50 protein-coding genes, 1 riboswitch and 1 other annotated feature (1 of these 52 running past the window's edge) are annotated in these 44,805 nt (G+C 37.2%); of the genes, 16 read left to right on the forward strand and 34 right to left on the reverse strand.

Translation table 11 applies throughout. From position 1 onward, the window contains the following. Nucleotides 1-576, reverse strand: partial view of a M48 family metallopeptidase gene (locus KHA94_RS15980; RefSeq protein ID WP_213103111.1) — the start only. 699 nt of this gene lie to the left of the window's left edge; 576 of the gene's 1,275 nt are visible here — the first part of the coding sequence; the start codon lies at nt 574-576; the stop codon falls past the left edge of the window. A 382-nt stretch (nt 577-958) separates the two neighbouring features. Between KHA94_RS15980 and KHA94_RS15985 the strand changes: the two genes are divergently transcribed. Next, nucleotides 959-1,180 (forward strand): DeoR family transcriptional regulator, encoded by a 222-nt coding sequence (locus tag KHA94_RS15985; RefSeq protein ID WP_057772355.1) that lies wholly within the window; start codon nt 959-961, stop codon nt 1,178-1,180. A gap of 38 nt (nt 1,181-1,218) precedes the next feature. Here the strand turns inward: KHA94_RS15985 and KHA94_RS15990 are convergent, their stop codons facing one another. Together KHA94_RS15990 and KHA94_RS15995 are read right to left on the reverse strand one after the other, a co-directional pair. Next, entirely contained in the window at nt 1,219-1,938 is a 720-nt protein-coding gene (locus tag KHA94_RS15990) for a pseudouridine synthase (protein ID WP_213103112.1), read from the reverse strand. 52 nt (nt 1,939-1,990) lie between these two features. Beyond that, a complete protein-coding gene (locus tag KHA94_RS15995; RefSeq protein ID WP_213103113.1) occupies nt 1,991-3,607 on the reverse strand; it encodes a putative polysaccharide biosynthesis protein in 1,617 nt (538 codons plus the stop codon). A 466-nt stretch (nt 3,608-4,073) separates the two neighbouring features. On the opposite strand from KHA94_RS15995, the gene KHA94_RS16000 reads away from it, so the two are divergent. After that, nucleotides 4,074-5,345, forward strand: a complete 1,272-nt coding sequence (locus KHA94_RS16000; RefSeq protein WP_213103114.1) for a BaiN/RdsA family NAD(P)/FAD-dependent oxidoreductase — start codon at nt 4,074-4,076, stop codon at nt 5,343-5,345. 21 nt (nt 5,346-5,366) lie between these two features. Here the strand turns inward: KHA94_RS16000 and KHA94_RS16005 are convergent, their stop codons facing one another. Beyond that, on the reverse strand, nt 5,367-5,549 hold the full coding sequence (locus KHA94_RS16005; RefSeq protein WP_213103115.1) for a sporulation protein Cse60: 183 nt from the start codon (nt 5,547-5,549) through the stop codon (nt 5,367-5,369). Between the two features lie 178 nt (nt 5,550-5,727). Here KHA94_RS16005 and yedE point away from each other — a divergent pair, with 178 nt between their 5' ends. After that, the gene (yedE, locus tag KHA94_RS16010) at nt 5,728-6,939 is read left to right on the forward strand and encodes a selenium metabolism membrane protein YedE/FdhT (RefSeq protein ID WP_213103116.1); all 1,212 of its coding nucleotides are present in this window, start codon (nt 5,728-5,730) and stop codon (nt 6,937-6,939) included. Continuing rightward, entirely contained in the window at nt 6,929-7,156 is a 228-nt protein-coding gene (gene yedF, locus KHA94_RS16015) for a sulfurtransferase-like selenium metabolism protein YedF (protein ID WP_213103117.1), read from the forward strand. Before yedE ends, yedF begins: the two co-directional genes overlap by 11 nt. Nucleotides 7,157-7,220: 64 nt before the next feature. On the opposite strand, the gene KHA94_RS16020 is transcribed toward yedF, so the two are convergent. The 5 genes from KHA94_RS16020 to KHA94_RS16040 form a co-directional block, all read right to left on the reverse strand. After that, nucleotides 7,221-7,523 carry a rhodanese-like domain-containing protein gene (locus KHA94_RS16020; protein ID WP_420828164.1) on the reverse strand — a complete coding sequence of 101 codons (303 nt, stop codon included), beginning with the start codon at nt 7,521-7,523 and terminating at the stop codon, nt 7,221-7,223. Between the two features lie 554 nt (nt 7,524-8,077). Beyond that, entirely contained in the window at nt 8,078-10,495 is a 2,418-nt protein-coding gene (gene leuS, locus KHA94_RS16025; protein ID WP_213103119.1) for a leucine--tRNA ligase, read from the reverse strand. A 51-nt stretch (nt 10,496-10,546) separates the two neighbouring features. Beyond that, nucleotides 10,547-10,768 (reverse strand) — a binding site (T-box leader). Nucleotides 10,769-11,269: 501 nt separating this feature from the next. After that, entirely contained in the window at nt 11,270-12,046 is a 777-nt protein-coding gene (locus KHA94_RS16030) for a 3-hydroxybutyrate dehydrogenase (protein ID WP_213103120.1), read from the reverse strand. Between the two features lie 48 nt (nt 12,047-12,094). Beyond that, nucleotides 12,095-13,414 carry a GntP family permease gene (locus KHA94_RS16035; protein WP_213103121.1) on the reverse strand — a complete coding sequence of 440 codons (1,320 nt, stop codon included), beginning with the start codon at nt 13,412-13,414 and terminating at the stop codon, nt 12,095-12,097. Between the two features lie 366 nt (nt 13,415-13,780). After that, nucleotides 13,781-15,148 (reverse strand): sigma-54 interaction domain-containing protein, encoded by a 1,368-nt coding sequence (locus KHA94_RS16040; protein WP_213103122.1) that lies wholly within the window; start codon nt 15,146-15,148, stop codon nt 13,781-13,783. 134 nt (nt 15,149-15,282) lie between these two features. Here KHA94_RS16040 and KHA94_RS16045 point away from each other — a divergent pair, with 134 nt between their 5' ends. Beyond that, nucleotides 15,283-15,636: a hypothetical protein gene (locus tag KHA94_RS16045; RefSeq protein ID WP_213103123.1), complete on the forward strand. Its 354-nt coding sequence runs from the start codon at nt 15,283-15,285 to the stop codon at nt 15,634-15,636. Nucleotides 15,637-15,959: 323 nt separating this feature from the next. Here the strand turns inward: KHA94_RS16045 and KHA94_RS16050 are convergent, their stop codons facing one another. The 5 genes from KHA94_RS16050 to KHA94_RS16070 all read right to left on the reverse strand — a co-directional run bounded on the left by KHA94_RS16050 (nt 15,960) and on the right by KHA94_RS16070 (nt 18,911). Beyond that, entirely contained in the window at nt 15,960-17,141 is a 1,182-nt protein-coding gene (locus tag KHA94_RS16050) for an MDR family MFS transporter (protein ID WP_213103124.1), read from the reverse strand. 269 nt (nt 17,142-17,410) lie between these two features. Then, nucleotides 17,411-17,650, reverse strand: a complete 240-nt coding sequence (locus KHA94_RS16055) for a hypothetical protein (protein ID WP_213103125.1) — start codon at nt 17,648-17,650, stop codon at nt 17,411-17,413. Nucleotides 17,651-17,670: 20 nt separating this feature from the next. Next, nucleotides 17,671-18,045, reverse strand: a complete 375-nt coding sequence (locus tag KHA94_RS16060) for a cytochrome c maturation protein CcmE (protein WP_249365514.1) — start codon at nt 18,043-18,045, stop codon at nt 17,671-17,673. Between the two features lie 425 nt (nt 18,046-18,470). Continuing rightward, the gene (locus tag KHA94_RS16065; RefSeq protein WP_213103126.1) at nt 18,471-18,635 is read right to left on the reverse strand and encodes a glycogen biosynthesis protein GlgD; all 165 of its coding nucleotides are present in this window, start codon (nt 18,633-18,635) and stop codon (nt 18,471-18,473) included. A gap of 12 nt (nt 18,636-18,647) precedes the next feature. Next, on the reverse strand, nt 18,648-18,911 hold the full coding sequence (locus KHA94_RS16070; RefSeq protein ID WP_213103127.1) for a YtzC family protein: 264 nt from the start codon (nt 18,909-18,911) through the stop codon (nt 18,648-18,650). Between the two features lie 731 nt (nt 18,912-19,642). Here KHA94_RS16070 and mnmL point away from each other — a divergent pair. Together mnmL and mnmM are read left to right on the forward strand one after the other, a co-directional pair. After that, nucleotides 19,643-20,611: a tRNA modification radical SAM protein MnmL/YtqA gene (gene mnmL, locus KHA94_RS16075; protein ID WP_213103128.1), complete on the forward strand. Its 969-nt coding sequence runs from the start codon at nt 19,643-19,645 to the stop codon at nt 20,609-20,611. After that, complete coding sequence (gene mnmM, locus KHA94_RS16080) at nt 20,608-21,180, forward strand: tRNA 5-(aminomethyl)-2-thiouridylate-methyltransferase MnmM (protein WP_213103129.1); 573 nt, start codon at nt 20,608-20,610, stop codon at nt 21,178-21,180. The genes mnmL and mnmM overlap by 4 nt, the downstream gene beginning before the upstream one ends. A 195-nt stretch (nt 21,181-21,375) precedes the next feature. On the opposite strand, the gene KHA94_RS16085 is transcribed toward mnmM, so the two are convergent. Next, entirely contained in the window at nt 21,376-22,479 is a 1,104-nt protein-coding gene (locus KHA94_RS16085; protein WP_213103130.1) for a tetraprenyl-beta-curcumene synthase family protein, read from the reverse strand. A 14-nt stretch (nt 22,480-22,493) separates the two neighbouring features. Next, a complete protein-coding gene (locus KHA94_RS16090) occupies nt 22,494-23,297 on the reverse strand; it encodes an alpha/beta hydrolase (RefSeq protein ID WP_213103274.1) in 804 nt (267 codons plus the stop codon). A gap of 219 nt (nt 23,298-23,516) precedes the next feature. Here KHA94_RS16090 and KHA94_RS16095 point away from each other — a divergent pair, with 219 nt between their 5' ends. Further along, the gene (locus tag KHA94_RS16095) at nt 23,517-24,035 is read left to right on the forward strand and encodes a gamma carbonic anhydrase (RefSeq protein ID WP_213103131.1); all 519 of its coding nucleotides are present in this window, start codon (nt 23,517-23,519) and stop codon (nt 24,033-24,035) included. Between the two features lie 176 nt (nt 24,036-24,211). Here KHA94_RS16095 and asnB read toward each other — a convergent pair whose 3' ends face one another. From asnB to KHA94_RS16110, 3 genes are all read right to left on the reverse strand, one after another. Beyond that, the gene (gene asnB / locus KHA94_RS16100) at nt 24,212-26,101 is read right to left on the reverse strand and encodes an asparagine synthase (glutamine-hydrolyzing) (protein WP_213103132.1); all 1,890 of its coding nucleotides are present in this window, start codon (nt 26,099-26,101) and stop codon (nt 24,212-24,214) included. 240 nt (nt 26,102-26,341) lie between these two features. Next, complete coding sequence (gene metK, locus KHA94_RS16105; RefSeq protein ID WP_213103133.1) at nt 26,342-27,541, reverse strand: methionine adenosyltransferase; 1,200 nt, start codon at nt 27,539-27,541, stop codon at nt 26,342-26,344. A gap of 220 nt (nt 27,542-27,761) precedes the next feature. Continuing rightward, nucleotides 27,762-27,876, reverse strand: a riboswitch (SAM riboswitch). A gap of 92 nt (nt 27,877-27,968) precedes the next feature. After that, on the reverse strand, nt 27,969-28,343 hold the full coding sequence (locus KHA94_RS16110; protein WP_213103134.1) for a thiol-disulfide oxidoreductase DCC family protein: 375 nt from the start codon (nt 28,341-28,343) through the stop codon (nt 27,969-27,971). A 200-nt stretch (nt 28,344-28,543) separates the two neighbouring features. Here KHA94_RS16110 and pckA point away from each other — a divergent pair, with 200 nt between their 5' ends. Next, nucleotides 28,544-30,130 (forward strand): phosphoenolpyruvate carboxykinase (ATP), encoded by a 1,587-nt coding sequence (gene pckA, locus KHA94_RS16115; RefSeq protein ID WP_213103135.1) that lies wholly within the window; start codon nt 28,544-28,546, stop codon nt 30,128-30,130. A gap of 56 nt (nt 30,131-30,186) precedes the next feature. On the opposite strand, the gene KHA94_RS16120 is transcribed toward pckA, so the two are convergent. The 3 genes from KHA94_RS16120 to KHA94_RS16130 form a co-directional block, all read right to left on the reverse strand. Beyond that, nucleotides 30,187-31,140, reverse strand: coding sequence for a hypothetical protein (locus KHA94_RS16120; protein WP_213103136.1), 954 nt, complete (start codon nt 31,138-31,140; stop codon nt 30,187-30,189). Continuing rightward, on the reverse strand, nt 31,121-31,642 hold the full coding sequence (locus KHA94_RS16125; RefSeq protein ID WP_213103137.1) for an RNA polymerase sigma factor: 522 nt from the start codon (nt 31,640-31,642) through the stop codon (nt 31,121-31,123). The genes KHA94_RS16120 and KHA94_RS16125 overlap by 20 nt, the downstream gene beginning before the upstream one ends. Before the next feature lie 225 nt (nt 31,643-31,867). Then, on the reverse strand, nt 31,868-32,635 hold the full coding sequence (locus KHA94_RS16130) for an alpha/beta hydrolase family protein (protein ID WP_213103138.1): 768 nt from the start codon (nt 32,633-32,635) through the stop codon (nt 31,868-31,870). Nucleotides 32,636-32,956: 321 nt separating this feature from the next. Here KHA94_RS16130 and KHA94_RS16135 point away from each other — a divergent pair, with 321 nt between their 5' ends. Then, a complete protein-coding gene (locus tag KHA94_RS16135) occupies nt 32,957-33,322 on the forward strand; it encodes an ABC transporter substrate-binding protein (protein WP_338030788.1) in 366 nt (121 codons plus the stop codon). Here KHA94_RS16135 and KHA94_RS16140 read toward each other — a convergent pair. The 3 genes from KHA94_RS16140 to KHA94_RS16150 are packed head-to-tail and all read right to left on the reverse strand — an operon-like array spanning nt 33,319 to nt 35,282. After that, nucleotides 33,319-33,960, reverse strand: a complete 642-nt coding sequence (locus tag KHA94_RS16140; RefSeq protein WP_213103139.1) for a replication-relaxation family protein — start codon at nt 33,958-33,960, stop codon at nt 33,319-33,321. The genes KHA94_RS16135 and KHA94_RS16140 overlap by 4 nt on opposite strands. Beyond that, nucleotides 33,947-35,095, reverse strand: coding sequence for an FtsK/SpoIIIE domain-containing protein (locus KHA94_RS16145; RefSeq protein WP_213103140.1), 1,149 nt, complete (start codon nt 35,093-35,095; stop codon nt 33,947-33,949). The genes KHA94_RS16140 and KHA94_RS16145 overlap by 14 nt, the downstream gene beginning before the upstream one ends. Nucleotide 35,096: 1 nt before the next feature. After that, nucleotides 35,097-35,282, reverse strand: a complete 186-nt coding sequence (locus KHA94_RS16150) for a hypothetical protein (RefSeq protein WP_213103141.1) — start codon at nt 35,280-35,282, stop codon at nt 35,097-35,099. A gap of 365 nt (nt 35,283-35,647) precedes the next feature. On the opposite strand from KHA94_RS16150, the gene KHA94_RS16155 reads away from it, so the two are divergent. Together KHA94_RS16155 and KHA94_RS16160 are read left to right on the forward strand one after the other, a co-directional pair. Then, the gene (locus tag KHA94_RS16155) at nt 35,648-35,857 is read left to right on the forward strand and encodes a helix-turn-helix transcriptional regulator (RefSeq protein WP_213103142.1); all 210 of its coding nucleotides are present in this window, start codon (nt 35,648-35,650) and stop codon (nt 35,855-35,857) included. Continuing rightward, a complete protein-coding gene (locus KHA94_RS16160; RefSeq protein ID WP_213103143.1) occupies nt 35,854-36,384 on the forward strand; it encodes a hypothetical protein in 531 nt (176 codons plus the stop codon). The genes KHA94_RS16155 and KHA94_RS16160 overlap by 4 nt, the downstream gene beginning before the upstream one ends. A 25-nt stretch (nt 36,385-36,409) precedes the next feature. On the opposite strand, the gene KHA94_RS16165 is transcribed toward KHA94_RS16160, so the two are convergent. Next, nucleotides 36,410-36,622 (reverse strand): WYL domain-containing protein, encoded by a 213-nt coding sequence (locus KHA94_RS16165; protein ID WP_213103144.1) that lies wholly within the window; start codon nt 36,620-36,622, stop codon nt 36,410-36,412. Between the two features lie 108 nt (nt 36,623-36,730). Between KHA94_RS16165 and KHA94_RS16170 the strand changes: the two genes are divergently transcribed. The 4 genes from KHA94_RS16170 to KHA94_RS16185 all read left to right on the forward strand — a co-directional run bounded on the left by KHA94_RS16170 (nt 36,731) and on the right by KHA94_RS16185 (nt 38,512). Beyond that, nucleotides 36,731-37,060 carry a YolD-like family protein gene (locus tag KHA94_RS16170; RefSeq protein ID WP_213103145.1) on the forward strand — a complete coding sequence of 110 codons (330 nt, stop codon included), beginning with the start codon at nt 36,731-36,733 and terminating at the stop codon, nt 37,058-37,060. A gap of 1 nt (nt 37,061) precedes the next feature. Then, nucleotides 37,062-37,424 (forward strand): YhjD family protein, encoded by a 363-nt coding sequence (locus tag KHA94_RS16175; protein ID WP_213103146.1) that lies wholly within the window; start codon nt 37,062-37,064, stop codon nt 37,422-37,424. Nucleotides 37,425-37,482: 58 nt separating this feature from the next. Continuing rightward, nucleotides 37,483-37,698: a hypothetical protein gene (locus tag KHA94_RS16180; protein ID WP_213103147.1), complete on the forward strand. Its 216-nt coding sequence runs from the start codon at nt 37,483-37,485 to the stop codon at nt 37,696-37,698. Between the two features lie 100 nt (nt 37,699-37,798). After that, nucleotides 37,799-38,512 carry a hypothetical protein gene (locus KHA94_RS16185; RefSeq protein WP_213103148.1) on the forward strand — a complete coding sequence of 238 codons (714 nt, stop codon included), beginning with the start codon at nt 37,799-37,801 and terminating at the stop codon, nt 38,510-38,512. Between the two features lie 37 nt (nt 38,513-38,549). On the opposite strand, the gene KHA94_RS16190 is transcribed toward KHA94_RS16185, so the two are convergent. The 8 genes from KHA94_RS16190 to KHA94_RS16225 form a co-directional block, all read right to left on the reverse strand. Continuing rightward, on the reverse strand, nt 38,550-39,266 hold the full coding sequence (locus tag KHA94_RS16190; RefSeq protein WP_213103149.1) for an N-acetylmuramoyl-L-alanine amidase: 717 nt from the start codon (nt 39,264-39,266) through the stop codon (nt 38,550-38,552). Then, nucleotides 39,263-39,508: a hypothetical protein gene (locus tag KHA94_RS16195; RefSeq protein WP_213103150.1), complete on the reverse strand. Its 246-nt coding sequence runs from the start codon at nt 39,506-39,508 to the stop codon at nt 39,263-39,265. Before KHA94_RS16195 ends, KHA94_RS16190 begins: the two co-directional genes overlap by 4 nt. Next, nucleotides 39,508-39,792, reverse strand: coding sequence for a hypothetical protein (locus KHA94_RS16200; RefSeq protein ID WP_213103275.1), 285 nt, complete (start codon nt 39,790-39,792; stop codon nt 39,508-39,510). The genes KHA94_RS16195 and KHA94_RS16200 overlap by 1 nt, the downstream gene beginning before the upstream one ends. A 46-nt stretch (nt 39,793-39,838) precedes the next feature. Then, a complete protein-coding gene (locus KHA94_RS25970) occupies nt 39,839-43,006 on the reverse strand; it encodes a siphovirus ReqiPepy6 Gp37-like family protein (RefSeq protein ID WP_249365515.1) in 3,168 nt (1,055 codons plus the stop codon). A 1-nt stretch (nt 43,007) separates the two neighbouring features. Continuing rightward, the gene (locus tag KHA94_RS16210) at nt 43,008-43,358 is read right to left on the reverse strand and encodes a hypothetical protein (protein WP_213100185.1); all 351 of its coding nucleotides are present in this window, start codon (nt 43,356-43,358) and stop codon (nt 43,008-43,010) included. 3 nt (nt 43,359-43,361) lie between these two features. Next, nucleotides 43,362-43,526: an XkdX family protein gene (locus KHA94_RS16215; protein ID WP_213100184.1), complete on the reverse strand. Its 165-nt coding sequence runs from the start codon at nt 43,524-43,526 to the stop codon at nt 43,362-43,364. Nucleotides 43,527-43,528: 2 nt separating this feature from the next. Continuing rightward, nucleotides 43,529-43,975, reverse strand: a complete 447-nt coding sequence (locus tag KHA94_RS16220; RefSeq protein ID WP_213100183.1) for a hypothetical protein — start codon at nt 43,973-43,975, stop codon at nt 43,529-43,531. A 16-nt stretch (nt 43,976-43,991) separates the two neighbouring features. Next, nucleotides 43,992-44,805, reverse strand: an 814-nt coding sequence (locus KHA94_RS16225) for a hypothetical protein (protein WP_213103151.1), incomplete at its 5' end; no start/stop codon positions are given.

The following is a 44,805-nucleotide window of genomic DNA, read 5'->3' on the forward strand; positions in this document are numbered from 1 at the left end:
TGCAGCATCTATTGATTGAATATAATAAGCAGCATATCGATCACAAGTATATTCACATGCTCTTAAATAGGCACTTCCTAGAAAAGGGATCCACATAGCTGGTAATAGCAATATACTAATAATAACGTGCTTTCTTTTTAAATGGGCAAATTCATGAGCTAGGACGAACAATACTTCTTTTTCTGCTTCCCTCTCGATTAACTCAACAATACCCGAATACAAAACAACCATATTATTTCGAAAAAATCTTGTGGCAAATGCGTTTAACATGCCTTCTGATTCAATAACATAAATATCTGGCATAACTGTTAGACCCATATCCTTTGCAGTCAAAACAGCCTTTTCATATAGATCCGGAAACTGATTTTCACTTACCCTTACTCCATTTCGTCTTATGCCGCCCACCATTATTCCATGAAGCGTAACAGAAAGAAATATTATTGCTAAAATAATGATGATACCTACTATCGAAATGGCTAAATAAATGTAGGTTAAAATACTTAATAAAACAACAAATGCAAAGTATATATTTTCTTTCGGAAATACTAATTGATCTCTTAATGATTCCTCCCGCATAAACCCCTGTCCCTCTCTATGTATAATAAATCCTCCATTGATTATAAAAGAGAAGGTAAACAATGAATACAGGTAATTTCATCCTTATATTTCGAATATTCAAGCATAATATAAACATCGGTTACCATAGTATTTAGAAAGTAGGTAAGGAAGGCTGGAAACTTATAAAGATTTTGTAAATTTCCCAATAAAGTAGAAATTATCAAATAATAAGGGTACAATGTAGGTATAGGATGATATTTGGAAATAATCACCTTAAGTTTGAAAAGGAGATGGCTGCGGAAAAGAAAACCTACATGTCTTTGAAGAACTTGTTTCTTCAACGAAGCTGTCAGTTGCAGGAAATTGCCATTGGTTTGAAAAAAGGATAGGGAGTGGTTCTTTGAAACATTCAACTAACCGGATGTTAAACCGTATCAAATCCGTCTACATGTTTATAAATAAGCGCGGAACTGTAACAACTGGTGAACTTGTAGAGGAATTTGGTATTACTCCTCGCACCATTCAACGAGATTTAAATGTTCTTGTTTATAACGACCTAGTGAAAAGCCCTAGTCGAGGAAGATGGACAACAACCAAAAAGAAAGTGAAAATGTCATCCTAATGAATATATATATAAAAAATCGCCTTTATAGGCGATTTTTACTTTGCTTCATATTCAATTAATTTATTTATTTCCTCATCCGTTAATTCTCTATATTCTCCAAGTTCCAAAGATTCGTCAAGCTGAAGAGCCCCCATAGAAATCCTTTGCAGATAAATAACTCTCTTCCCAACTGCTTCAAACATTCTTTTAACTTGATGAAATTTTCCTTCCGTAATCGTCAGCTCAATATCTGATGTCAAATCTGATTTAATAATCTTTAATTCGCCAGGCTTCGTTAAATAGCCATCATCCAATATAACACCCTTTTTAAAAGCTTCGACATCTTCTTTTGTGACTTCACTGTTAATGACAGCAAAATACGTCTTTGGCACATGCTTTTTAGGAGAAAGGAGACGATGAGCAAGCTGACCATCATTCGTTAACAGGAGCAGTCCTTCCGTATCCTTATCAAGACGCCCTACTGGAAATGGAGAGAATACAAGGTCTCCCGCTTCCAATAAATCCAGAACAGTTTCATGCTCGATATCTTCTGTAGCGGAAATAACCCCCTGTGGTTTATTCATCATTAAATAAATAAATTCCTTGTATTCTACTTTTTCACCATGAATCGTAACCAAATCTTTTTCTGGATTCACATGGTGTTTAGCGTCCTTCACTTTTTGCTCATTAACCTGAACGACTCCATCCTTTAAAAGCTTCTTAACATCCTTCCTGCTTCCATATCCTAAATTGGCAAGCATTTTATCAATCCGCATACATTTGTTACCTCCCTTATAGAAAGCACGATTCCCTCAAACTAAATAATGATTAGGATCTCAATTTCATCTTTTTCAATACGCGGTCAACTTTTTCCCCAAATAAGAAATAAATAAGTCTCGTTTTGAAACTGAAATAGAAATAGATTCCAGCACCGACTCCTGCACAAATAATCACAATGAGTAATGCTTGGAAATCAGATGCAGGTGATAAGAACAGCGTAAGAATTTTGTAAGTAGCACCTGTTCCGATAAACATCAGCAGTGTAATTAAGACAATCAACAACCCTCTTCTGAGTACAAGCCTGAATGGATATTTAGCAAAGGTTTTAATAACAAATAAATTAATTAAGATTGCAGCAGTATACCCAACAGCCGTTGCTATAATTGAACCCTCTGTTTCCATGAGCTTAATTAGTGGGATATTTAGACTTAGCTTTAACAATAAACCAACAAGTAAGCTCAATACGGTAAAACGCTGTTCATTAATCCCTTGTAAAATCGCAGCTGTTACTAAGAAAAAGGCAAATAATATAGCAACAGGCGCATACGTTCTTAATACTTCTGTCCCCAATTCGCTATGGTCATAAAACAAAGTGAATATCGGCTCTGCCAGCATCGAAAGCCCTACTACAGCTGGAAGAGTCAGAAATAATACTACTTGGATAGTCTGATTTAATTGACGATTCAAGCTGGAACGGTCTTGATCAACAAATGCTTTTGTAATTGAAGGAACTAATGTTAATGAAAATGCAGTTGCCAAGGAAACTGGGATAATAACAAGCTTATGCGTTTGCATCGTTATCACAGCATAGGCAGATTCGGCTACATCATAATCAATACCAATGGACCGCATCGCTCGAATAAAGGTAAATTGATCGACTAATTGAAAAAGCGGATTCGCAATCCCTACAAACACAAAAGGTGCAGCATAGATGATAATCTCTTTGTACATATCCTTAAGAGAGATATCCATTGTTCCTTTATCATATAAGAGCAAATCGTCCAAATAGGACTTACGCTTATACCAATACCATAATAAACTTGCTAAACCACCAAGAGCACCAATAAACGCTGCAAATGTAGCTACACTTACTGCTTGTGTAATCGTTCCGTTCATAAAATTCAAAACAACAAATGCACCAGCTAACACGAACGTAATTCGAACAATCTGTTCAATAACTTGAGAAACAGCTGACGGCCCCATTGACTGATGCCCTTGGAAAAACCCTCTAATTAGGCTCATGAAAGGGACAACAATAAGGGCGAAGCTGACGGCCCTTATGACAGTAGTTACATCTTTAACGTTAGTGCCCGCTTCAGATGAAGTACTCATTGCAGCTATAACCGGAGCAAAAAAATACAGCGCAAGAAATGACAGGACTCCAGTACACATCATAATAATCAGTCCTGATTTAAAAAGCTTTCTCCCGACTGCATACTCCTCTAAAGCATTATATTTTGATATAAACTTAGAAACCGCCAACGGAATTCCTGCGGTTGCAATACTAATAAAAATCGTATATGGAACATAGGCGAAAGAATAAAGAGCATTCCCTTTATCTCCGACAATATGGTAAAAAGGAATGACATAGAGCAATCCTAGTATTTTTGAAATAATCGTGCCTAAAGTTAATATAAATGTTCCCCTTAAAAGCTTAGATGACATAGAATCCCTTCCTTTTTAGAAAAGCGCAACGTGCGTATTAAACCACCACAAATTTTCTAGTAAAAATATATATTAAACTTCTTTTGAAATATTAATCCACTTTTTAAAATACCTCAACTATTTTAGCACACTATTTGTAGTTTACTCTTCTTCTAATGTGATTGCCAACAAGTTATTATGTGAAGTTATGATTCTAATTCCAAATCGTTTATAATTCATAAAGTGAAACTTCCATCAGTGGGGGTTTTTCGACGCACAGGACGTGCTAGTGCCGACGTTGCCACAGGACGTGGCGTTCTTAGTCGGCTTTCATGCCCCACTGATGGTTAGTTGAACCAATCGGGCCTTTACGGGCAGTTGATCCCCCACTTAGGTTTCTTTGATTCTCTCGCAACCTTGTTAGCAGGGGGTCTTACTGCCCGTTAATCTGCGATAATTAGACTAGACTAAATAAGTTGGTGAATAAATGAAATACGATGTAATTGTTATTGGCGGCGGTCCCTCTGGTTTGATGGCTGCTATTGGTGCGGCTGAACAGAAAGCTAAAGTGCTGCTTATTGATAAAGGGGACAAGCTTGGAAGAAAGCTTGCCATTTCAGGGGGCGGCAGATGCAATGTCACGAACAGGCTGCCGATTGATGAAATAATCAAGCATATACCTGGAAATGGCCGCTTTCTATACAGTGCTTTTTCTCTTTTTAGCAATGAGGATATTATTAAGTTTTTTGAAAATCTAGGAATTGAGCTTAAGGAAGAAGATCACGGACGCATGTTTCCTGTTACAGACAAAGCACAATCCGTTGTTGATGCTTTACTTTCTAGATTAAGGGATTTGAAGGTAGATGTAAAAATAAACAGCCCTATTCAAGATGTTCATTATTCAAATGAAAGCATTCAGTCTGTTGAACTGAGAAGCGGAGAAATTTATGAAACGAGCTCAGTAGTTATTGCCGTTGGCGGAAAATCTGTTCCCCATACGGGTTCTACTGGAGATGGATATGCTTGGGCGAAAAAAGCTGGGCATACCATAACAGAATTATTCCCTACTGAGGTTCCCATCACATCAGCAGAGCCTTTTATTAAAGAAAAATCATTGCAAGGATTGTCACTTCGCAGTATTGCATTGAGTGTGTTAAATCCAAAAGGGAAAGCCTTGATCACTCACAAAATGGATATGATTTTCACTCATTTTGGCATTAGCGGACCCGCTGTATTAAGATGCAGCCAATTTGTTGTGAAGGCAATGAAAAAATGGGATATAAAAGAAGTCATGATGAGTATTGACGCACTCCCAGAAAAAAAAGAAGAGCCCCTTTATCAAGAAATTTTAAATGAAATCAAGAATGAACCTAAAAAAAGCATAAAAAATTTATTAAAAGGATTTTTACCAGAAAGGTATCTCCTATTCTTGCTTGAACAAAGCGGCATCGATCCTTTATCTCCAGGAGCCAATATTTCAAATGAAAAAATCAGAGCCTTTGTAAAGAACTGTAAAGGATTTCAATTTACAGTAAATGGTACTCTGCCTTTAGAAAAGGCCTTCGTAACGGGTGGAGGAGTCTCTGTAAAAGAAATCGATCCAAAGACAATGGCATCAAAGCTAATGGAGGGATTATTCTTTTGTGGAGAAATTCTTGACATTCATGGCTATACAGGTGGATATAATATTACTTCCGCACTCGTAACTGGAAGAATTGCCGGCATGAATGCGGCACTAACTGCAAAAAGTCAGAACTAATATTTAGAGCCTGATATTGTATCAGGCTCTATAAATGATCATGGCTGAAAAGCAATAAATCTGCTCATCTTCATCTTCTTGAACTGCAGCTACATTGTATTTAATATCCAGAAGCTTTTTTTCCTCAATCCTTTCAAGAAAGCGGTTCATTTCAAGCTCAAGATCCTTCTCATGCTCTTGGTCAAATAATTTAACCTTAATCAAGAAGCTCCTTCCTTTCTGACACTGTTTTTAGCATTATTGACAGAATACTCTATTTTTATAATTTTCATTTACATATTTACCATATTCGGTAAAAGGTTGTTGATATTTTTTATTGCCATAGTTTTTATAATCATATAGACTTCTAATGTTATAGATTTAGGAAAAAGGGGTCTTTATATTGAATCGTATTACTTCAAAAATATTCGGCCAATATTGGAATCCATATTGGGCCATAGGGATTGCAGGTGTATTAAGTGCCCTCTACTTTGGGCTAACGAATACTGTATGGGCTGTTACAGATAAATTTACTCGATTAGGAGGGCAGATCCTTATGCTCTTCGGTATTGATATTTCAGATTGGGAGTATTTCAAACTTATAACAATAAAGGGATCTACCTTCGAAAGAACGGATGGATGGATTGTTTGGGGGATGTTTATCGGGGCATTCATTACGATTCTTCTAAGTAATAATTTTAAAATAAGAATCCCTAAGCAAAAGCGCAGATTAGTACAAGGATTAATTGGCGGGATAATCGCTGGATTTGGAGCACGATTAGCATTAGGCTGTAACTTGGCTGCCTTTTTTACTGGTGTGCCGCAATTTTCTTTCCATTCTTGGATCTTTATGGTTGCCACTGCAATCGGCACTTATATAGGGTTTAAGATCGTCAGCACGAAATGGTGGAAGGGCAAACCAGTTCTCAAAAAAGGGAATACTGCAACCAAGGTTGAAAATAAGAAAATCATTCAGCCTTATATCGGAATCCTCGTTGCGATTTTGTATGCGCTACTCGTTATTTATTTTTTTGTTACTGGTAAACCTTATCTCGGGATTGCCGCTATTTTCGGAGCAGCATTTGGTATATTAATAGAAAGAGGACAGATCTGCTTCACTTCTGCTTTTAGAGATCTATGGGTAAGCGGACGAGCAACTATGACAAAAGCAATCGCCGTTGGTATCGCCATCAGCACATTATTTACTTTCGTCGTCATTGTTGTTTACGGATTAGAGCCGATTACGAAAATTGCTGCCCCAAGCACATTTATCGGTGGAGTCCTATTTGGTCTTGGAATTGTACTAGCTGGCGGCTGTGAAACAGGTATGATGTACCGAGTAATGGAAGGTCAGGTTTTATATTTATTTGTTTTTGCAGGAAATATTATTGGTGCCACCTTCCTAGCATACGGCTGGGATCATGTAGGTATTTTTAACACACTTGTTAAAAGTGGTTCTAAAATTAATTTAATTACAGAATTAGGACCAATAACAGCCCTGCTTCTAACACTCGTTATGCTAGCTGTATGGTTTGCTGTTGCTGTATTTTGGGAGAAAAACTATCGATTCGGAACTGGATTTAAAAAAGGAGGAATGAGACAGCATGGTAATTGATTTTACATTAGATTTAAGAGGAGAGCCTTGTCCTTTCCCTGTTATTTATTCATTAGAAACCTTAAAAGATATGAAAAAAGGTGAGGTATTGCAAGTTATTGCAGACTGTCCAGCATCTTTCAAAAACGTCCCTGAAGAAGTCGTTAAGCATGGCTATACTTTAGCAAAAGAACCATATAAAGATGGGCAAGACTTATACTTTTTTATTCAAGTGTAATAAAGATTAGCAAAAAGACCGAATCCCTCCTACTTGATCGATTCGGTCTTTTTCTTTAATAAAATTATATTGTTTCGCCTTTCCATTGCATCATGCCGCCTGCCAAATTGCGAACCTTATATCCTTGATCCTGCATATAGTAGCAAACATTTTCACTGCGGGCACCTGAACGGCAAATAAAAATATATTCTTTATCTTTATCAAAGTAATCCAAGTTTTCAGGAATTGTCATCATGCGGATATGCTTTGCTCCTGGAATCATGCCATATGCAACTTCTTCATCTTCCCTCACATCGACAAGCTCTAATTTTTCACCAGCAGCTAACTTTTTTTCTAAATCATCAGTCGTCATAATTTCTATATCCATCAAATACTTCCTTTCCAAACCAAATATTAGTTTTCCCTATACCCATATTAAAAAACATCCTCCGAAAACGCAATCGGAGGATGTTATTAGTTAATTGTCTAGATATAGTGACTAGAGGCGATTTGACATTCTCTTTTCATATATCTGCACACTTGGCGATATATCCGCTACTTTGGATGTATATCCTCCACTTCGACTGTATATCAGCCACTTCGACTGTATATCAGCCACTTCGACTGTATATCCGCCACTTCGGCTGTATATCCGCCACTTCGGCTGTATATCCGCCACTTTGGATGTATATCCGCCACTTCGACTGTATATCCGTCACTTTGACTGTATATCCGTCACTTTGACTGTATATCCGCCACTTCGACTGTATATCCGCCACTTCGACTGTATATCCGCCACTTCGACTGTATATCCGCCACTTCGGCTGTATATCCGCCACTTCGACTGTATATCCGCCACTTCGACTGTATATCCGCCACTTCGACTGTATATCCGCCACTTCGACTGTATATCCGCCACTTTGACTGTATATCCGTCACTTATCAGTTCGCTACAATATTGACAAGCTTTCCTGGGACAGCGATGACTTTGCGAATTGTTTTTCCATCAATTTGCTCTTTAACTTTTTCATCTTCAATTGCAATTTTTTCGAGAGCATCCTTTTGAGCATCTGCTGGAACAAGCAGCTTCGTTTTTACTTTACCATTTACTTGAATAACAATTTCAACCTCATCATCTACAAGCTTTGCCTCATCAAATGCCGGCCATGCTTCATAGGCAATGGTTTCGCTATGGCCAAGCTTTTCCCAAAGTTCTTCCGCAACGTGAGGTGTAATGGGTGAAAGCAATTTAACGAAGCCTTCCATAAAGTGCTTAGGAAGAACAGTCGATTTATATGCTTCATTAATAAAGACCATCATTTGTGAGATAGCTGTATTGTAGCGTAATCCCTCATTATCCTCTGTTACTTTTTTCACTGTTTGATGGTAAACCTTCTCGAGATTGCTCGCTTCTTCTGACTCTTGGATTTTTGGATTTAGTTCTCCGTTTTCCTCGATGAATAAGCGCCATACACGGTCAAGGTATCTTCTTGAGCCATCTAAACCATTAGTGGACCATGCAATGGATGCATCTAGCGGCCCCATGAACATTTCATATAAGCGAAGAGTATCTGCGCCATGGCTCGCAATAATATCATCAGGATTTACGACATTCCCTTTTGATTTACTCATCTTTTCATTGCCTTCACCAAGAATCATTCCTTGGTTAAATAGCTTTTGGAAAGGTTCCTTCGTATGAACAACCCCAATATCATAAAGGACCTTGTGCCAGAAGCGTGCATATAGAAGGTGAAGAACGGCATGCTCTGCTCCTCCGATATAAATATCAACAGGAAGCCATTCTTTTAGCTTTTCTGGATCTGCAAGTGCTTCATTATTGTGTGGATCAATATAACGCAAATAATACCAGCAGCTTCCCGCCCATTGAGGCATTGTGTTCGTTTCTCTGCGCCCTTTTTTCCCTGTTTCAGGGTCTACAACATTAATCCAATCCTCAATATTAGCAAGCGGAGATTCCCCTGTACCAGAGGGTTTAATTTCTGTTGTCTGCGGAAGAATTAATGGCAGTTGTTCCTCAGGAACAGCTGACATCGTGCCGTCCTCCCAATGGATGATTGGAATTGGTTCACCCCAATAGCGCTGGCGGCTGAATAGCCAGTCACGTAGACGGTAAGTCACTTTTTTCGTTCCAAGACCTTTTTCCTCAAGCCACGAAATCATTTCTGTGATAGCCTCGTCTTTATCTTTTCCATTCAAGAAACCTGAGTTCACATGCTCTCCGTCGCCTGTGTATGCGTCCTTTTCTACATCACCACCAGCAACAACTTCGATGATCGTAAGTCCGAATTGTTTTGCGAATTCATGGTCGCGCTCGTCGTGAGCAGGTACCGCCATAATTGCACCAGTCCCGTAGCTAGCCAAAACATAGTCCGCTATCCAGATTGGCATTTTTTCACCATTAGCTGGGTTAATAGCAAAGGCACCTGTAAATACACCTGTTTTTTCTTTTGCTAAATCTGTTCTTTCAAGGTCAGTCTTGCTTTTAACTTTTTCAAGATAGGCATTGACAGCACTTTTTTGCTCTGCCGTTGTAATTTTATCTACTAAAGCATGCTCAGGAGCTAGGACTGCATAAGTAGCCCCAAATAGAGTATCAGGACGGGTTGTAAATACTTTAAATGTTCCTTCATGTCCTTCAATTTGGAAGGTAACCTCTGCACCTTCTGAACGCCCAATCCAATTGCGCTGCATTTCTTTAAGACTATCTGGCCAATCTAATAGATCTAGATCTTCAAGTAAACGATCGGCATATTCAGTTATTTTTAATACCCATTGTTTCATCGGTCTTCTTTCAACTGGGTGACCACCGCGCTCACTCTTCCCATCGATGACTTCCTCGTTAGCAAGAACTGTTCCTAAAGCTGGACACCAGTTAACAGCTACTTCATCGATATAAGCAAGGCCTTTTTCATAAAGCTTAGTGAAAATCCATTGAGTCCATTTGTAATAATTAGGATCTGTCGTATTCACTTCACGATCCCAGTCATATGAAAAGCCGAGTTCTTTAATTTGCCGGCGGAATGTATTGATATTCTGCTCAGTAAATTCAGCAGGATCATTCCCTGTATCTAAAGCGTATTGCTCAGCTGGTAAACCGAATGCATCCCATCCCATTGGATGAAGTACATTATACCCTTGCATCCGCTTCATTCGTGAAAGGATATCTGTTGCCGTATAGCCCTCAGGATGGCCTACATGAAGCCCTGCACCAGATGGATAGGGAAACATATCAAGCGCATAAAATTTACGTTTTCCTTTATCTTCACTCGTTTTAAATGTTTTATTTCCTTCCCAAAATGATTGCCACTTCTTTTCAATCTCTTGATGATCGAAACTCATCTCAATTTCCTCCTAAAGTAAAAAATAAAATAAAAAAACCCCTCATCCCATAATAGGGACGAGAGGATTATGTATATCTCCCGCGGTACCACCCACATTAGTGACTAAGTCACTCGCTTCATTCAACCTTAACGCGGTATACGGCAAGCATTACTGTTCATTCACACTTGCTGCTCAAAGGCGAGTTCATGGGATACCTGACTGACTTGCACCACCCGTCAGCTCTCTAAATCAGAATAAAACACCATTACTGCTCCTTATCTTAGCAGATAACTATTTAATTAAATGTAATTGTATATAATTTCCCGCCAAGATGCAAGAGGGCTCATCCTGACGAGAAATTTAATACTTAGCATATGATATAAATGTTCATGTGTGAAAGCATTTACTATATTTCCCCAATAAATTAAGGGACAGTCTATACTGACACTGCCCCTCAAAATGTTTTATCCCGAATTAACGGGCAGTAAGACCCCCAATTCAAAACTTTTAGGGAACTAAAAAAGGATAAGTGGGGGTTCAACTGCCCGTAAAAGCCCGACGACGGACAGGATGTCCTAGTCAGGCGAAAGCCACAGGACAAGGAGTACTTCATCCGCATTTCATCGCACGACCGAAAGCAGAGCTTTTGGGAGGACGTGGCGCTTTGAGCGTGATTAGTTTAACTAACAATCAGTGGGGGATGAAAGCCGACTAAGAACGCCACGTCCTGTGGCAACGTCGGCACTAGCACGTCCTGTGCGTCGAAAAACCCCCACTGATTGAAGTTTCACTTTATTGAACCGTATATCCGCCATCTATAACAATTGCCTGCCCAGTCATTCCCATTGCTGAATCACTAGCTAAGAAAATAGCACATTCAGCTATCTCATCAACAGTTAATAACCTTTTTTGAGGAACTAATGGAAAAATTACCTCATTTAATACATCTTTAAGTGGAACATTTCTCGTTTTGGCTAGATCATTGAGCTGATTACGAACTAATGCTGTATCCACATAGCCAGGACAGATGGCATTAACGGTAATTCCATGTATGGCTGTTTCTAATGCCGCTACTTTCGTTAATCCAATTACCCCATGCTTCGCACTATTGTAAGCTGCCTTTCCCGCAAAGCCAACTAAGCCATTGATGGAAGCCATATTAATGATTCTGCCAAATTGCTGTTTTTTCATAATAGGCAAAACATGCTTAATGGCAATAAATGGGGCCGTCAACATGACTTTTATTAGAAATTCAAACTTTTCGGTTGGGAAGTCTTCGATATATGAAACATGCTGCAAGCCTGCATTATTTATAAGTACATCTAAACTTCCATAATGGCTTACTGCTTCTTGCAAACAGGATTGAATATCAATTTCTGATGTCACATTACATTTTAATCCAATTGCGTCATAGCCTTCATCCTGCAAATTTTTTGCAGCCCTTTTGACTGCATCTTCTTGAATATCAGTTAAAACAATTTTTGCTCCAGCTGCTGCAAATTTTTTTCCTATTTCATAGCCAATTCCCCCAGCAGCTCCTGTAATAAAAATAACTTTTTCCTGAACCATGTTGTGACTCCTTTCAAATGCCAAACATACCAAGATCTCTTATGAAATCTAAATCCCTAATCCTAATGAGAATAAAATGATCGCAATTGCAACACCTATGACAGGAACAATAACCGTTAGTGCGCCAACTGCACCATACGCATCCTGATGAGCCTCTCCGCAAATAGATCGCACTGTTGTCACAACATAACCATTATGAGGCAGTGAATCCAAAGCACCCGATGATATGGCAACAACTCTATGCAATGCTTCAGGATTTACTCCCATATCCATATAATGTGGTGCAATTAAAGGCAAGGCTATCGCCTGTCCTCCAGATGCAGAGCCCGTCATTCCAGCTATTACACTTACAGCAATAGCCCCTCCAATAAGCGGACTACCAGGAATACTAGTCATAAATTCAACAGCAGTCGTAAAAGCCGGAACAGCTTTTGCCACTCCTCCAAATCCGACAACTGCCGCTGTATTACCGATCGCAATCAATGCCCCTAGAGTTCCCTCTGAAACGGCATTCCAGAAATTTTTGAAGTATTTTCTATTCAATAAATAAGTAGCGATAACCCCGCCTAATAATGCAATAATAAGTGCAGATTGCTTAAGAGAATCGTGAAAAACAAAAGAAATTAATAATACGACAACTAAAGGAAGAATTCCCATAAATGGGTTTGGTAAAGCTTTGTTTTCTGTTACTGGATCACTGTCCCTTGAGACAAATGTTTCTCCTTTTTTAACAGCTTTTGTTATCATCCTTTTCAGCCACCAGTAACCAAAGATCATCATAAATACGGCTACAATCAAACTAACCTCCCAGCCTGCATACGGAGTTGTGTTTAAAAATTCAATTGGAATCCAGTTTTGAATCTCTGGTGAACCTGCAGAAGTCATGGTAAATGTTACGGACCCGAATGCAAGTGCAGCTGGGATAAATCTCCTCGGCAGATTTGCCTGTTTGAACAAGCTTAAAGCCATAGGATAAACAGAGAATGCAACGACAAATAAGCTTACACCACCATAGGTTAAAATCGCACAAGATGCTACGATCGCTAAAACGGCATATTTCATTCCTAGCTTATCCACAACCATTTTCGAAACACTATCTGCAGCCCCACTATCCTCCATGACCTTTCCAAAAATAGCTCCTAATAGGAACATTAAATACCACGACGTCACGAAGCCTGAGAATCCGGACATATAATTACCAACTAAATTTGCTTCGCCTTCCCCAACGAGCTGTGGAAATAGCGGCATACCACTAAAAACGGCAACAAATATCGCTGATAATGGTCCAACGACAAGCAGATTCATCCCTCGCATCGTTAAATAAATTAATAATGCAAGACCACCAATTAATCCAATCATGCTTAGCAATTCCATTTCCCCCTTTTTTGTTTTTTTACAATTTTTCACTTGGCTCTTTGCCTCTTTTTACATCCCTCCCACTCTTGTTAACGCTTTCAAAGCACTTTTTTATAAGGCTTCTAAAAGAAGAATCAAAAAAATTCTTCCTACTGACTTACTTGCAAGCTTTGTGCCAAAAATAAAAGCTAATTAGAAGGGGAATTTTCGAATTTTTCATGAACATTTTTTCCGAAAAGCTGGAATGTAAAATTGATAGTTTCTCTTACTTAATAGAATAGTTTCAATAATAGATGTGAAAACCATTGGCTTTTCTGATGTAAAAATTAATAGATATAAGAAAGTCCAGAAAACTGGATTGAATTCCAATTTTCTGGACTAGAGATTAAAAATTCCGTATTTTTTTAATTTCTCATACATGGAAGACTTGCTAATACCTAAAGCTTTTGCGGCTTCAAGCTTGTCATCATTAAATTTATTTAAACTCTGGATCAATACTCTTTTTTCAGTTTCCTCTAAAATTTCCTTTAGCTTTTTACTCCCAACTGGGAAAACCGATGATTCTTTTAAATAATCAGGCAAAGAATCCAATGATATGACCTCGTTGTTTGTAAGATGAACGGAAGCTTCAATGACATTCTCAAGCTCTCGAATATTTCCTGGCCAGCTATATTGAGTAAACCTCTCCAGCACTTCATCTTCAAAAAAGCTTATTCGCTTTCCCGATTTTTTCGTAATTTTTTTGATAAAATAATCGAGCAAAACTGGAATATCGTCCATTCTTTCACGTAATGGTGGAATCGTGAACGGAACGACATTAATCCGATAAAACAAGTCTTCTCGGAATCTTTTTTCTTCCATCATTTTTTCCAGAGGACGATTTGTGGCGGCAATAATTCGAACATCTACGGATACAGACTCTGTGGACCCTATACTTTCGATTTCGCCCTCTTGAATGACTCTTAACAGCTTTACTTGCATATTCAAGGGCATATCGCCAATTTCATCTAAAAATAAAGTTCCCCCATCAGCCAATTGAAATTTTCCTTTTTTTCCGCCTTTTTTTGCTCCAGTAAAGGCGCCTTCTTCATAGCCAAATAATTCAGATTCAAGAAGATTTTCAGGTATGGCCCCGCAGTTAATTTTCACAAATGGCTGGTGGCTTCGATTGCTTAATTGGTGAATGCTGTGTGCGAATAACTCCTTTCCTGTTCCACTCTCACCACGGATTAGGACTGAAATATCGCTTGCAGCAATCATCTTTACTTTTCCCTTAAGACCTTCAATTTCCTTTGATTTCCCAAGCAGATCATCCAGGCTATATTTCACACTGCGATCAATATCTTGAATATAGCTTTGAATCTTTGTTAGCATGCTTTTTACATGGCTATTCATTTTCATCCATTCCCTTGTGTCACGAAAGAACACAGTACCAAAAGCTCCAACTACCTGCCCATTAGATAAGATCGGAATACGGTTTGCAATCATATAATTCCCTTTTATGTACTGAAGGTCAGCGACCTCTTCTTTTCCTGTAGCAGCAACAATATGCATGCGGGAATTTTCAATGACCTTTGAGACATGTACACCAATAACCTTCTCTCGTTCCACCTCTAAAAACTCACAATAGTTTTTGTTTATGTAAATGATTTTTCCTTTATTATCAACAACTACTAGCCAACCAAAAGCATTTTCCACAATTGTTTCAACAATATCAATAGGTATATCTAATAGTGCGCTTTTCATTACAATCCCCTTATTTGGATATTATGGAAATCCCTTTCTATATTTTATCATACTTATCAGATAATTTAGATAAACATGTATCTTTTATACCCTTTTGGTCTAAAAAAATAGTAAAACGAATGGGAGTGTTTTTCTTGAAAGGTGTTTTATTATTGAATGAAAATGAACCGGAGAAATTGTTTGATAAACAAGAGAGAATTGCTTATCAGCAAATGGCAGCAGTCTCTTATATGAAGGCAAACAAAATCCAAGTTGAGAAGCTCAATCCTTACCAAATAAATGATTATTATACCATCCCACACGCTCTTTTATTTGACTTGAAACGAACGAATGCCCATTTAGACTGCCTTGTGATCCCTTCTCAAAGAACGATAGAAAAATTTATTCAAATTTATCCTGCAAGATGGCTGTTATTAAAAAGCTATTTCAAGGAAATCTTATTTGTGAATAAGAGTGAAATCGACGATTTAGATGGAACAAGCTATTAGAAAAGCGCAAGCGCCTTGCTCACCCCCGACAAGCATAAGACAGGCCGACGGGAAAGTTGTTCTTTAACTTTCTTGGCGGACTGGCTTATGACCTCGAGGGGGTAGGCGCTGGAGCTAGACAATTCTCAAACTCGTGAAAAGTTATACTTTCTTATTTTTTTAGAAAAACTTGGCGTTCGCCAAGTCCTTTATGGTGAATGCCTTAGTTTTTTGTATGCGATCTTATTAGCAGAAATTTTATTGAAAACACACTTTACTTTAATACGTTAATAAACTTAAACTTTCCGATTAGCTAAAAAAAACCTGCAAAAATTCTGCAGGTTTTAAGAAGCATGAGCTAGTTTCTTTGTATCCTTTATTTTTTTATCATAAATAAGCGTAGTAAAGATAGAAATAAAGAGCAGGCCAATGACAATAGTAAATAACATTGACATACCGTACATATCAACAAGGATACCGCCTAGCAAGGGGCCAATCATTCTGCCTGCTGTTGCCATGCTATTCACAATTCCTTGATAAAAGCCCTCTTTTCCTTTTGGCGCAAGTTCATTAGCAATGGTTGGGACAGCTGGCCAAACAAACATTTCACCAATTGTTAATATAATCATCCCTGCAAGAAAAGCAGAAAACTCCTCTGCACCAGCTGCAATTAAAAAGGCAAAAATTAAAATAACGATCCCCACATTTATTTGTGTCTTTAGGGATTTTATTCGTTTTACTACTATGTTCACGAAGGGCTGACCAAGAACAATCAATGCGCCATTAATCGTCCATAGCAAACTATATTGCTTTAACGAAATATTAAGCTCCTGTGTAAAGGAAGCAATTGTCGTCTGCCACTGAACATATCCAACCCAGCATAAGCTATAGCCAATACACAATATTAATAAAGCATAAAGCCGAGAATGATTTTTATGAACTGGCTTTTCTTTTAGAACTGAAGTCTGAGTACCTGTTTCGGTATGAATACCTCTATATCCAAAAACGGCAATTAGAAGAAAGAGCGCATACATGAGTGTATTTGCAATAAATATAAACTGGAAGGAGAAAGATGCAACAAACCCTCCAAGTGCAGCCCCAAGTGCAACACCTAAATTTTGTGCTACGTAAAGAGCGTTAAAGGATTTTCTTCCGCCTTCCTTCCAAACTGAACCTGCCATTGCATACATAGAGGGAAAGATAATCCCTGACCCAAAACCAACAATGGTTAAAAAGAGCACATATGTAGGCCAGCCATTCCAGAAAGACAAACCGATTAATGATAATAACGCAGTTACTACTCCAAGCAAGATCGATTTATATCCCCCAATTTTATCAAAAAGGATGCCTCCACATAAATTTCCGACCACACTTGCAGCAGAGTTTAGCATAAGTACAAAACCTGCTACCGATAAAGATTTCCCTAAATGATCATGAATATAAATCGTATTTAATGGCCATAAAAAAGAAGAGCCTGTTACATTCACGACCATCCCAATAATTAATAACCATAAGGCGCGTGGCATGAAACACCCTCCTTTAAAAAATAATCGCCTATCATTGTTTTTCAAAAAACCGAAAAAATTCCATTCTATTTCGGTTACCAAAATAATTTTATTTCTTTTTTATAGTCCTTGCAATAGATATTAAAGCCATTAAATAAATACAGAAAATACGAAATAATCCCATAAAAACATTATGATATTTCAGGCAGTTTATTGACAGTAGTTCATAATTTTGACAAAATAATAAGGAAAACACCGTACAAGTCTCATTTGTACGGTGTTTTCATAGTTTACTTTTCGCTTTTATTTTTTCGGAGCAGGCTGTATCCATTAATTACATGCTCTTTCTTTTTCGGATTTTCCTTCTCTTCTAAAACAATACTCGTTACAAAAGCAAGGGACATTATCCCTCCTCTAGCACTTTCAAGCCATCTTCTATCTTTTCTTTTCAGTCCGACTATGTTAGCAGCTAATGAGTACAAAGATATGACGATTCCTAAGATGAGAGCAATATTACCAATTAAATACATGTTGTCACCAGCCTGTCTAATTAGTCCTGCTTATTTTCATTTATTTTTTTATGCATTTCGGCATCATAATTTTTAGGATCTTCCACTTCAAATTTGGAAGGGCATTTTGTCTGAACCTTTTCCGCCTCAAACACACCATCTTCCCTTAAATAGCCCTCTACAATGACAATCACATCATCAGAGAAATTATCAGGCTTGACCCCTTCGTATCGTATAGGGAGATAAGTTGTTTTTCCTTCTTCAAAAATTTCAAATTTCAGCTCAATTTTATCTGCATTCCATTTAACTGAATCCTCTTTTAATAATCCTTGGGTTAATACATATTCATCTTGGTAAATGTCTTTTTTTGTCATTAACTCCTCGATTGAAACTTCTTTACTCCCAGCACTTGGCATTGTTGAAGAAATTCCTCGGAAAGCTTAGTACGAGGAACGCTATCCATATCCAGGAAAGAATAATTTTTTTCATTTTTTACACCCTTTCTATTTCATTAAAGCCTTTGTTTAAATTTCGCATTTAGGGCGTTTCATTTGAAAATATGAATTTTTGTGAATATTTTCAAATTTGTTTTTTGTAAAAATATGCAAAATTTGATCCAGTAGGACCCATTTGGAAAAATTATTTACCTTACCCTATTTAAACCTTTTCAACGAATGTCCATCTGTGATTCATATCACATTTTTTCCGTTCGTTATTTACGTTGACAAAAATATAAAGCAGCAGGAAAAAATCATTATAATATGAATTTTAATCAGTGACCGTAGTCTTCTAAAAATAAATATGACCCCAATGCTCAAAGCATTAGGGCCTTTATGATCGCTTATTCAGGATGAAATTTGGATTTTACTGACTGTCCTTTCATTTCATACTTCTTTTTTGCTTGTTTGACGATATCATAGTCATTTCCGAGCTCTATATCTTGATTATTAATCCCATTGCGGTTTTTCTGTTCTGGGTTTCTCTGCTTCGATCGTTTTTTAGCCAATACTATCACTCCTTAATGGGGAATAATAATCATTTGGTTTTGAAGCTTCTGCAGTTGAAGCCTCATTCGATGCAGCTGCTCACGCTGCTGGGAATTCGCACTAAGGGCAAGCTTTGATAAGTCATTGTAAGCAGCCTCAAGAGAATGAAGAGCCTCTGTATAGCCAATATCATTATAATGCTCTTGCATCCTTCCATCTTGCAGATGATCATTGGCGAATCGAATTGCATCCTCACATTGCTGGATCAAGTTATCCATTGATTCACGGGTTGCCATCAAATCCCCTCCTGATAAAGTGAAACTTCCATCAGTGGGGGTTTTTCGACGCACAGGACGCGCTAGTGCCGACGTTGCCACAGGACGTGGCGTTCTTAGACGGCTTCCATCCCCCACTGATGGTTAGTTGCGGCCCACAGGAAGTGGGTCACGCAGACGTTGCCACACGATGTGGCGCTTTTAGTCTGTGTTCATTTTACAAGCCTTTACGGGCAGTTGATCCCCACTTAGGTTTTTTAATCCTCTCGCAACCTTGAAGTGGGGGTCTTACTGCCCGTTAATCTGCGATAAAGAATGGGTCTTTTCAGAAGCAAATTGCTTCATCATTAGTTTGTTCATATTTCTTTTTCCTATCTAGACAATTTGCTGGCAAATTTAGCTTTGGATTACCTTTACACTTCATGATAAGATAAAGTGAAACTTCCATCAGTGGGGGTTTTTCGACGCACAGGACGTGCTAGTGCCGACGTTGCCACAGGACGTGGCGTTCTTAGACAGCTTTCATCCCCGACTGATGGTTAGTTGCGGCCCACAGGAAGTGGGTTACGCAGACGTTGCCACACGATGTGGCGCTTTTAGTCTGTGTTCATTTTACAAGCCTTTACGGGCAGTTGATCCCCCACTTAGGTTTCTTTAATTCTCTCGCAACCTTGAAGTGGGGGTCTTACTGCCCGTTAATCTGCGATAAATTTTATGCGATATTTTGAAAATAATAATTGGAGGTATTTGATTTGACTCCAGCAAATCCTTTTCCATTTGCGTCTGATGATAAACGCTACCATACATGGAATTATCATTTAAGAAATGAATTCGGCCATAAGGTTTTTAAGGTGGCACTTGATGGCGGATTCGATTGTCCTAACCGTGATGGCACAGTTGCACATGGAGGCTGTACATTTTGCAGTGCCTCGGGCTCAGGTGACTTTGCAGGAAACCGTGCAGATGATCTCGAAACTCAGTTTAAGGAGATAAAAGAAAAAATGCATCTTAAATGGAAAGACGGCAGGTATATGGCTTATTTCCAAGCCTTTACGAATACACATGCACCTGTTGATGTACTAAGAGATATGTATGAAAAGGTGTTGAAGCAAGAAGGAGTAATTGGACTCTCTATTGCCACTAGGCCAGACTGTCTTCCAGATGATGTTGTTGAATATTTAGCTGAACTGAATGAAAGAACGTACTTATGGGTCGAGCTTGGTTTGCAAACTGTCCATGAAAGAACAGCACAGCTTATCAATCGGGCTCATGATTACAAATGCTATGTCGAAGGAGTAAATAAGCTTCGGAAGCATGGTATTCGAGTTTGTTCCCATATCATAAACGGACTCCCCCTTGAAACACCTGAAATGATGATGGAAACGGCAAAAGAGGTTGCTAAGTTAAATGTACAAGGAATTAAGATACATTTGCTTCACCTTTTAAAAGGAACACCTATGGTGAAACAATATGAAAAAGGTTTACTTGAGTTTTTGCCATTTGATCAATATGTAAGCTTAGTTTGTGACCAATTAGAAATTTTACCACCGGAAATAATTATTCATCGGATTACAGGGGATGGTCCAATTGAATTGATGATTGGCCCAATGTGGAGTGTAAATAAATGGGAAGTTCTTAATGGAATAGATGCCGAACTTAAACGTCGAAACAGCTGGCAAGGTAAGTTCTATAAGCAAAGTCAATTGGAGGCAACTACATGAAGCTAGATGGAATCCTGCCTTTTGCACGGAAATTAATTGAAAAAGCCGTAGCACCTGGTGACATCGTCGTCGACGCTACTTTAGGAAATGGACATGATACATTGTTTCTTGCAAAATTAGTCGGCAATTCAGGTAAAGTGTTCGGATTTGATATTCAGAATGAAGCAGTTGTTAAGACAACAAAACGTCTTGAAGAGCACTTACTTTCTGACCGCGTTATATTATTCCATAGCGGGCATGAACATATTTTAACCAAAATCCCCTCTGAAAATCATGGGAAAATTAAAGCAGCGATATTTAATTTAGGCTATTTGCCAGGCGGCGACAAAACAATTGTAACAGTTCCAACAACGACGATTTCAGCTATTAAGCAATTATTGGAAATAATGGCGCCTGAAGGAATCATTGTACTTGTTATTTACCATGGTCATGAGGAGGGTATAGTCGAACGTGATACCCTCCTTCAATATGTAAAACAATTAGACCAGAATAATACCCATGTGCTTCAATATCAATTTATTAATCAGCAGAACGCCCCGCCGTTTATTATTGCTATTGAAAAGCGTTAAAAGGACAAAAATACGTCCTTTTCTGTAGATACTCCAGTTTGATGTCTTCATTCGGGCTCGTAGAGGAGGACAAGTATGTTTATGCAGTGTATTTTCTAAAAATGCATTTCTTTTGAAACTAGAGATAGAATACATTATCTCAAAGTTATCCATAAATAGTTAAATGATAATTTCCTTTAAAGTGAAAATTGTCCATTATCGGTTCCATGAACCGATAGTGGACAATATACTTTTTGGCGTCCATTTTTGCATTGTCCTGTATATTCTGCCATTCCAATAAAAGAAATAGCTTACCAACCCTCCCGTTTTAATCATCCCTCTTGCTAGTTTCTTAACATTTTTTTGCTTTCTAACTTTTTCATCTGATAAATAGATGCCTAATAATCCTCGGTTAATCAATTGATGAAAGCGTTTATGAGGGAGGCGATCGGTATGCTTGTCCGCTTCTACAACAAAATGTCTCAGCCTATCGAATAGCTTTTCTTCATTCTCATAATAAAAGCAAAAATTCAAATCTCCTCCAATACGATCTTCTTCCTGATCAATAAAATAATCAAGTAAGATATGCAGTCCTTGTATGTAAGGAAAATAACCATTTCGAATATTAATAGCATCATCTTGTTGAAAATCACTTCTCATTGCATACGACACCAAACAGAAAATCCCTAATGTTGATCCAGAACAAGCCGAAAATTCATACCATTCCATGTCAGGAATCTGTTCCTTATTTTCATCGAACCAATCTTGAAGCCGTGGAACACGCTCCTCAACTTTTACGTGCTTATGAATTTGCAAGTCACAATAATAACTGCATAATTCCATTAATTGATCCTTAATTTTTTCGTAATTTCCGATTTCAGTTAGAACTCCCCTGCAAGTCGCAGCAAGATCTGCTAAATAATTTCCGTCATCCTGTTCACTTCTTAATCGATAATAATTTTTTGATGTGGCATCTATTGATAAGGCATCAGTCATTGACTCATGCAAAGCAGCAAAATCCTCTGGATCTAATGAGGTGCTGCGATCACATAGATTATCTAAGTAATCACTGATGGTTTGGTAGGCAACAATAAATTTTATTGCCTTCCGATAATTATCTTTTGCCATTAATGCCATTATGCTTCCGCCTTCACAATGGAAGGTTTTATGCTCGATGCTTGCCAAAGCTTGTTTTTTTAGCTCTGGATCTGGAATCGCCTCTGCCCTTTTCTTCCAGAAATCTAATTCCTTATGTACGAGAGGCAATACTTTTCTATATACTTTTGACATTAAACTGATTGGCATGGAAGGAACACCCATGAAGCAACTCACTCCTAAATAATATATCCAATTGCCTTTAACTGGCTATTTACGAAATCCTTTGCATATTCAAATACTTCTTCCCGTTCAGGCTCATTAAATATTTCATGATAGCATTTGGGCCATTCTTTAAATCGTTTTTCAGAAAAAGGTGCAAGATTGAACCAGTCATTAACTGTTTTTTTATTTACAATTAAATCCTCTCCTCCTTGCATGACAAGCAGTGGGACATCCTGTATTTTTTCAAGTTCTTCAAATCCGAGCTTAATCGAAGTTATTAGCTCACGGTACCATCTAATCGACACTTTTGTCACATATAAAGTGTCATTCGAGTCAGCATCCCTAACATCTTGATTTCTTGTTGCCATATCAACCGTAAGCTCAGAATTCATTCTTAAGCTTGGGACAATCATGTTTAAGCCAAGAGAAAGCATATCAAGTATTTTGGAATGTCTCTTTATTAAACCAAGACAAGGTGAGGACAGAATAACTCCAGCTAATTTCAATCTTTCCTCTTGCAAAAGACGAATCGAAATCAAGCCCCCCATACTGTGCCCTAACAGAAATACTGGAAGTTCAAATTGATAAGCAGCTTGTATCCAATCCTTTACTTCAAAAATATACTCATCAAATGAATCTATATGACCACGCCGTGATCTTGTTGTCATCCCTTGGCCCGGAAGATCGCCCATTATGACATGAAAGCCAGATAAACGCCATTTTTCAATAAGCCAACCATAGCGGCGATGGTGCTCCATTGCACCATGGACCATGACAATGACTGCTTTAGGTTCTCCTTCAGCTTCCCATTTCCACATCATCTATCCTCCTAACCATTTTGCTCAGCGTACTTTTATATTTAGCTCAATAATATTTCAATCTATTTATAAATTATAGCGTAGTTATATTATTACTTCACAAGATATACTCTTATTTTTAGTATTTATATTAAATACTAAACATGAATAAGAAAATAACCCGTTGAAACCTTATATGTTAAAATCGAGTTATTACCATTATTTAAAGGAGAAAAAAATATGATCTATCCATATAAAGAAAAGATTCCTCAAATATCTGAGTCAGCATTTATTGCCGATTATGCCACGATTACAGGTGACGTTGTCATTGGAGATGAATCAAGTGTATGGTTCAATACCGTGATTAGAGGGGATGTAGCCCCTACGATAATCGGCAATAAGGTAAATATCCAGGATAATTCAGTTCTTCATCAAAGTCCTAATAATCCACTCATACTCGAAGATGAGGTTACAGTCGGCCATCAAGTCATTTTACATAGCTGTGTCATTCGTCGTAAAGCATTAATTGGGATGGGTTCAATCATTCTTGACAATGCTGAAATTGGTGAAGGAGCCTTTATTGGAGCAGGCAGTCTCGTTCCACAAGGTAAAAAAATTCCGCCAAATACTCTCGCATTTGGCAGACCTGCTAAAGTCATCCGAGAATTAAACTCAGAAGATATTATAGACATGGAAAGAATAAGCAGGGAATACGCTGAAAAAGGGCAGTACTACAAATCATTGCAAAAAAGAAAATAGAGCTCTTTTAATATTGAGGAACGCTTGTAAAAGAAGCGTTCCTTTATCTTTGATAATAACCTAATTATTCCCTAATTTAGGCTCTTTCTCCTTACGAAATCATTAGTGTATTCCCTATCCTCTAAAAAAAGGATGCAATATGTTTTTTACCTTTTCCCCAAATAAAATGAGCATTCTTAATGATTAACTTCCTTTAATAATATGGTTTCCAATTCTCTTGAATAATCTTTTTCAATAAAAACTGCGTACCACACCATAAACATCAACACCGTCCAAATTTTTCTGCTATTATCAACCTTGTTACCGCAGTGGTCATCAAGCAGCTTAAATAAATGATCTTTTATAAACAAGTGATCTGTGTTACTTTCGTGAATGGTTTGTTTTACCCAATCATACATTTCATCTTTTAGCCAATATCGAATAGGTACAGGGAAGCCGAGTTTTTTTCGATGTAAAACGTGATCTGGAACAATCCCTTCCATCGCTTTTCGTAAAATATATTTGGTTGTACCTTTCGCAACTTTTAGACTACTTGGTATTTGGGAGGCAAGGTCAAATACTGCTTTATCTAAAAAAGGCACCCTAAGCTCAAGGGAATGAGCCATTGTCATTTTATCTGCTTTTAATAATATATCTCCCCGCATCCACGTATGGATATCAATATACTGCATTCGATTTATCGCGTCATATTCAAGGCTTTCTTTATAATAAGGGGACGTAATGCTGGTGAAATGTATGCTTTTCCTATACTGCTTGTAGAACTTGCATTTCTCTAATTCTGTAAATATTTTTGCGTTTCCAATATATCTATCCTCTATTGGTGTAACCCCACGCTCAATAAAACTTTTTCCTTTCATTCCCTCAGGCAGCATTCTTGTGATGATTCTCAAGAATTTTTTTATACAGAAAGGTAAATAATTAAAAACCTTTAGAGATTGCACTTCATGATATATATTATAGCCGCCGAATAATTCGTCAGCTCCTTCGCCAGATAAAACAACCTTTACATGCTTCCTCGCTTCCTTCGCAACAAAATAAAGCGGGACACAAGCCGGATCGGCAAGGGGATCATCCATATGCCACATAATGTTTGGCAGCTCATTCATAAACTCTTCAGGTGTAATATTAATACTTATATTATCAATCCCAAGCCGATCTGCAGTTTCCTTAGCGACCTCCACCTCACTGAACCCATTTCGCTCAAATCCAACAGAAAAAGTTTTAATATTTGGATGATATTCTCTTGCGATCGAAGCAATAACAGTGGAATCGATGCCACCTGAAAGAAAGGATCCGATCGGGACATCACCTCGCATGTGCAATTTTACTGAGTCAAATATAACAGCTCTTATTTCATGTATAAAAGCCGATTCTTGTTTCTGTACAGGCTGAAAAACAGCTTTCCAATAACGATTCATTTCCATTGGAAAGCCGATTCTCTTCGTAAAATAATATCCTGGTTCAAGCTTTTTAATCCCTTTTGTCATAGTATCCGGCTCTGGAACGAATTGATAGGTTAAGTAGTGCTGCAAGGCACACTCATTCAACACATCACTATGAAGCTCAGCTAAAATGCTTTTCTTTTCAGAAGCAAAGAAGGTAACCTTCTCGCTTTCATAATAGAAAAATGGTTTTATTCCGAATGGATCTCTCGCCCCAAACAGAATTTTCTCTTGCTTATCCCAGATAACAAAAGCAAACATTCCTCTCAGCTTTTCCACTGTTTTTTCTTTTACTAAGCTATATAAAGCGATAATGACCTCAGTGTCAGAACTAGTAATAAATGTTAGCCCATTTTCTGTTAACTCTTTTCGCAATTCTACATAATTATAAATTTCCCCATTATAAATAATCCAATAGCGTTCGTTCTCATATGAAAGAGGCTGTTGCCCATTTTCAATATCAATAATACTTAAACGTCTAAACCCGAAATGAACATATTCATCAAAATAATAGCCTGCCGCATCAGGTCCACGGTGGATCATGAGATTATTCATTTGAAAAAGCAACTGTTCATCCGTATTACATTGACCCTGATCATGTACATATCCAATAAAGTCACACATCTTTTTTCACCCATTCTAATACTTTTTTTAAAGATTATTAATGATTTGTTTAAAATAGAAGTTTGAGATGAAAGGTTTCATGGTTGGATTGTAGTTAAATTAAAGGAGAATGAATAAGAGCGGGAACATTATGAGGATTTAAGCAGTATTTTTCCTAATCATCTATTCAAAGGCTTTCAATCATAAGACGAAATAAAAAAGCGGAAGTTAATTTTGTATGCAACTCCCGCTTATTTCTTATTATTTCAAAGCTTCTGCACGTAATGCTTCTGCTTTATCTGTACGTTCCCAAGGAAGATCAATATCTGGGCGTCCGAAATGACCGTAAGCAGCAGTTTGCTTATAAATCGGACGGCGTAAGTTAAGCATATTAATGATGCCAGCTGGGCGAAGATCGAAGTTTTTGCGAACTAGGTCAACAAGTACATCCTCTTCTACTTTGCCCGTTCCGAAAGTATCTACAGAAATAGATACCGGCTGTGCAACACCAATAGCGTAGGCAAGCTGAACTTCAACTTTATCAGCTAGATCAGCTGCTACGATGTTTTTCGCCACATAGCGGGCAGCATAAGCAGCAGAACGGTCAACCTTTGTAGGATCCTTACCAGAGAATGCACCTCCGCCATGACGAGCGTAGCCGCCATACGTATCAACAATAATCTTACGGCCAGTTAAGCCTGCATCCCCCTGAGGTCCACCAACAACAAATCGGCCAGTTGGGTTAATAAAGTATTTTGTGTTCTCATCAATTAGTTCTTGTGGAACAACTGGGTTAATGACATGCTCTTTAAGATTTCGCTGAATTTGCTCTAAGCTAATTTCAGGATGATGCTGAGTTGAAATAACAATTGTATCAATACGAACAGGCTTGTTATTTTCGTCGTATTCAACCGTTACTTGAGTTTTTCCGTCAGGACGAAGATAAGGAAGAATTTCCTCTTTACGTACTTCTGTTAAACGACGTGATAATTTATGTGCTAAAGAAATTGGAAGCGGCATAAGCTCTTTTGTTTCATTACAAGCATATCCGAACATTAAACCTTGGTCTCCAGCGCCAATTGCTTCGATTTCTTCATCACTCATTTTACCTTCACGAGCTTCTAATGCTTGATCCACTCCCATTGCAATATCTGCTGATTGCTCATCAATAGAAGTTAAAACCGCACAAGTTTCTGAATCAAAGCCGTATTTTGCACGAGTATAACCGATCTCTTTTACTGTTTCACGAACGATTTTTGGAATATCTACATATGTAGATGTAGTAATTTCACCTGCGACTAATACAAGTCCAGTTGTCACTGACGTTTCCGCAGCAACACGAGCATTCGCATCCTTCTCTAAAATAGCATCTAAAATTGCATCAGAAATTTGGTCACAAATTTTATCCGGATGACCTTCAGTAACTGATTCAGAAGTGAACAAACGACGTTTTGTTGACATTCTGATATTCCTCCTTATATATAATAATCGAGATTGCTTTTTGAAACTTAGTAATTTATCATAAGCAAACTCAGTTTGATACGGAACTCATTCCCTAAATAGTATGAAATAAATTTGGAGTTTTTATAAAGCGCTTTTTAAGTGCCTTCCATCAAAATGCAAAATAAAAAACCTTTCCATCCATGTGAAAAGGTTGAAGCAAATCGATTCGCGCCTTTCACTCTTATCGTTCAAGGAATAAATCCTTGCGTCAGGTTAGCACCTTTGCTATTAAAGATCATTAGCAGGTTGCTGGGCTTCATTGGGCCTGTCCCTCCGCCAGCTCGGGATAAGAGAGTATCCGTTCAAGGTTAAATCATAAGGAAATAATGAAAAAATGTCAATAAAATTCTCAAGATCATTTGGTGTTTTTTCAACTAGATGCGCATTATAATGAACAACTGCCATTATCACATTTTTTCCTAAGGATTTTATGTCTATTCTTTGCTATCCATTTATAGATAATAGTTCCTAAAATCGACATTCCTGGGATATAAAGAATAGCTCCTAAAACCATCGTAGCGGGAAAAAGCGTGAGTAAATACCTGACAGCATAAAAACCAGTAAGAACTTTTCTACCAGAAGTAATTATATGAAGTTCTTTACGTAAACTGTTATAATCAAACGGGATAGCCTGATCTTTTTTTTCGTATTCCTGCAACGAAACCCATTCAACCTTATGAAGCCAATCAAATTTTTTAAAAATTCGTTTCGTTTCCTTGCATAAGGAGCATGTTTTATCGTACAATGCTATCGTTTTCATGTAATCATTCCTAATTTCAACATTAATACTTTAAGTTTAACACATTGATCCTAATTTAATATTTTCTTCAAAAAAGATATTACTACTGTGCAAAAGAAAAAAGTTCATAAATAGTATAGACTAATCATCTTAATGTGTTATACTATTTATAATTGAAATCACTATCAAAATAATACTGTATAAAGGAAGGTATTTATCAGATGAATTCTGTTAGCATTCCGAATAAGTTAAACGCTTTATTAAAAGGAATTAATGTTCAAGTACAACTATCTGTTCCTCAGCTTGTGGAAAAGGTATTAAATCGTAGAGAAGGCTCACTTACATCAACCGGTGCTGTTTGTGCAACTACCGGAAAATATACAGGTCGTTCCCCTAAAGATAAATACATTGTAGAAGAAGCATCTTCGAAAGATAAAGTGGATTGGGGCAGTGTAAATCAACCCATTTCAGAAGAAGTTTTTTCTAACCTATATGATAAGGTATTAAACTACTTACAAGATAAAGATGAAGTGTTTGTCTTCAAAGGATTTGCAGGTGCTGATAAAAAACATCGCCTTCCAATTCAAGTTATTAATGAGTATGCATGGCATAACTTATTTGCACACCAAATGTTCATTCGTCCAACAGATGAAGAATTATTAGATCATCAAGCAGAGTTCACTGTTATTTCTGCTCCAAACTTTAAAGCAGATCCTGCTGTTGATGGTACAGCTTCTGAAACATTCATTATTGTATCATTCGAGCGCCGCACTGTATTGATTGGCGGTACAGAATATGCTGGAGAAATTAAGAAATCTATTTTCTCTGTTATGAACTATTTACTTCCGCAAAACGATATTTTACCAATGCACTGTTCATCCAATGTTGGTCTTGAAGGTGATGTTGCTTTATTCTTCGGTCTTTCTGGAACTGGTAAAACGACTTTATCAGCTGATCCAAATCGCCGCTTAATTGGTGATGACGAGCATGGCTGGTCACCAAATGGTGTATTTAATATCGAAGGCGGCTGCTATGCGAAATGCATTAACCTAAGTCGTGAAAAAGAACCACAAATCTTTGATGCCATCCGTTTTGGTTCTGTATTAGAAAATGTGGTTATTAATTCAGAGTCTCGCGTAGCTGATTATGATGACAACACGTTAACTGAAAATACTCGTGCGGCTTATCCGCTTCAAGCAATTGATAATATTGTTGATCCAAGCATTGCTGGTCATCCAAATACAATTGTATTCTTAACAGCTGATGCATTCGGAGTATTGCCTCCAATTGCAAAATTATCGAAAGAGCAAGCTATGTACCATTTCTTAAGCGGCTATACATCTAAGCTAGCTGGTACAGAGCGCGGTATTACATCACCACAAGCAACATTCTCAACTTGCTTTGGTTCACCATTCCTACCGCTTCCTGCAACTGAGTATGCAGAAATGCTTGGTAAGAAAATCGATGAGCACAATGCAAAAGTATTCTTAGTGAATACAGGCTGGACTGGCGGCGAATACGGAGTCGGAAACCGTATGAAGCTTCCATACACTCGTGCCATGATTCAATCTGCTTTAGAAGGCGAACTAAATAATGTAGAGACAATCAAAGATGAAATCTTTGGTTTAGAAATTCCTCTACATGTACCTGGTGTACCTGATGAAGTGCTTCAACCAAACAAAACTTGGGCAGATCAATCTGCTTATGAAGCAAAGGCAAAAGAATTAGCTTCTAAGTTCCGTGAAAACTTTAAGAAATTCGCAAACGTCCCTACTGAAATTGAAGAAAATGGCGGACCAATTGCTTAATATTTTATGATTGAAAAAGGGTGTCTGATTGGGCACCCTTTTCGTTTTTTTTCACATTATGGTTCCGCTTTTTTAACCTCAACAATGGTTGAATGATCCAATATCTTCAACCGATATTTTCCGCTTTTCCTTAAGGTTAATTCACCTGTATACGATGATCCATTTTTCATTGTATCTGCTCTAATAAAATCCATTTTATCCTTAAATATAAAGACCTCTTTCTTTCTATCCTCAAGACTAAATAACTCTACTTCAATTTGTTCAGGCAAATTAGAGCCAGTAATATCTAGAGAGACATCTTTGTAATGTCCAATTTGCAAATCTTCTTGTGAAATTAAGAGTGTCGAATCTCCAACTTGTACATAGGGCTCTTTTACATAAATCGAAAACGTTGCATATTCCTTTCCTTCTAGCATGAATTTTAAATTCCAGTTGCCTGAATGAGGAAAAACCTTAAAACTTGTTAAAGCATGTGCCGTGGCATCATATAGACTTGAACTCAATATAAGATTATTTGTCATTTCAAGCTCAAGGCCTGTATCAGTATGAATGCCAATGATTTGCAATTCTTTATTTAAAAGATTTTCCTTTTCCCCCCATAAGAAGGCAAATAATTTGCCTACGCCACGATAATCCTCCGCAACCCACTCGGGAGGGCCAAAAATACTGGCTTTATTAGGTATGCCAAAGTTATATTCTGCACGAGTTGGATTTCCGCTTTCATCTATTAAAGGAAAATGAACAGCACTGACTGCCTTAGGAGTAACATTCCCAGTTTGATTGCCTATTTCTCCTATTAGATTTTCGAAAAGCAATATAGGCACAATAATGAAAATAGCAAGTACTGCACAAATAGCCCCAGCTTTTCTCCAATAAAAGTTTGCTTTCTTATTTTTCCCCTTATTCGCTCTAATTGCCATCATCACTTTATCCCGCTGATCACACGTTAATTCATAATCAGGGAAGTTTCGCATTTTCTCAAGCAGATGTTTATCTGAAAGATGGGTCACCTTGCACAGCCTCCTTCAAAAGAAAATTTAGCTTTTTTGTCGCGCGATAAAAGTTCACGTTTACTTTATTAGTTGTCCATCCAAGTACCTCTGCTGTCTCCGCTGCAGAAAGCTCCGCAATCCCCCGAAGAAGCACCACATCCCGGTAATTTGCTTTTAATTGATTAATAGCTTTATATAATTGAACCAATTCCGATTTTTGGACGATACTTTCATCTATTTGAATAGAGTCTATGGGACTTTGCTTTAATAATTTTTCTTTTAGGTTTTTCCATGCTGTTCTTTTTCGATAGTAATCAATTGCTGAATTTCGAGCGATTGAAATTAGCCATGTTTTCGGATTAGAATCATATCTAAATCGTTCATAGGAAAGATACGCTCTTAAAAAGGTGTCTTGCACAAGATCTTCGACATCTTTAGATCCTGTATAGTAAACAAGGTATCTTGTTATCTCTTTTTCATAATGATAAAACCATTGTTCAATTTGCTGGCCAGCTTCCATTTTCTTTCCTCCTTCCCGTTATACATAAGACGGAATAGAAATTTTTTTATTACAATATTTTAAAAATTTCTTGTATAGAAAAAAATATGTTTCGAGATTATTTCTGAAAATTACGACTATTATTTTGGTTATAATAAATGCACCTAACAGATATTTAGGCGCATTTTTATCATATTTTCTTTCTGATATGTAATCGTTGTCTGATTATTTTCCATTTCTACTTTATTAATCAATTTGCGATTTCATCCAAGAAGTTAAATCTTTAACTACCCTTCGATTAATAGCGGGTGGAAAATAGTGTGTAAAGTTTTCGAAGAACCAGCTTTCTACTTTTTTATCAAGCATTTTCAATCTTTTCTCAAGTCGGTATGCGTGTTCGATTGAGACATTTTCATCCTTTTCACCGTGAATAATTAACGTCGGTGCCTGCAGGTTTTCCAGGTAAAAAAGAGGAGTGCGATATTCATATCGCTCAGGAAACTTAGTTGGAGTGCCGCCAATAACCCGCTTCATCATCTTACGTAAATCGTGTCGTTCTACATAGGTAAGAAACATATCACTTACCCCGCCCCATGTGACAAGCGATTTCGCTTCTGGAAATTGAATGGCTGTTAATAAAGCCATGACTCCCCCTCTTGAAAAACCAAAAATATGTACACCCTTTGTACGCGGATGTGATCGCAAAAGCATATAGGCAGAAAATGCATCCTCTCTATCTTCTCCTGCAAAGTCCTCATTGCCCTCTCCACCTTGATTACCTCGGTAAAATGGGGCAAACACAATAAATCCTTCAGAAGCAAATTGAATGATACGGCCAGGTCTTACCTGCCCTACACTTTTGATCCCTCCTCGCAAATATAGAAATCCTTCATAAATATTTTCATCTTTTGGCTCAGCAAGAAGGCCCTTTATTTTCAATCCATTTACTTCATAAGTAACAATGGATAATTCAATATTTGGATGAGGGGATGGAAATCTCTGTTTACTTAACACTCAGTATCATCTCCTTTTTAGAAACTGGCGGATATTTTAGCGAAAGTAGCGGATATCCCAAAAATTTTTAACTGAGCTATTTTGGAGAACAAGCTGATATATTGAAAATCTGACCGATATCTTGCTTAAACTAGCCGATATTTCGAAATTCTGACCGATATCTTGCTTAAACTAGCCGATATTTCAAAAAATCCAATACCATTTTTCTAGCTCTCTTCTCAAATAAAAAATTATATATAGGCATTCACACATTTTTTGCACATTCATACGATAATGTAGGCTTTAAAGCTTATTATTTGTTTTTTTAGGGAGGGCTTTTGAATGAAAAAATGGCTAAAGATTAGTTTTTCTCTCCTGATCATTTCCATACTTATTATACCATTGGCAGCCTGCGGCAAAGATGAGGTTAAAAATGTACGGATTGGTGAAGTAACACGATCTATATTTTACGCTCCGCAATATGTAGCGATTGAGAAAGGCTTTTTTAAAGAGCAAGGGCTAAACGTTACGCTAACAACAACTGCTGGTGGAGATAAAACTATGACTGCACTTCTTTCCGATAGCATCGATGTAGCCCTTGTCGGCTCTGAAACATCAATTTACGTCTCTACACAAGGCTCCAATGATCCCGTCATCAACTTCGCCCATGTAATACAAAACATAATACAGGGAAAATATTTTATTTAACCTATCTTAATCTTCAAGCCATTACTCTTAACCTTTATCGGTGCTGGTTCTTCTTTTTTCAAACTGTTTAAGAAATGGTTAAATGATTCGGCTTGGAATATCTTAAAAGGATACCGATCATCCAGGGCATATCTTTGCTCACTTAATATTAGAATGTGTGGAAAAGGCTTTGCGATGATTCCCGTATTAAACAAATCAGCATATCGATCAATCTTATCCTGCATCTGCTTTTCGGAGTAGATGCTTTTTTGTACTTCAATAAAGAAGCCAGTGTTCCTAAAGTTAAGATATGCATCAGGTTCGACATTCCCCTTGCTTCCATACTTCGGCTCAACCAGGAATGTTTCAATGTGGCCGTGCTTCCTTATTTCTTTATATGTTTCAAGGATAGCAAGGAAATGACCAATCTTTGCACTGTTCTTTTTAATCTGTACTTCTGGACCAAAATAGACGTAAGGAGAAAATGCTGTTGACCGTTGGATCTGTCCATCCCTGAGTAAGCGAAGCAAAACATTATTAGCAGCATATTGAGGATTTTTCAAATTTGAGAAGTGTAGCTCGGCAATTGAATCTCGATCCATCACTCTGAATTTATTTAAGTATTTAATGATTGCTTTATCACGTTTAGTTAACATCATTAAACACGTCCTTTTCTGTCAATTCTTTTGGTTTATCCGTAACATCTTTGGCAGATCCCTTAGCAACCATAAATGGGTTAAGAAACTTTTTCGCTTTCTCCATCGTTAAATAAGGAGCTTGGATTTCATACAATTTATCACTATTCATAACAAACCTGCCGCTGGTTTCAATCTTATGTGCATCAGGCGTATTAACTATTTTTGATTCCATTGCATCCCTAAGCTTGAAGCCCATGCTGACGGTTAGATTAGCACGGATTGTTGTGTCTAATACTTTTGCATTCGGACGTTGCATGGAAAGGATAGCATAGACTCCAAGTGTCCTACCTATGGCTACTATTTCAGTAAGAATATCCATTATCAATTCGTCTTTTCTTAACATAACAAACTCATCAATGCAGACAACCAAATATGGCTTTCTATGCTCAGCTGGTAGATCATCCACATGACTAACCTCGAACATTTCCGTTAAATCGCTTCGTTCATCTAATTCTTTCTTGATATGCAGCAACATCCTTTGAATATCTCTTGCACTACTGTGGACACATTGCACATGCTCGACTTTTCTAAATAAATGAAACTCTGATTTTTTACAATCACCAAGGTACAATTCTAATTCATTTGGTTTTTTCGTTTTTATCAAAGTTGTTAAGATGGAACGCAACTGAGTGGATTTTCCGGATCCTGTTTCACCAGCAATTAATATGTGAGGTTGCTGCAGTAAATCAAAGGCAACATATTGTCCGTTTCTATCTTTTCCGCAAATGATACCTAGGCTAAATGGTGCGATTACTGGCTTTATTTGTTCAAAGTTATACCTTAATTCAGAAGGCATAGAAGTATGGTAAACCGTCAATGAATATTTCTTGATCTCTCCATCAAGTTCAATGTTCTTTCCAAAATGCTGTTGAAAGGCAAAGAAGTTCTTTTTGAGTAAATCAGGATTCAGTCCGTTTGGAAGTGTGAAAGTTATTGTAGTAGATTCTTTTTCTAGGTCTACAGAGTGGATTTTAGGGAAGATTAGTCTTTTATTATCTTTATCAATTTTATAAGTTAAGTGGATTTCCCCCGATTTAAAGGCATCGATAAGTTTTTTTCTAGTCTGCAATTTTGCCCATGTTTCTTTTAATTTCATCCTATAACCACCCCAAAATTGGATTAGTTTCTATAAAGTAAATGCCAGCTACAAGTCCTGCTAGTGGTAAAGCTATTTTTAATACATTCCCCAATGCATGAAACCCATAAGCTTCTAAAGTTTTATCGAGACAAGCCAATATAATAGTTACTCCACCAGCAAGTAAAATTGCTCCATCAAATAACATTTTTATTCCTCCTTTTAAATTATCAATTAATTTGAAAATTATTTATCCCCCTCGGACTCCCCCTTCAGGCCTTCCGGCTTCGCCTCCCTCTTAACATATTTTGTTTTTGTTGTTGATACGAGCTTTTTACCTGTACAAGTGCACTAATGCTAAACAGATGATAATGTTGCGAAATAGAAAATTAAAACAGATGATTTCATGTAGCTACATATTTCCTACTGTTTTGCTTTCGTGTTAATAGCCTATGGGCGATTGATCTAAAACTTGCTTGTCCATGAAAGAAAAATTAAATTTTTATCAAACTATTATTAGAGAGGTTTTTAAGCATACTTGTAGAATTGGTATTGAAGGATTGGAGGATACATATGTTTGAGAATAAGCTCGATTACTGGATGGAAAAGAGAGGTATGAAAAACAAACATATCGCCAAGCTTTGTGGAGTTTCGGAAACGACTTTTTCAAAGTGGAGGAAGAATAAAACACAACCGGAACTTGAACCAGCTGCTATCATTGCTAAAGCTCTTTCTATATCAGTAGATCAGTTAATTTATGGAGAGGAAGAGGAAGAGAATTGAAGAAGTTTTTACTTTTATTTATGGCTGCTGTTTTATTAACAGGGTGTGTCCGTTATTCAGGCGGTGAACCTGTTGAAAAAAAAGAAGAAAAAGAAGTGGTCAAAAAAGAAGAACCTAAAAAGGAATTAACTCTAGATGAACAAATAAAGGAAATTGTTGTTGATAAGATTGGAAAAACTAATAATATGAAGAAGGATAGAATAGTTGAGTTAAGCGTCGATAGTGATATTGCTTATCTCAAACTAAACGCTTCTGAAAATTTATCTAACAACATGACTAAGAAAAAAATGTGGATGGATTCAATTTCAATTCTCGAACCTATTTCAAAAATTGAATCGGTTAAAGGTGTGATTATACACTGGATGTTCCCACTGGTGGACCAATACGGCAACTCTGAAGATGTTAATGTGATGGCATTCAACATAGAACGTGAAGAACTCGACAAAATAAATTGGGATAACTTTTTAATAGAGAACTTACCAACCGTAGTAAATGATTACTTTGAGCATCAAGCTTTAAGTAAATAGAGATGAAAAAATAACCGTCTCATCATCACGAGGCGGTTTTTCTTATTTTATCTACAGCAAGAATCGATTCAGTTTTAAAAATACGAGCTTGCTTCTTAGTTAAACAAAAAGCCTTTACATAGCTATCGTTAATAGCCTTAACAAGAATAGTCCTTTTTGAAAATTCATTATCCTTATTACAATAAATTATTTCAATTGGGAAACCCTCTTCGTATGCCCTCACTAGTAATCGATTCATGCTGCAATCCTCCTTTTAATTAACATAATTATATAAGAACATCTGTTCGAAAACAAGTTGATTTACGAACTAATGTTTGTATAATTATTGGTAAGGAGATGAATAGGAATGATTCGAGATCGTGGACTTATAAAATGGCAGCCGGCGCATTTTATGCCTGAGCACCGGAAATTGTTAAATGGCCTTAACTATGATGATAATAAGTGTAAAAAGCCTGAACTAGATGAGCAGAAACTTGAAGAAATCGGTATAGTCGTAATGGACTCGCTTAATCATACTCTTCCTGTTAAAGTGACAACGTGGCAGGATGGTTATTTAAGATTTCATGAAGGAATAATTTCTAAAGTTGACTATCTTATGAAATGCATGATACTGGAGACAAACAATGGAAATGAAAAAATAATGATTAATGATATAACAGCTGTGGAGAGGATTTAGTATGACAAGGATTCCAAATGAGGATCGTGACATTATCGAGAAAGCCATGTATTTACCCATGGTGTTGACAATTTTAGAAAGGGATAGATTAATTTTTGAAAAGGCTCCTTTTAAACTTAAGCCGCCATATTTAAATTTGGTTGAGAAAACGATTAAGGCGGTTCAGAAGGATTTTAAAGAAGTAAAGTTGGAAATGAGGAAAGGGAATATGAAAGTAGAACAAGTAAGTCATGACCAAGAATTTACCCAATTTATGTTCTATTATAAGGGATATAACGAACAGCATAACTACTTTAATCCTCGACTGCGGAACAAGGCGCAGGAATTGTTAGAGCATTATTTATATAAACGATTTAATTCATAATTTCTCCACAAGGACTTTTTAGTTAATTGTCTAACTAATAGATAAAGGAGTTGATTTAATGAAAGTTGGAGATACAAAAAAATGGCTTTACGTACCATGGATAGAATTCATCGATGGTGAAGGCTCTATGTATGAAATAATGAAAAAAGTTAATGCTGCAGAGGCAAGAAATGAAGTTGAAGATAAGAAGGAGTTAAGATTATTACAAAGACAATATCCAGGACATGAAATAACAAAAATCGGTTCCAGTTGGATGATTGTACCGAATGAATAGCCCCTGTCAATGAACAAGGATTTTTAATAAATTTTAAATTAATAAATGTTTCTGGAATATTGATGTTTACTTCATTTTTTTTTAAAAGGAGCATTATATTATGGACGAGATAACTATGAGTAATCTACTTGATAAAGTAAATAAACATATTGAGAAATACATTGGAATAAAAACAGATATAATAGATAATCAATATGTACAACTCTTAGGGGATTCTTCAAAAGTTGTTAGTTTTATAAGAAACTCAAGCACATTAATAATACACAAGAAATTTGAATCATTTTTAAATGGTTTTAAAGAAGTTACAATACCAAGTGAAGAACAATTGAATAGACTTATAGATTATATTAATGATGAAGCAAAGGCAGAATTTGTATCTGATACGTTTTCTAAGATATTATTATCTAAATCCAGTAAAGCGTGTATTATCATGGGAACATTATTAAAGGACATGATTAATAAACAGGATGAATTAAGTCATGATCATCTAATTTGCTTTGATGCATTGATAAATTTTTTCGATGTAGACTTGAAAAATTATCTTGTTATCTTTGAAAATGTCGGTAAAAATAAGATGAGTTATCTCCCTACGAAAAGGTTTAGTGATCAATTAAAGGCAGAAGGTATTGATAATACTAGCGCTTGGTTAACAATTGAAAAATGCGTGTCGTTACAAATTATAAACAGGTATAATGAATTAGACTTGGACATTAATGGTGACGATCCTTCCTTTAGTGACGGCGATATTGACGAGTACTTTAAAATAACTGGGCCAGGTAAGTTATTGTATACATATTTAACAAGAATATTGTAAAAAAGAAGGCCCCTCTCGATTAGAAGGGCTTTTATAATTATTTTACTTTCTTTTCTAGTTCCTCAACTCTTCGAGCTAGAGGAACCATCGCATTCCAAACATAATATTGATTCACTTCACGAAATGGGTTCTTTCCATCCGTAATGCCAAGCCTCATTGCCTCTTGTCTAACTTTTTCTTGTTCTGGAGTTAGTTCTCCCATATTACTCACTCCTTCTTTTTTCTTCAAACCGAATGCCTTCACAATACCATTTGCATGGCCAAGAGCATTTTTTTCAATATAGGTTGTTTGTTTAAGCTTAGCTGCATCATTAGCGTTATCAATAAATCCACATTCTGTCAGTAATGCAGGCATGTTTGATTCACGTAGCATATGAAAATTTGCTTGTTTCTTCCCACGGTCACATAAATCAATCATCTTCATAATTTCTGAGTGGATTGCATTTTGATGTGCTGCAGTAGCTCCGCCAGTACCAGGATAAATATAATCCTCATATCCAGTTCCACCACCAGCATTAATGTGGACGGATAGTAGGAAGTCTGCACACCATGCATTTGCCATATTGGTTCGTTGGTTTAAAGATAATGTTTGGTCTGTCTCCCGACTAAGCTTTACTTGGACATTTTCATAAACTGCTAATAAATCTCGAATACGTTTAGAAATTTGTAAAGTCAAATTTTTCTCTTGAAGTCCATTTCCAACTGCTCCGGGATCTGTACCGCCATGCCCTGGATCAATAAAGATTTTAGTCATTTCTTATCACCTTTTTCAAAAAGGTTCTTAGTACTACTGTATAGTCCACTTGCAGATAGCCCAAGCATAAGACCAACTACAATCCCCTCTTTTACATCGGCTGAAACATAAAATATGCCAAATAACAAACCAAAAATAACCGCAATAAAAGGGCTGTACTTATCAGATAAGCCACCCCTTTTAAACAACTCTACTAAACCTAAAATAAGTGGGATAATCGCAACATCATAGATTTCAAACATTATTTATCATTCTCCTTTTCTAAAGCATCAATTCGTTTATGTGCCTGTTTGCTAGACTCCTCTACCCTTGTAATGCGTTCCCCATATGCAACCATTTGACGTTCATTAGCTCTTAAATCAATTCGAATATCATCCACACCTTTTCCGATATAATCAAGCTGTGCCTGTATTTTAGCGTCTTGGCGTGTATCTGTTTTGACCTCTTTTGTTCTGTTTAGTTGATAAGCAAGAAAGCTAACTAATAAACCGCCAATCGCAATTAGTACACCGATTTCTACTGTCATTACGTCACCATCTTTTTCTAAAATAAAAAAAGGACTCATTGATCCCTTACTTGCGAACCTCCCCGCTGATCTGGGAAAGCTCCTGCTTTATTTTCTTAATCAGTGTCGGCCTATTATTACCAAACACCGCCTCAATCCTAAATCCATTAGCTTCATAAATTTCTTTTATTTCCGTTATTCGCGCATTTAGTGTCACTCCCCAATCAACATTTTGTACAGTGACAATATCACCGAGATCATAGTCCTCTTCGTAGACAAATGTGCTGTGAGTCAATATTTGTCCTTCCAGGTATTCTTCCTGCAAAAATTCCTGTAGCTTCTGATTTCCACGATTGGTTAAATCTCGTATGATGTCTTTCTCAGGACGCTGTTTAGGTGGATCATCTTCTGTTTCTTCGGCAATGTCTCGAGCATCAATAAAGACTTCTCTTCTAAGTGCCCCTGCTGCATCACCCACTATGACAACACGTCTTTGCGCGCCTTCCCCTTGCCCAGCTACATAGGCCACATTTCGATAGTTTAATTTGCTTTTGACATATTGTAATGACTGTAACGATTCAAACTGTGGGGAAAAAATGACAGGCGGAAGAATGTCTTGATCGGCTGTTAAATCCCTACCTTCCATAACTTCAAACACCCATTTTTTATTTTCCAAATCAAGATTAACAGTCCAACCCAATCCAGTGATAAGGGAAATCTCTGCTATTTCTTCTGCCAAATTCTTAAACCGTGATTGCCAAGAAATATTTGCACCTCGTTGTTGGTTAGGTGCTAATGTAACCTCCAGACGCTTCCTATTTACATCAACTGGATTAACCGCATTGTTATTGACATAATGCTTCATGACTTCTTCTGAACTTCCTGACTTATTGTCATGTGATGTATGGCTTGGCGGCACAGTTATTTTTTCAGATATGACAGCTTTTAAATGGAAGCCTTTAATCAACCAATTCTCTGTAGCCTTTCCGTTCTCGTCCAGTTCGATTTCTTGATGGAGAATCATGAAAACCTTATTCATCTGGGCACCAACAAGGATAAGATTTCCTTCCTGCAAATGCTCCGTATGATTCTTATAGCGATTAATACGCATGTCAAAATCCCCGATGCCGTGCCAGCTACGGGTAAACATTAAACTTTCATAATCATCAATTTCAGCTAACATTTCCATTGATGGAGATAAGATTCGAATTGATTTTCTATACTTACGACCAATCGGTGTAGTGGTTTGAAACTTGTCTAAGATAGTTTTTGCTGATGAACCTATTTTTCTAAGGTGTGAAGAGACTTCTACTCTATTATTATTTGTGTAGATTCCTACTCTACTAGTAATAGGTTTGATATGAGTTGAGAGAGATTTGTTAATCTCTTTGGATATAGATGTGGTGACAGCCTTACTAAATGCATCTATCTGCCGATTATACTCTTTTCCTGCTGTCGCAAGAGCGTTGATGTTTTTTACGTGTGTAGTTAAGTCAATGTTATATTCTTTAAATGGTTCTTCATAAGATATCTTAACACCTTCAAAAGTAAGGTTTGGTGGTATAGTTCCAGAAACTGTTGAGTTAGCCGTGATCGTGGACTCTACGTACAAAGGGAAGTTTACAGCTTTATCACTTATCCTTAATAACACATCGTTTCGGTAGTAATATACTCGATCCTTGGTAATAGCTATCTTAAATATATCTCCCTGAACTGCATTGGTTGAGGAAGCCAGAGATGTAGATGTCCCCTCGTTTATATACCAGTAAGATCCACTTACTCGAAGATTAAAGTGGACATCTGCATAATTCTTATTATAAAAATCTTTAGTTAGATTAGATACTCCAACGCAGTACTGCCCTGTACCAGGATAAATGAATTCTATAACCGCTGGCCCTTCTAAGAACTGGCTTGGATGACTGTTCCCTCCTGAGGTCCATCCAGCTGGTGCTCCTGAGGCTTTATACATACCGTTGTTTTCAGTTTCTACCCAGTTTGCTCCTCCAGACCATTTAATAAGCTCTGTTTGCATTTCCTTGCTTGGGGGAGTTCCGGTTTTAAGATTCTCTATATAGGTTGCTTGATCGAATAAAAATACATAGCAGGTATATTCTGTATGGTCCGGTAATTCGTTACTTGATGTCATAAATAATTGGCCGTTTATATACCATACAGCCTTCTTATTTAGTATACCAACCCCATACCTTATTTCGGCTGTTTGCGGTTTATCAGTGTAGTCTCTTTGCTCTTTTGTTACCTGATTTATGGCTCTCATTAATCCCCAGTAAACATACCACTGGTAATCCATATCTGGATAAAAACCCACTTCTTTTGAGGTTGGTTGAAGACCTATCACAAACGTTTTCTGTAAATAAGAAGTGGGGACTGTAAACTCGACATACCTATTTTCATTAGAGTGAAATTTTTCTCTTAGAGTACCGTAGGCATTCCAGTCACCATTTCCAGCTGTTCCCCCTCTAGTTAACCTTCCTAGAGGATGTACAACGCCTCCATTTTCTCCGGTTCCATTTCCGACTGTTAATCCTTTAACATTTACTAATGCGGCAGGTAATCTGTCTTCTACTAACCATTTTTGATGAAGATACTCTTCAATCTGCATCTTATCAGCTTCAGATATTCGACTAGGGAAGATTAATATCTCAGATATTTTACCGTTAAAATAGTGAGCATTTTCTTTATTCGAGCCAATTGCAAAATCTCTATAAATTCCGGATCCCGTTAGGGCTAATGCTTGAGTACCAACATGTCCTTGATTTCGATAATAATCTATCTTTGAATTAAATTTCCATGCCCATGTTCCTATTTGTACTCCAGTTAATACCCTACCTAAATTTGAATAGGTGTTAGCGTTCCATAGACCAGTCCATGAAGTACTACTAGTGACATGGTACAGTCGATGTCCCACAGTACCGTATAAACACTGGTTTGCTGTTACCGTTAAGGACTCATATACAATGAATATTGTGGAGTCCCGACTAGTATCTGGAAGTGATCCCAGTAACTCTTGTGAGGTACCATTGAATACAACTGACGGTTTATTATTTAAACCATGCTTCTTAAATGTGGGAGCCTTGCCAGCAGGGGCAGAGAGGAATAATCCCTCTCCTCTGGCATCATCCCAATGTTCTACATCGGCATCGTTTTGCAGTTCTAATGTACTGGCATCAAACCAAGCTAATAATCCTGTTATTTCTAATGGGCTTTTAATAGCCATATTAAATCACCTGTGGTACTTGAATGTTAAGTGTGACTGCAAGTTTGTCTGCATCAACCTCAATTGTCACAGTGGCAAAAGTTTCAGACACAAGAGGAGTACCACCAATTGCAGCTTTATACAGCTCAGCCTTTGCTATTTTTTGAGGTTTTGTCTCGAAATCAAGACCTGTTAATCTTAATTCAAGAGTAAGAGTCTGTGCTCCTTGTTCATGCAGCCACTGTACTCTCGAGTCATCAGTTTTAACTCTCATGATTTCCGCATTAGTATCACTTTTTAAAGAAATGTAATTCCAATTTGTTTGTATATAATCACGTAAATCCTGATAAGCAGTACTAGTTATTTCAGCCATCTCCTAGACCTCCTGTTCTACTGGATAAGGATTTCCGGTGATTTCTTCGAATTGTTCTGGTGTAATTTTTCCTGTTTTAACAAAATTCCCAACATACATTCTGCTTTCTGGATCATTGTTGTAAAATCCACCGTTATAATATCTCTTAATGAAATCAAACCAATCCATGTTTATAAAACTCCTTTCAATGTTAATTCCATGACTAGTGCGGCATGATCTTCCGTGGCTTTATTAATTTTCTCTTGTTCCATTGATGATTCAACAGCCATCATAGCCAAATCTGTTTGTATTTGCTCTTTTTCTGTATGATCTCTGTTTTTGAAACTATCTAATTCCATGCGAAGGAAATGATTGTCCTTTTCAAGCATTTTGATTCTTTCATCCGTGTTTTTTTTCAGGCTTGATTTATTATCCACAATATCAGGCGGAAGGGTATCGCCTTCTTTAAATTCTCTTTGATCGTCAGTGACTACTAAGTTTAAAAGAGTAAAGTCAATACCGCCCAATTTACCGCTACTCCCGAATAATATGTGTTTCTTAGATTCATCGATTTCTATAATGTCAACAAGTACTCTTAATATAGTATTGTCATCTTTTAAAATTAAACCTTTTAGCATTTAGTTACCTCCCTCCTTATGTTATTCCGAATACTTGCCCACCTCTATCTACTTGGAATTTGGTAGTTGCTCCTGTTATTCCGTACAAAAGACAGTCAATAATAGCACCGTTGTAAGCATTGAATGGAATATCGGAAGACTCTCTGACTGTCCCTTTAGGATTGTAAACAAAAACAAAAGAAAATTCTCCAGCATGTAGCATTGTTCTTACTTTTGTAATTGTAGCCTCTCCTACACGACCTCTTGTTTGTGTAAAATTAAATGCTGGTGTATTAGCACTGTAACCTTCGGGACTCACCTTAGTAAAATCCACTTTTACATTGTTCACGTCTACAAACAAGCAATTTTCAAAACTACACCATTCGCCTACAGTAAGACCATCAAATATTCCAGAATGAAACCTTGTGAAGTTTTGGATACGAACCTTACACCTAATATGTTCAAATTGAGGAACTAATTCATGAGCGTTGTTAAAGTCGAAAACAAACTCACCGCCCCATTTATATTCCACTTTCCACTCTCTATGGTTAGGTGTTAAATCGGGTGTTAAATCTACCCCAGAGCCTATATTGAAAGTACGCTTTCCACCAAAAGTGAATCTTTTCCACATAGACATAGCTTTACCAAAAGTTCTAAAAGCTGTTGCCTCTGATAATCCATCGTTATCGTCGTTACCATTAGCACGCACATAGTAAGTTAAATCAGCAGGATTGTCATCTATCTCATCACCTGCCATCGCACCGATCATTTCAGGTGTAATTTCATCAGGACCACCCTTTCTATGATCATGTGCATGCTGTTTCATATGTGTGGGTGATGCCAGTCCGCAC

It is taken from the genome of Cytobacillus citreus (genome assembly GCF_018343665.1).
Taxonomy (GTDB): Bacteria; Bacillota; Bacilli; order Bacillales; family Cytobacillaceae; genus Cytobacillus; species Cytobacillus citreus.

Bases quoted from the DNA above. Each gene is read 5' to 3' on its own strand.
- KHA94_RS15990 (WP_213103112.1), bottom strand. From the start codon at position 1,938: ATGCGGATTGATAAAATGCTTGCCAATTTAGGATATGGAAGCAGGAAG.
- KHA94_RS15995 (WP_213103113.1), bottom strand. From the start codon at position 3,607: ATGTCATCTAAGCTTTTAAGGGGAACATTTATATTAACTTTAGGCACG.
- KHA94_RS16000 (WP_213103114.1), top strand. From the start codon at position 4,074: ATGAAATACGATGTAATTGTTATTGGCGGCGGTCCCTCTGGTTTGATG.
- yedF (WP_213103117.1), top strand. From the start codon at position 6,929: ATGGTAATTGATTTTACATTAGATTTAAGAGGAGAGCCTTGTCCTTTC.
- KHA94_RS16020 (WP_420828164.1), bottom strand. From the start codon at position 7,523: ATGGATATAGAAATTATGACGACTGATGATTTAGAAAAAAAGTTAGCT.
- leuS (WP_213103119.1), bottom strand. From the start codon at position 10,495: ATGAGTTTCGATCATCAAGAGATTGAAAAGAAGTGGCAATCATTTTGG.
- KHA94_RS16030 (WP_213103120.1), bottom strand. From the start codon at position 12,046: ATGGTTCAGGAAAAAGTTATTTTTATTACAGGAGCTGCTGGGGGAATT.
- KHA94_RS16040 (WP_213103122.1), bottom strand. From the start codon at position 15,148: ATGAAAAGCGCACTATTAGATATACCTATTGATATTGTTGAAACAATT.
- KHA94_RS16050 (WP_213103124.1), bottom strand. From the start codon at position 17,141: ATGCCACGCGCCTTATGGTTATTAATTATTGGGATGGTCGTGAATGTA.
- KHA94_RS16055 (WP_213103125.1), bottom strand. From the start codon at position 17,650: ATGTATTTAATTGGTAATATTGCTCTCATCTTAGGAATCGTCATATCT.
- KHA94_RS16060 (WP_249365514.1), bottom strand. From the start codon at position 18,045: ATGCCAAGTGCTGGGAGTAAAGAAGTTTCAATCGAGGAGTTAATGACA.
- KHA94_RS16070 (WP_213103127.1), bottom strand. From the start codon at position 18,911: ATGGCAACCCGTGAATCAATGGATAACTTGATCCAGCAATGTGAGGAT.
- mnmM (WP_213103129.1), top strand. From the start codon at position 20,608: ATGAAGCTAGATGGAATCCTGCCTTTTGCACGGAAATTAATTGAAAAA.
- KHA94_RS16085 (WP_213103130.1), bottom strand. From the start codon at position 22,479: ATGGGTGTTCCTTCCATGCCAATCAGTTTAATGTCAAAAGTATATAGA.
- KHA94_RS16090 (WP_213103274.1), bottom strand. From the start codon at position 23,297: ATGTGGAAATGGGAAGCTGAAGGAGAACCTAAAGCAGTCATTGTCATG.
- KHA94_RS16095 (WP_213103131.1), top strand. From the start codon at position 23,517: ATGATCTATCCATATAAAGAAAAGATTCCTCAAATATCTGAGTCAGCA.
- asnB (WP_213103132.1), bottom strand. From the start codon at position 26,101: ATGTGTGACTTTATTGGATATGTACATGATCAGGGTCAATGTAATACG.
- metK (WP_213103133.1), bottom strand. From the start codon at position 27,541: ATGTCAACAAAACGTCGTTTGTTCACTTCTGAATCAGTTACTGAAGGT.
- KHA94_RS16110 (WP_213103134.1), bottom strand. From the start codon at position 28,343: ATGAAAACGATAGCATTGTACGATAAAACATGCTCCTTATGCAAGGAA.
- pckA (WP_213103135.1), top strand. From the start codon at position 28,544: ATGAATTCTGTTAGCATTCCGAATAAGTTAAACGCTTTATTAAAAGGA.
- KHA94_RS16125 (WP_213103137.1), bottom strand. From the start codon at position 31,642: ATGGAAGCTGGCCAGCAAATTGAACAATGGTTTTATCATTATGAAAAA.
- KHA94_RS16135 (WP_338030788.1), top strand. From the start codon at position 32,957: ATGAAAAAATGGCTAAAGATTAGTTTTTCTCTCCTGATCATTTCCATA.
- KHA94_RS16140 (WP_213103139.1), bottom strand. From the start codon at position 33,960: ATGATGTTAACTAAACGTGATAAAGCAATCATTAAATACTTAAATAAA.
- KHA94_RS16145 (WP_213103140.1), bottom strand. From the start codon at position 35,095: ATGAAATTAAAAGAAACATGGGCAAAATTGCAGACTAGAAAAAAACTT.
- KHA94_RS16150 (WP_213103141.1), bottom strand. From the start codon at position 35,282: ATGTTATTTGATGGAGCAATTTTACTTGCTGGTGGAGTAACTATTATA.
- KHA94_RS16155 (WP_213103142.1), top strand. From the start codon at position 35,648: ATGTTTGAGAATAAGCTCGATTACTGGATGGAAAAGAGAGGTATGAAA.
- KHA94_RS16165 (WP_213103144.1), bottom strand. From the start codon at position 36,622: ATGAATCGATTACTAGTGAGGGCATACGAAGAGGGTTTCCCAATTGAA.
- KHA94_RS16170 (WP_213103145.1), top strand. From the start codon at position 36,731: ATGATTCGAGATCGTGGACTTATAAAATGGCAGCCGGCGCATTTTATG.
- KHA94_RS16175 (WP_213103146.1), top strand. From the start codon at position 37,062: ATGACAAGGATTCCAAATGAGGATCGTGACATTATCGAGAAAGCCATG.
- KHA94_RS16180 (WP_213103147.1), top strand. From the start codon at position 37,483: ATGAAAGTTGGAGATACAAAAAAATGGCTTTACGTACCATGGATAGAA.
- KHA94_RS16185 (WP_213103148.1), top strand. From the start codon at position 37,799: ATGGACGAGATAACTATGAGTAATCTACTTGATAAAGTAAATAAACAT.
- KHA94_RS16190 (WP_213103149.1), bottom strand. From the start codon at position 39,266: ATGACTAAAATCTTTATTGATCCAGGGCATGGCGGTACAGATCCCGGA.
- KHA94_RS16195 (WP_213103150.1), bottom strand. From the start codon at position 39,508: ATGTTTGAAATCTATGATGTTGCGATTATCCCACTTATTTTAGGTTTA.
- KHA94_RS16200 (WP_213103275.1), bottom strand. From the start codon at position 39,792: ATGACAGTAGAAATCGGTGTACTAATTGCGATTGGCGGTTTATTAGTT.
- KHA94_RS25970 (WP_249365515.1), bottom strand. From the start codon at position 43,006: ATGGCTATTAAAAGCCCATTAGAAATAACAGGATTATTAGCTTGGTTT.
- KHA94_RS16210 (WP_213100185.1), bottom strand. From the start codon at position 43,358: ATGGCTGAAATAACTAGTACTGCTTATCAGGATTTACGTGATTATATA.
- KHA94_RS16215 (WP_213100184.1), bottom strand. From the start codon at position 43,526: ATGGATTGGTTTGATTTCATTAAGAGATATTATAACGGTGGATTTTAC.
- KHA94_RS16220 (WP_213100183.1), bottom strand. From the start codon at position 43,975: ATGCTAAAAGGTTTAATTTTAAAAGATGACAATACTATATTAAGAGTA.